This window comes from Pseudomonas monteilii NBRC 103158 = DSM 14164, assembly GCF_000730605.1.
GTDB classification, from domain to species: Bacteria; Pseudomonadota; Gammaproteobacteria; order Pseudomonadales; family Pseudomonadaceae; genus Aquipseudomonas; species Aquipseudomonas monteilii.
The window spans coordinates 1-41,852 of the sequence record NZ_BBIS01000020.1 but is presented as its reverse complement, the minus strand read 5'-3'; the positions used below and the strand labels follow the sequence as shown (position 1 = coordinate 41,852).

37 protein-coding genes and 1 riboswitch are annotated in these 41,852 nt (G+C 63.1%); of the genes, 20 read left to right on the top strand and 17 right to left on the bottom strand.

Annotation, left to right across the window (positions count from 1 at the left end):
* The first annotated feature begins 149 nt into the window (after positions 1–149).
* Positions 150–1,952, top strand: coding sequence for an acyl-CoA dehydrogenase (locus PM2_RS12125; protein ID WP_028698478.1), 1,803 nt, complete (start codon positions 150–152; stop codon positions 1,950–1,952).
* 30 nt (positions 1,953–1,982) lie between these two features.
* Here the strand turns inward: PM2_RS12125 and PM2_RS12120 are convergent, their stop codons facing one another.
* Genes PM2_RS12120 through PM2_RS12110 form a run of 3 tightly spaced genes read right to left on the bottom strand, consistent with a single transcriptional unit; the run spans position 1,983 to position 4,872 of the window.
* Positions 1,983–2,906, bottom strand: coding sequence for a DMT family transporter (locus tag PM2_RS12120; protein WP_016712368.1), 924 nt, complete (start codon positions 2,904–2,906; stop codon positions 1,983–1,985).
* A 2-nt stretch (positions 2,907–2,908) separates the two neighbouring features.
* A complete protein-coding gene (locus tag PM2_RS12115; protein ID WP_016712369.1) occupies positions 2,909–3,868 on the bottom strand; it encodes a 2OG-Fe(II) oxygenase in 960 nt (319 codons plus the stop codon).
* Between the two features lie 23 nt (positions 3,869–3,891).
* Positions 3,892–4,872 carry a hypothetical protein gene (locus tag PM2_RS12110; protein ID WP_016712370.1) on the bottom strand — a complete coding sequence of 327 codons (981 nt, stop codon included), beginning with the start codon at positions 4,870–4,872 and terminating at the stop codon, positions 3,892–3,894.
* A 125-nt stretch (positions 4,873–4,997) separates the two neighbouring features.
* Between PM2_RS12110 and PM2_RS12105 the strand changes: the two genes are divergently transcribed.
* The 7 genes from PM2_RS12105 to yccS all read left to right on the top strand — a co-directional run bounded on the left by PM2_RS12105 (position 4,998) and on the right by yccS (position 15,177).
* Entirely contained in the window at positions 4,998–5,891 is an 894-nt protein-coding gene (locus tag PM2_RS12105; protein ID WP_016712371.1) for a LysR family transcriptional regulator, read from the top strand.
* An 88-nt stretch (positions 5,892–5,979) separates the two neighbouring features.
* A complete protein-coding gene (locus PM2_RS12100; RefSeq protein ID WP_028698477.1) occupies positions 5,980–7,422 on the top strand; it encodes a TldD/PmbA family protein in 1,443 nt (480 codons plus the stop codon).
* Positions 7,422–8,741, top strand: a complete 1,320-nt coding sequence (locus tag PM2_RS12095; RefSeq protein ID WP_016712373.1) for a TldD/PmbA family protein — start codon at positions 7,422–7,424, stop codon at positions 8,739–8,741. The genes PM2_RS12100 and PM2_RS12095 overlap by 1 nt, the downstream gene beginning before the upstream one ends.
* A gap of 56 nt (positions 8,742–8,797) precedes the next feature.
* The gene (gene mdtD / locus PM2_RS12090) at positions 8,798–10,225 is read left to right on the top strand and encodes a multidrug transporter subunit MdtD (RefSeq protein WP_016712374.1); all 1,428 of its coding nucleotides are present in this window, start codon (positions 8,798–8,800) and stop codon (positions 10,223–10,225) included.
* Positions 10,226–10,337: 112 nt separating this feature from the next.
* Positions 10,338–11,675 carry an ATP-dependent RNA helicase DbpA gene (gene dbpA, locus PM2_RS12085; protein ID WP_230852947.1) on the top strand — a complete coding sequence of 446 codons (1,338 nt, stop codon included), beginning with the start codon at positions 10,338–10,340 and terminating at the stop codon, positions 11,673–11,675.
* 53 nt (positions 11,676–11,728) lie between these two features.
* On the top strand, positions 11,729–12,910 hold the full coding sequence (locus PM2_RS12080) for a BaiN/RdsA family NAD(P)/FAD-dependent oxidoreductase (RefSeq protein ID WP_016712376.1): 1,182 nt from the start codon (positions 11,729–11,731) through the stop codon (positions 12,908–12,910).
* A gap of 83 nt (positions 12,911–12,993) precedes the next feature.
* A complete protein-coding gene (gene yccS, locus PM2_RS12075; RefSeq protein ID WP_028698475.1) occupies positions 12,994–15,177 on the top strand; it encodes a YccS family putative transporter in 2,184 nt (727 codons plus the stop codon).
* A 15-nt stretch (positions 15,178–15,192) separates the two neighbouring features.
* Here yccS and PM2_RS12070 read toward each other — a convergent pair whose 3' ends face one another.
* Positions 15,193–15,930, bottom strand: coding sequence for a substrate-binding periplasmic protein (locus PM2_RS12070; protein WP_028698474.1), 738 nt, complete (start codon positions 15,928–15,930; stop codon positions 15,193–15,195).
* Positions 15,931–16,085: 155 nt separating this feature from the next.
* Here PM2_RS12070 and PM2_RS12065 point away from each other — a divergent pair, with 155 nt between their 5' ends.
* A complete protein-coding gene (locus PM2_RS12065) occupies positions 16,086–16,538 on the top strand; it encodes a GNAT family N-acetyltransferase (protein WP_016712379.1) in 453 nt (150 codons plus the stop codon).
* A gap of 32 nt (positions 16,539–16,570) precedes the next feature.
* On the opposite strand, the gene PM2_RS12060 is transcribed toward PM2_RS12065, so the two are convergent.
* The 9 genes from PM2_RS12060 to tkt all read right to left on the bottom strand — a co-directional run bounded on the left by PM2_RS12060 (position 16,571) and on the right by tkt (position 25,951).
* Positions 16,571–16,867, bottom strand: a complete 297-nt coding sequence (locus PM2_RS12060) for a winged helix-turn-helix domain-containing protein (RefSeq protein WP_016712380.1) — start codon at positions 16,865–16,867, stop codon at positions 16,571–16,573.
* 12 nt (positions 16,868–16,879) lie between these two features.
* On the bottom strand, positions 16,880–17,380 hold the full coding sequence (locus tag PM2_RS12055) for a M48 metallopeptidase family protein (RefSeq protein WP_026020381.1): 501 nt from the start codon (positions 17,378–17,380) through the stop codon (positions 16,880–16,882).
* A gap of 39 nt (positions 17,381–17,419) precedes the next feature.
* Positions 17,420–19,546, bottom strand: a complete 2,127-nt coding sequence (locus tag PM2_RS12050; RefSeq protein ID WP_028698473.1) for a putative bifunctional diguanylate cyclase/phosphodiesterase — start codon at positions 19,544–19,546, stop codon at positions 17,420–17,422.
* Between the two features lie 210 nt (positions 19,547–19,756).
* Complete coding sequence (gene fba / locus PM2_RS12045; RefSeq protein ID WP_016712383.1) at positions 19,757–20,821, bottom strand: class II fructose-bisphosphate aldolase; 1,065 nt, start codon at positions 20,819–20,821, stop codon at positions 19,757–19,759.
* A gap of 100 nt (positions 20,822–20,921) precedes the next feature.
* On the bottom strand, positions 20,922–21,251 hold the full coding sequence (locus PM2_RS12040) for an MliC family protein (protein ID WP_016712384.1): 330 nt from the start codon (positions 21,249–21,251) through the stop codon (positions 20,922–20,924).
* 63 nt (positions 21,252–21,314) lie between these two features.
* Positions 21,315–21,566 (bottom strand): hypothetical protein, encoded by a 252-nt coding sequence (locus tag PM2_RS12035; protein WP_016712385.1) that lies wholly within the window; start codon positions 21,564–21,566, stop codon positions 21,315–21,317.
* Entirely contained in the window at positions 21,566–22,729 is a 1,164-nt protein-coding gene (locus PM2_RS12030) for a phosphoglycerate kinase (RefSeq protein WP_028698472.1), read from the bottom strand. Before PM2_RS12030 ends, PM2_RS12035 begins: the two co-directional genes overlap by 1 nt.
* 12 nt (positions 22,730–22,741) lie before the next feature.
* A complete protein-coding gene (gene epd / locus PM2_RS12025) occupies positions 22,742–23,803 on the bottom strand; it encodes an erythrose-4-phosphate dehydrogenase (RefSeq protein WP_016712387.1) in 1,062 nt (353 codons plus the stop codon).
* Between the two features lie 150 nt (positions 23,804–23,953).
* On the bottom strand, positions 23,954–25,951 hold the full coding sequence (gene tkt, locus PM2_RS12020) for a transketolase (protein ID WP_016712388.1): 1,998 nt from the start codon (positions 25,949–25,951) through the stop codon (positions 23,954–23,956).
* 229 nt (positions 25,952–26,180) lie between these two features.
* Between tkt and PM2_RS12015 the strand changes: the two genes are divergently transcribed.
* The 4 genes from PM2_RS12015 to PM2_RS12000 all read left to right on the top strand — a co-directional run bounded on the left by PM2_RS12015 (position 26,181) and on the right by PM2_RS12000 (position 30,753).
* The gene (locus PM2_RS12015; protein WP_016712389.1) at positions 26,181–27,173 is read left to right on the top strand and encodes an ArsR/SmtB family transcription factor; all 993 of its coding nucleotides are present in this window, start codon (positions 26,181–26,183) and stop codon (positions 27,171–27,173) included.
* 18 nt (positions 27,174–27,191) lie between these two features.
* Entirely contained in the window at positions 27,192–28,382 is a 1,191-nt protein-coding gene (metK, locus tag PM2_RS12010; RefSeq protein ID WP_003249375.1) for a methionine adenosyltransferase, read from the top strand.
* A 145-nt stretch (positions 28,383–28,527) separates the two neighbouring features.
* Positions 28,528–30,228, top strand: a complete 1,701-nt coding sequence (gene ligB, locus PM2_RS12005; protein ID WP_016712390.1) for an NAD-dependent DNA ligase LigB — start codon at positions 28,528–28,530, stop codon at positions 30,226–30,228.
* Positions 30,229–30,360: 132 nt separating this feature from the next.
* Positions 30,361–30,753 (top strand): DUF1090 domain-containing protein, encoded by a 393-nt coding sequence (locus PM2_RS12000; RefSeq protein WP_016712391.1) that lies wholly within the window; start codon positions 30,361–30,363, stop codon positions 30,751–30,753.
* A gap of 42 nt (positions 30,754–30,795) precedes the next feature.
* Here PM2_RS12000 and PM2_RS11995 read toward each other — a convergent pair whose 3' ends face one another.
* Positions 30,796–31,242 carry a c-type cytochrome gene (locus tag PM2_RS11995; RefSeq protein WP_016712392.1) on the bottom strand — a complete coding sequence of 149 codons (447 nt, stop codon included), beginning with the start codon at positions 31,240–31,242 and terminating at the stop codon, positions 30,796–30,798.
* 119 nt (positions 31,243–31,361) lie between these two features.
* Here PM2_RS11995 and mltA point away from each other — a divergent pair, with 119 nt between their 5' ends.
* Positions 31,362–32,513, top strand: a complete 1,152-nt coding sequence (gene mltA / locus PM2_RS11990; protein WP_016712393.1) for a murein transglycosylase A — start codon at positions 31,362–31,364, stop codon at positions 32,511–32,513.
* A gap of 49 nt (positions 32,514–32,562) precedes the next feature.
* Here mltA and PM2_RS11985 read toward each other — a convergent pair whose 3' ends face one another.
* Positions 32,563–32,949, bottom strand: coding sequence for an MAPEG family protein (locus PM2_RS11985; RefSeq protein WP_016712394.1), 387 nt, complete (start codon positions 32,947–32,949; stop codon positions 32,563–32,565).
* A 27-nt stretch (positions 32,950–32,976) separates the two neighbouring features.
* Entirely contained in the window at positions 32,977–33,810 is an 834-nt protein-coding gene (locus PM2_RS11980) for an EamA family transporter (RefSeq protein WP_016712395.1), read from the bottom strand.
* Between the two features lie 189 nt (positions 33,811–33,999).
* Here PM2_RS11980 and PM2_RS11975 point away from each other — a divergent pair, with 189 nt between their 5' ends.
* Positions 34,000–35,235, top strand: coding sequence for a cation:proton antiporter (locus PM2_RS11975; protein WP_016712396.1), 1,236 nt, complete (start codon positions 34,000–34,002; stop codon positions 35,233–35,235).
* Between the two features lie 33 nt (positions 35,236–35,268).
* Here the strand turns inward: PM2_RS11975 and PM2_RS11970 are convergent, their stop codons facing one another.
* Positions 35,269–35,670, bottom strand: a complete 402-nt coding sequence (locus PM2_RS11970) for an acyl-CoA thioesterase (protein ID WP_016712397.1) — start codon at positions 35,668–35,670, stop codon at positions 35,269–35,271.
* A 178-nt stretch (positions 35,671–35,848) separates the two neighbouring features.
* Positions 35,849–35,945: riboswitch (S-adenosyl-L-homocysteine riboswitch) on the top strand.
* Between the two features lie 20 nt (positions 35,946–35,965).
* Between PM2_RS11970 and ahcY the strand changes: the two genes are divergently transcribed.
* The 5 genes from ahcY to rhlE2 form a co-directional block, all read left to right on the top strand.
* On the top strand, positions 35,966–37,375 hold the full coding sequence (gene ahcY / locus PM2_RS11965) for an adenosylhomocysteinase (RefSeq protein WP_016712398.1): 1,410 nt from the start codon (positions 35,966–35,968) through the stop codon (positions 37,373–37,375).
* Between the two features lie 108 nt (positions 37,376–37,483).
* Positions 37,484–38,329, top strand: a complete 846-nt coding sequence (metF, locus tag PM2_RS11960; protein WP_016712399.1) for a methylenetetrahydrofolate reductase [NAD(P)H] — start codon at positions 37,484–37,486, stop codon at positions 38,327–38,329.
* Positions 38,330–38,422: 93 nt separating this feature from the next.
* Positions 38,423–39,496, top strand: coding sequence for a macro domain-containing protein (locus PM2_RS11955; RefSeq protein WP_028698471.1), 1,074 nt, complete (start codon positions 38,423–38,425; stop codon positions 39,494–39,496).
* Between the two features lie 66 nt (positions 39,497–39,562).
* Complete coding sequence (locus PM2_RS11950; RefSeq protein WP_016712401.1) at positions 39,563–40,351, top strand: substrate-binding periplasmic protein; 789 nt, start codon at positions 39,563–39,565, stop codon at positions 40,349–40,351.
* A gap of 218 nt (positions 40,352–40,569) precedes the next feature.
* Positions 40,570–41,852 (top strand): RNA helicase RhlE2 (gene rhlE2 / locus PM2_RS11945; RefSeq protein ID WP_042131898.1); only part of this gene is annotated, 1,283 nt, incomplete at its 3' end.

Here is a 41,852-nt window from a genome sequence, read left to right as displayed (position 1 = left end):
GGCGCTCGATCGCGCAGGCGCCAAAAAACAAAAGACAAGCGCCTAAATGCCCCAAACCCTTTCTAAACCCATATCACCCAAACCTATTAACCTGTCCCCACCCCGACCTCGCCCCTACACTCGCAGCATCCCGCCTCAGGACCGCCACCATGCCCGAGACCCTGCTCAGCCGCCGCAACCTCGCCTTCGAACTCTATGAAGTCCTCGACGCCGAAGCCCTCACTCAGCGCCCGCGCTTCGCCGAGCACAACCGCGAAACCTTCGACGCCGCGCTAACCACCGCCCGCACCATCGCCGAAAAGTACTTCGCCCCGCACAACCGCAAGGCCGACGAGAACGAGCCGCGCTATGTGGACGGCCGGGCCGAACTGATCCCGGAGGTGAAGCCCGCGGTCGATGCCTTCCTCGAAGCCGGCTTCCTCAACGCTAACCGCGATTTCGAAGCCGGCGGCATGCAGCTGCCCAGCCTGGTCTCACAAGCCTGCTTCGCCCACTTCCAGGCCGCCAACGCCGGCACCACGGCCTACCCGTTCCTGACCATGGGCGCAGCCAACCTGATCGAGAGTTTTGGCACCGACGAGCAAAAGCGCCTGTTCCTGCAGCCGATGATCGAGGGCCGTTATTTCGGCACCATGGCGCTGACCGAGCCCCACGCCGGCTCATCGCTGGCCGACATCCGCACCCGCGCCGAACCTGCCGGCGACGGCAGCTACCGGCTCAAGGGCAACAAGATCTTCATCTCCGGCGGCGATCACGAACTGTCCGACAACATCGTGCACATGGTGCTGGCCAAACTGCCGGACGCCCCGCCTGGGGTGAAAGGCATCTCGCTGTTCATCGTGCCGAAATACCTGGTGAACCAGAACGGCAGCCGTGGCCCACGCAATGATGTGCTGCTGGCCGGGTTGTTCCACAAGATGGGCTGGCGCGGCACCACCTCTACCGCGCTGAACTTCGGTGACAACGGCGAGTGCGTCGGCTACCTGGTCGGCCAACCGCACCAAGGCCTGGCCTGCATGTTCCAGATGATGAACGAGGCACGCATCGGCGTCGGCATGGGCGCGGTGATGCTCGGTTACGCCGGTTACCTGTACTCGCTGGAATACGCCCGCCAGCGGCCGCAGGGTCGACTGCCGGATAACAAAGACCCGCACAGTCCGGCGGTGCCGATCATCGAACACAGTGATGTGAAACGCATGCTGCTGGCGCAGAAGGCCTACGTCGAAGGCGCCTTCGACCTGGGCCTATACGCCGCTCGCCTGTTCGACGACACCCAGACCGCCAGCGAAGAAAGCACTCGCAAGCAGGCTCAGGAGCTGCTCGACCTGCTGACCCCTATCGTCAAATCCTGGCCCTCGGCCTTCTGCCTCAAGGCCAACGAACTGGCCATCCAGATTCTCGGCGGCCACGGCTATACCCGCGAATACCCGGTAGAACAGTACTACCGCGACAACCGCCTGAACCCGATCCACGAAGGCACCGAAGGCATCCAGTCGCTCGACCTGCTCGGCCGCAAGCTGGCGCAGAACAATGGCGCCGGCCTCAAGCAACTGATCCGCCTGATCGCCGGTACGGCCGAGCGCGCCAGCCATCACCCGAACCTCGACCCTATGCGCCAGCCGCTGGAGCAATTGGTCAACCGACTGCAAAGCGTGACCCTTGCCCTGCTCAGCGACCTGGCCCAGGGCAAAGTTTCTGGTGCCTTGGCCAACTCGGCCCTGTACCTCAAGGCGTTCGGCCACTGCGTGATCGGCTGGCGTTGGCTGGAACAGGCCATTCACGCCGAGCTTGGCCTGCTCAAGGGCAACGCCAGCGACCGCGACTTTTACCTCGGCAAGCTGCAAGCGGCGCGTTATTTCCTGACCTGGGAAGTACCGGGCTGCCATCATGAGCTGGCATTGCTAGAGGCACGCGACGACACCTGCCTCGCGATGCAAGACGCCTGGTTCTAGGAGCGCATTGCGCGCCTTCATGCACGGTGCCTATCTCTCCACTGCATGTGCAGGCGAAGTCACCCTGCGCGGGCTACGCGCAATGGCGATTCCCGCAGCGACCACTGCGACGCCTGCATAGGTTGTCCAGTGGATCGCGTCCCCGAACATCAGTGCTGCCCATAGCAAGGTCACTGGCGGCTCCAGATAGACCAGTGCCGAAACGCGAGTCGCCGACAGTTTTGTGAGCAGTATCCACAGGCTCAAGTAGGCGATGAACGTCGAGAACAAGGTCAGCCATGCAACAGCCGCCCAGACTTGCGTGCTGGCAGGCACCTCGATCAGGCCCAGCGGCAAGCCTGTGGCTGCCAGCAGTACCAACGTCGTGGTTGACTGCAAAAACAGCGGCATCAACAAGCCGTCCTTGCTGTGGTCGGTCGCCAGTACCGATTGCCGCCGCTGATAAAGTGTGGCAATGGACAACGTGACGGCGGCGATCAGCGGCAGAGCGTATAGCCAAAGCTCAAGCCGGGTCGTGGACAGGCTGTACTCTCCCAGCACGACCACACTTACGCCCGCGAACCCGACCCCAAGCCCCAGCCACTCCTGCCGACCGCTGCGCTCATGCTGGTCCTTGCGGCTCATCGATGCCGTTATCAGTGGCTGCAGGGCGCAAATAATGGCAGCGATCCCGGCCGGTAGCCCACCTCGAATAGCGATGTAAACACTCACCAGGTAGGCGAACTGGGCCAAAAAGCCGATCACGGCGTTGTAGCGTATTTGTGCCCACGACAATGCCCCCAGTCGATGCGCGACAATGGGCAACAGGCAGATGCTGACCAGCAGAAAGCGCCAGAAGAGCAGGCTGATCGCACCCGCGTCCTCTGTACCCAGCCGGGCGCCAATGAAGCCCGAACTCCAGGACAGGACAAAAATGGCTTGCAGCAGGATCAGGTAGAGCACACTGCTTGGCATACTCACGCCCCTATGGGATGCAATTCCTCGAACGTAATCGGCTCAATGCCGATACGCGCATAGTGCCGGGCAGCCGGCCGGTGCAGTGCCCAGCGTAACCCCAGCCAATTCGGCAGGGTCGCGGGAATGCCGTCGTCAGAAGCCAGGTGCCAGAAACGGTTGGAGTCGTCACTGAACCAGGGACAATGGAACGACAACACCAGTGACATGCGTCGCCCGCTGAGTACCGGGCGAACACCGTGAAATAATCGGCTGCCGTAGATGAACAAGGCATCACCAGGCGCGTCCAGGCGTGCAGTTTCGAAGGTGCGGTAATCCAGGGCATCAAAGGTATCGACTGTACCGTTGTGGAACAGGAACTCGCCGCCGCTGTAATCGGAAGGCCCCGACAGCACGATGTTGAGCACATAATTGGTGCCGTCCGTGTGCCACATGCCCAGTTGCTGCTGTTGCTCCGCTGGCTTGGGATAGAAATAGTTGATCTGCGAGCGGGCGTTGAGCATGGGGTAAGGCACCAGCGGCACGCCCGCAATGCGCGACACGGCCAACAGGAATGCGCGACTGCACATCATGTCGTTGATGAACGACGACAGCGCGGTAACCCCTCGCGTGCGCCGGGAAATGATCCATTCACTGTCGCCAGCGGCTTCCTCCAGGCGTGTGCAGATGCCTTGCAAGGCCGCAACACCTTCAGGTGTGAACAGCCGATGGACAACCGCTACCCCAGTGATGGTATCGACCGAAATTTTGGCGTGCGGGCTGCGGGTATAGCCCAGCTCTCCCAGTGTTCGGGTATCGGCGATGGTGGCGCCTTGGGGCCAGAGCAGATCGTCCCGCCAGGCAACCTCCTCGCCGAGGCATATCGACGAAGGTCGCGGCGCGCGCTTCAGCGTTGACTTGAGCGCCAGCTTCACACGGCCAACGCCGCGCTCGAACAAAGGTAAGGTGTCTGAGTGGTTCATGATGAGTCTGTCCCTGTAAGCCGCTACTGGAGGTACTTCGCGATTTGATAGCGCACCGAGCCGTCGCCACTGGCAAATTCGTCCATCACGCTGCAGTTGCAGTGCTGTGCCCTGATGCGACGGAACTGTTCGGGCGTGTACTTGAGGCAGATATTGGTCAGCAGATACCCATGTTGATGTAGGCGCTGAACAGGCTGCAGGGTCACAGCCACATGGATCGACTCACCCAGAATTCGCAACGGCACGAGCATGGCTTCATGCGGCCCCGACGGTGTGAAGCCTTGTTGAAGCGCAACCATTCGGGAGAACTGCAGCATGTTGGGGTTGGCGTAGAACCCAAGGATGGGCTGTTCCAACCCTTCCTCGTACACCTGCATTTCCGAAAGAATGTAGGTCGTTTCACCTGCAAGACTACGGATCAGCCTTCCCGTGCTCACCGGCAACTCGTTACCCTCCTGAAAGCCCAGCAGGGTGATCAGGGTAAGCTCCTGGTCGTGACGTAAATCGTCATGGGTGACCGTGCGGTAGTCGGCGGCGATGTAGTTGAAGCTCCCGTCGCCCTGCACTATCGGCCGCACCGCATCACTCATCGCGGGCTCCGAAGTCTGGTTGATATCGATGGCGGTGTAGCGAATGGAGCTGGAAGTCTCGGCCATTCGCTTCAGCAGGCAAGCGCTCTTGATCGGCTCAGGGCCCAACTCGACATAGTGCACCCTGCGCCCATTGCCAAGTGCTGCCAGGCGGTCGGCAACATTGCTAATGACGCTTTTGAGCGCCCCCTGTCCTTGTGCGTCGGCACACAGCCCCTCCTGCCCCACACCCTGTTCATTCAAGGCCCGCATCAGCAGAAATATCTCGTGGTTAAAACGATGATCGCTTTGCGGCCCAAGCTCAGGCTGAGACAGGGTCGAGTACTTCTCGTGGTTCTCGACCGTCCATAGCCGAGCGTTCTGGTACGAAGGGGTATGCACAAGTGCATCTACAACGAAGTCGTTCAGGCTCATCCGTATCATTCCATTGCATTTTCGGGAGGTAGGCGTGCTTTGACCTCACAGTAAGAGGGGGTATAAAGCCTGTACAGTTGAATAAATCGAAGCGCTGGTTCGATCCGGCTAAATCAGGTGGCGCAATGGGCAAAGGCCTCGACATCAACGTACTGAGAACCTTCCAGGCAGTAGCGCGGCTGGGCCGCTTCAAGGATGCAGCCGACTACGTCCACCGCAGCCCTTCGGCGGTAACCACACAAATCCAGAAGCTGGAAGAAAAGGTCGGGCAACAACTGTTTGCCCGCAGCAACCAATCGGTGGAGCTGACCCCGGCAGGCCGGCACTTGCTGGGCGAGGCAACACGTTTTCTGATGGCGCATGACAGGTTGCTGGCTACGCTGTCACCGCAGCAGATCACCGGAAAAGTGCGCCTGGGTGTGCCCGACGGCTATGCCGCCAACCTCATGAGCGACTTCTTGCCGGTGTTTGTTGCCAGTAACCCGAAACTGGAACTGGAGGCCGTGGCACGGTCCAGTGCCGAGCTCATCGACCTGTTTGCCCGACAGCGGCTGGACCTGGCAGTGGCGGTCAGCAGTGAAGACTGGCAGCAAGGTGAATGGATACGATCGACTCAGCCTCGCTGGGCCGCCGCCCCGGGGTTCAATCATGATGCCAGCCGCCCCTTGCCACTGGCTCTGCAGTTGAAAGGCTGCCCGTACAGAGAGGCGGCCTTGCAGGCACTGAAAGCCCAAGGCATCGCGTACCGCATCCTGCTGGAAAGCGCCAACTGGCATGCCGTGCTGGCCTGCATGAGGAGTGGCCTGGCCGTTGGCATCGTCGAAGGGCTGGATAACGCCGACCCATCGCTCACTTACGTGGAGGGCATGGGCTTGCCCGACCTCGCCGAGCATCACGTCTACCTGCTGACGGACACCTCTCACCATGTCGCGCTGCATTTGAACGGAATGTTGAAAGCCGCCATCCAGAAAGAAGGGGTGGCAACGCCCGACCATTTCCCGCCGCGCGTTATTTCCTGACCTGGAAAGTACCGGGCTGCCATAATGAGCTGGCATTGCTAGAGGGGTGGTTCTAAGGGGGAGCCACCGTGTACACGGAGGCTTGTGCATGTTTGATTCCAGCGCCCTGCTGCGCCAGCGCTTTGCCGCGCTGCGCAGTACGGCCGAATTGTTTTCCCTGCGCCATGTGAAACAGTCGCACCAGGCGCTGTCGGTTCGCCGCAACGTTGCCGAACCTCCGTTCTTCAGCCAGGACGAAGGCGCCATGCTCACTGTGCGAGTCAACGGCGTGGAGGCTTACGCGGCCACCGCCGACCTGTCCCAGGCGGGTCTGCAACACGCGCTGGAACAGGCCGAGGCCCTGGCCCGACAGATCGCCCGGCACAGCTTGCTCGATCTGTGCGACCAGCCCGTGACCAGCGCGCGGCACGACCACATCTCACCCAACTTCGACCAGCCCGTGCCGTCCCTCGCCGACTGCCTTGGCTTACTCGCCGCCGAATCGGCCAGCGTGCCCAAGGACAGCCGCCTGGTGGACTGGCAGGCGAGCCTGGGCCTGACCCTGGTCGAGCAAACCTACCTGAACTCGGCCGGTGCCGAACTGCGCCACGCCCAGCGCTTCCTGTTCCCGGGCCTGGGTGTCACCGCCAGCGATGGCCAGGACAGCCAGAGCCGCAGCCTGGGCCGCGACAACTTCGGCCAGCAGGGCGGGTTCGAAATCATCGAGCGTTGCGGGCTGGTGGGCGCCGCCCGGCAAGTTGCCGACGAGGCACTGCAGTTGCTGCTGGCACCCAACACCCCCAGCGGCCCACGCGACCTGCTGCTGATGCCAGACCAGATGATGCTGCAGATTCACGAGTCCATCGGCCACCCGCTGGAAATGGACCGCATCCTCGGTGACGAGCGTAATTACGCTGGCACCAGCTTCGTCAAAGCCAGCGATTTCGGCCACCTGCAGTACGGCTCCAACCTGCTGAACGTGACCTTCGACCCCACCATCGGCGAAGAGCTGGCCAGCTACAGCTTCGATGACGACGGCACCCCGGCCAGCAAGCAGTTCCTGATCCGCGACGGCCTGCTGTTGCGCCCGCTGGGCGGCGCATTGTCGCAATTCCGCTCTGGCCTGGACGGCGTGGCCAACAGCCGCGCCTGCGGGTGGAACCGTGCACCGATCGACCGCATGGCCAACCTGAACATCGAGCCGGGCGACCAAAGCCTGGAGCAACTGGTGAAGGGTATCGAGCACGGCATCCTGATGCGCACCAACCGCTCCTGGTCCATCGACGATGCACGCAACAAGTTCCAGTTCGGCTGCGAATGGGGCCAGCTGATCGAAAACGGCGAGCTCAAGGGCATCGTCAAGAACCCCAACTACCGCGGCATCTCCGCACAGTTCTGGCGCAACCTGGTGGCGGTTGGCGACCGCAGCACCTTCCAGGTACTCGGCACGCCCAACTGCGGCAAAGGCGAGCCCAACCAAGTGGTGCGGGTCGGCCATGCATCGCCCGCCTGCGTATTCCGCCAGATCGACGTATTCGGAGGAGACGCCTGATGAAACATGCTTTCGAAACCTTGGTCGGGGATGTGCGCGCCGCCCTGCAAGCAGGCGAGCAGTTCACCCTCGGCTACAGCGCCGAACAGTCGCAATTCGTGCGTTTCAACCACGCCAAGGTGCGCCAGGCCGGCACTGTCAGCCAGGCCAGCGCGCAACTGCGGCTGGTCCGTGATGGCCGCCAGGCGGAACAGCAGGTGACCTTGAGTGGCGACGCGCAACTGGACCGCCAGCGCCTTGGCGATGCGCTGGAGCAACTGCGCCAGACCTTGCCACTGTTGGCCGTTGACCCTTATCTGCGGCTAGACGAAAGTGCCTGGCAAAGCCACAGCCTGCAGGCGCAGCCCCTGCCCGAACTGGACGAAGTACTGGCCCTGCTCGACCGCGAAGCAGGCGAGCTGGACCTGGTCGGTATCTACGCTGCCGGCCCGATCTGCCGGGGCTTTGCCAGTTCGTTCGGTGCCTTTGGCTGGCACCAGGCCAACAGCTTCAACTTCGACTGGAGCCTGTTCCACAAAAACGGCCAGGCGGTGAAGGCCAACTATGCCGGCCAGGTGTGGAGCACGGATGACTTCATCGCACGTCTGCGCCAGGCGCGAGAACAGTTGGGCTTCCTCGGCCGCCCGGCAGTCACCCTCAAGCCCGGCAGCTACCGCGCCTACCTGGCCCCGGCGGCCATGGACGAAATCGCCGGCATGCTGTGCTGGGGTGGCTTTTCCGCGCAGGCGCTGGCCACCGGCAACAGCGCCTTGCAGCGTTTGTACAACGCAGATGCCCGGCTGAGCCCGCTGGTGAGTTTCTCCGAGCAGGTTAGCGGTTCGCTGAGCCCGGCGTTTTCCGATGAGGGGGCTCCACGCCTGGATGTGCCATTGATCCAGCAAGGTGAGGCTCGGCAGCGGTTGATCAGCGCGCGCAGTGCGGCCGAATTCGAGTTGCTGGCCAATGGTGCCGACAGCTACGAGTCGCCGTGCGCACTGAGCCTGGCACCGGGTAACTTGGCGAGCGAGCACATTCTCGAGCGCCTGGGCACCGGGCTGTATATCAGCAACCTGTGGTACCTGAACTACTCTGACCTGCCGGCAGCGCGCATGACCGGGCTGACCCGGTTCGCGACCTTCTGGGTAGAAAACGGGCAGATCCAGGGGCCCGTGAGCACCATGCGTTTCGATGACAGCCTCTACAGCTTGCTCGGCAGCCAGCTGGAGGACCTGACCCGCGAGCGCGAGATGATCTTGTCGACCAGCACCTATGGACAGCGCAGTACCGGGTCGAGTCATTTGCCGGGGGCGCTGGTCAAAGGTCTCACACTGACATTGTGACTGGATTTGCTGGCCCTTTAGCCGCGAAGGGGCCGGCACTGACAAACGAGGAAGTCATGCCCGAACGCCCACCGCTAGACCCCGTCACCGCCCGCTGGATCCCCTGGGTGGTGGCCATCGCCTTCTTCATGCAGTCCCTGGACGGCACCATCCTCAACACTGCGCTGCCGGCCATGGCCCGCTCGCTGGCCGAAGACCCGCTGCGCATGCAGGGTGTGATCATCGCCTACATGCTCACCGTGGCCCTGCTGATCCCCGCCTCGGGCTGGATCGCCGACCGTTTCGGCACCAAACGCATCTTCTTCAGCGCCATCCTGCTGTTCAGTTTCGGCTCGCTGCTGTGCGCCGCCGCCAACAGCCTGGGCTTTTTGATCTTCGCCCGGGTCGTGCAGGGCCTGGGCGGTGCGCTGATGCTGCCGGTCGGGCGGCTGGTGGTGTTGCGCGCCTACCCACGCAGCGAGCTGGTGCGAATCATGAGTTTCATCACCATCCCCGGCCTGCTCGGCCCATTGCTGGGCCCGACGGTCGGTGGCTGGCTGGTGGAAATCCTCAGCTGGCACTGGATCTTCCTGCTCAATCTGCCCGTCGGCCTGATCGGTTGCTTTGCGGTATGGAAGTTCATACCAGACCTGCGCGGCGCCGAGCGCACCACGTTCGACGGCCCCGGTTTCCTGCTGTTCGGCGCCGCGATGGTACTGATCACCATCGCCATGGAAGGCCTGGGCGAGCTGCACCTGCCGCACTTGCGGGTGATGTTGCTGCTGTTCGCCGGCATGGCGTGCCTGGCCGCCTACTGGCTGCGGGCCGGGCGCGACCCGGAGCCTTTGTTCTCGCCCAGCCTGTTCCGCGTGCGCACCTTCGCCATCGGCATCCTCGGCAACCTGTTCGCCCGCTTGGGCAGTGGCGCCCTGCCGTTCCTGGTGCCGTTGCTGCTGCAGGTCGCGCTGGGCTACTCACCGGCCCAGGCCGGCATGAGCATGATCCCGCTGGCGGCAGCGGCCATGCTGGCCAAGTCCGTTGCCCGCCCGCTGATCGAGCGCTTCGGTTACCGCATCATCCTCACCGGCAACACCCTGCTGCTGGGCCTGCTGCTGGCCAGCCTGGGGCTGGTCGACGAGCAGACGCCCTACGCCGTGCTGCTGATTCAGTTGGGCTTGCTGGGGGCGGTCAACTCGATGCAGTTCACCGCGATGAACACCGTGACCCTGATCGACCTGGACGACGCCAGCGCCAGCAGCGGTAACAGCCTGCTATCGGTGGTCGCGCAACTGGCCCTGAGCCTGGGCGTGGCCTGTGCCGGTGCCTTGCTGGGCGGCTTTACCGCAGCGGGCAGCGCCGAAGGCGTGGAGTCCACCTTGGGCGCCTTCCAGCTGACCTTCGTCACCATCGGCGTGATGGCCATGCTGGCGGCAGCGATCTTCCTGCAACTGGCGCCCACGGACGGAAGGCGTGCCCGTCGTCCGGAAGAACACATGGAGTCGTAGGGCGAATGACCATGAGGCTGGTAGACTGTGCGGCATTTTTCGCTTCGCACCGCAGGCCAGCCTCGTGACCACCGAATCCACCGCCTTTGCCACACTGCCGTTGTCCGCCGCCATGCTGGCGAATCTGGACGCCCTCGGCTATGCCTCGATGACACCGATCCAGGCCCAGAGCCTGCCAGTCATCCTCAAGGGTCAGGACCTGATCGCCCAGGCCAAGACCGGCAGCGGCAAGACCGCCGCCTTCGGCATCGGCCTGCTGAACCCGATCAACCCGCGCTACTTCGGCTGCCAGGCGCTGGTGCTGTGCCCTACCCGCGAACTCGCCGACCAGGTGGCCAAGGAGCTGCGCCGCCTGGCCCGCGCCGAGGACAACATCAAGATCCTCACCCTGTGCGGCGGCGTTTCGCTGGGCCCGCAAATCGCTTCGCTGGAGCACGGTGCGCACATCATCGTCGGCACCCCGGGGCGTATCCAGCAACACCTGGACAAGGGCACCCTGGTACTCGATGGTCTGAACACGCTGGTACTGGACGAAGCCGACCGCATGCTCGACATGGGCTTCTTCGACGCCATCGCCAGCATCATCGGCAAGACCCCGTCGCGCCGCCAGACCCTGCTGTTCTCAGCCACCTACCCGGCCGGTATCAAGCAACTGGCCGCCGACTTCATGCGCAACCCGCAGCAGGTGAAGGTCGAAAGCCTGCACACCGACAACCAGATCGAACAGCGCTTCATCGAGATCGACCCGCAGCAGCGCCTGGAGGCCGTCACCCGCGTGCTCGGCCACTACCGCCCGCAGTCCTGCGTGGCGTTCTGCTTCACCAAGCAGCAGTGCGAGGACGTGGTTGCCCACCTGACCGCCAAGGGTATCGTTGCCCAGGCGCTGCATGGCGACCTGGAGCAGCGCGACCGCGACCAGGTGCTGACCATGTTCGCCAACCGCAGCAGCTCGGTGCTGGTGGCTACCGACGTGGCCGCGCGCGGCCTGGATATCGATGGCCTGGACATGGTCATCAACGTGGAGCTGGCGCGTGATGCGGAAATCCACGTACACCGTGTGGGCCGTACTGGCCGTGCGGGTGAGAAAGGTGTTGCAGTCAGCCTGGTGGCACCGGCCGAAGGCCACCGCGCACAGGCCATCGAGGCGCTACAGAAGAGCCCGCTGCGCTGGGACCAGCTGGACAGCCTGAAGAACAAAGGCGGCGAGCCGCTGCTGCCGGTGATGAGCACCCTGTGCATTGCAGCCGGGCGCAAGGACAAGCTGCGCCCGGGCGATATTCTCGGGGCACTGACCGGTGATGCCGGCATTCCGGGCAAGCAGGTGGGCAAGATTGCCATCTTCGACTTCCAGGCGTTCGTTGCCGTGGAGCGGGCGCTGGCCAAGCAGGCCATGCAGCGGCTGAACAGCGGCAAGATCAAGGGCCGCGCCCTGAAAGTCCGTATCGTCTAAACCCGCTCCCACCGGTTCAGCGTTCCCATTACGAATCCAGATAGGTTTACACCGTGCATTCCACCGACGTCATCATCCTCGGCGCCGGCGCCGCCGGCCTGATGTGCGCCCAGCTCAGCGCCCGCCGTGGCCGCCGGGTGCTGCTGCTCGACCACGCCAACAAGCCCGGCAAGAAGATCCTCATGTCAGGCGGCGGGCGCTGCAACTTCACCAACATGTACACCGAGCCGGCCAACTTCCTGTCGCAGAACGCGCATTTCTGCAAGTCGGCCCTGGCCCGCTACACCCAATGGGACTTCATCGAACTGGTGTGCAAGCACGGCGTGGCGTACCACGAGAAGAAGCTCGGCCAGCTGTTCTGCGACAACAAGGCCAGCGACATCCTCGACATGCTGCTGGCCGAGTGCGACGAGGCTGGCGCCGAAATCCGCATGCATACCAGCATCGAACAGATCGAAAAGACCGAAACCGGCTACCTGCTGCAGACCAGCGGTGGCCAGTTCGCCTGCCAGTCTCTGGTGATTGCCACCGGCGGCCTGTCGATCCCGACCCTGGGTGCCACCGGTTTCGGCTACCAGGTGGCGCGCCAGTTTGGCCACACCCTGCTGCCGACCCGCGCCGGGCTGGTGCCGTTCACCATCACCGAGCCCCAACTCAAGGCACTGTGCACCGAGTTGTCCGGCACCTCGCTGGACTGCACCGCCAGCTGCAATGGCACCAGCTTCCGAGAGAACCTGCTGTTTACCCACCGTGGCCTGAGCGGCCCGGCGATCTTGCAGATTTCTTCGTTCTGGGAAGCCGGTGACACGGTGGAGATCAACCTGCTGCCCGACCGCGATGCGCTCACCTGGCTGCAACAGATGCAAACCGAGCGCGCCAACGCCGAACTGAAGACCGTGCTAGGCGAGGTGTTCACCCGCAAGCTGGCCAACCTGCTGGCCGAGCAGTGGTTCGAGTCCAGGCCGATGAAGCAGTACACCCCGGCAGAGCTGGCACAGATCGCCGAAAAGCTGGCGAACTGGCAAGTGGTACCGGCCGGCACCGAAGGCTATCGCACCGCCGAAGTCACCCTGGGCGGCGTGGATACGCGCGAAGTGTCGTCCAAGACCATGGAATCGCTCAAAAGCCCGGGGCTGTACTTCATTGGCGAAGTGCTCGACGTCACCGGCCACCTGGGCGGTTTCAACTTCCAGTGGGCCTGGGCATCAGCCAACGCCGCAGCGCAGTTCGTGTAGAGTAGAATCCATTCAGCAGCACGGAACGCTTCTTGCTGGCCCGTGCTGCAATGCATTCTTCGCTTACTGCCTAGCAGGCCATCATGTCATCGAGCTCGTTCCGTCAGTCACTGCGTCGCCTGTGGGGCCAAGACAAGTTCAGCTACAGCATCCGGGTCACCATCGCCCTCACCGGCAGCCTGGCCCTGTGCTGGTACCAGAACGAGATGGCCCTGCTGATCCCCCTGTTCCTCGGCATCATCGCCAGTGCCCTGGCCGAAACCGACGACAGCTGGCAGGGCCGTCTCAGTGCCCTTGCCGTTACCCTCGTGTGTTTTGCCATCGCCGCGTTGGCGGTGGAGCTGCTGTTCCCCTACCCCTGGGTTTTCGTTGTTGCCTTGGCCTTGGCCGCATTCGGCCTGACCATGCTTGGCGCACTGGGCGAGCGCTATGGTGCGATTGCCTCAGCGACACTGATCACGGCGGTGTACACCATGATCGGCGTAGACCAGCGCGGTGGCCAAGTGACGGACTTCTGGCACGAACCGTTGCTGTTGGTGGCGGGTGCGGCCTGGTACGGGCTGCTGTCAGTGCTGTGGCAGGCGCTGTTTTCCAACCAGCCAGTGCAGCAAAGCCTGGCCAAGCTGTTCTTCGAGCTGGGCAGCTACCTCAAGCTCAAGGCCAGCCTGTTCGAGCCGGTACGCACCCTCGACGTCGAGGCCCGGCGCCTTGAACTGGCGCAGCAAAACGGCAAGGTCGTGGCGGCGCTCAACGCAGCCAAGGAAATCATCCTGCACCGGGTGGGTAACAGCCAGCCGAACTCCAAGGTCAGCCGTTACCTCAAGCTGTACTTCCTGGCCCAGGACATCCACGAGCGCGTCAGTGCCTCGCACTACCCCTACAACGCCCTGACCGAGGCGTTTTTCCACAGCGACGTGATGTTTCGCTGTCAGCGCCTGCTGCGTAAGCAGGGTTCGTCCTGCCAGGAACTGGCGCGCTCGATTCGCCTGCGCCAGCCGTTCGTGCTGGCCAGCGGTTATCCCGAGGCGCTCGAGGACCTCAATGCCTCACTGGAGCACCTGCGCATCCAGAGCAACCCGGCCTGGCGTGGCCTGTTACGTTCGCTGCGGGCACTGGCCGCCAACCTGGCAACACTGGATCGCCTGCTAAGCGCCGCCAGCAACCCGGACAGCCTGGCCGACGCCAGCGACAGCAGCCTGCTCGACCGCTCCCCACGCTCGCTTAAAGACGTGTGGACACGCCTGCGTACCCAGCTGACGCCGACCTCGCTGTTGTTCCGTCATGCCCTGCGCCTACCGCTGGCGCTGTCGATAGGCTACGGCATGGTGCACCTGATCCACCCCACCCAAGGCTACTGGATCATCCTGACCACGTTGTTCGTGTGCCAGCCCAACTACGGCGCAACCCGGCGCAAGCTGGTACAGCGAATCTTCGGCACCGCCATCGGCCTGACAGTGGGCTGGGCGTTGTTCGACCTGTTCCCCAACCCGGTCATCCAGTCGCTGTTCGCCGTGGTCGCCGGGGTGGTGTTCTTCGTCAACCGCACCACTCGCTACACCCTGGCCACGGCGGCGATCACCCTGATGGTACTGTTCTGCTTCAACCAGATCGGCGATGGCTATGGGCTGTTCCTACCGCGCCTGTTCGATACCCTTGTGGGCAGCCTGATCGCCATCCTGGCGGTGTTCCTGTTCCTGCCTGACTGGCAAGGGCGGCGGCTGAACAAGGCACTGGCCAATACCCTGGCCTGCGCCAGCGTATACCTGCGCCAGATCATGCAGCAGTATGCCCACGGCAAGCGCGACGACCTGGCCTACCGCCTGGCCCGGCGCAATGCCCACAACGCCGACGCGGCGCTGTCCACCACCTTGGCCAACATGCTGATGGAGCCTGGGCATTTCCGTAAGGAAGCGGATGTGGGCTTCCGTTTCCTGGTGCTGTCGCACACCCTGCTCAGCTACCTCTCCGGGCTGGGTGCACACCGCGACACGGCATTGCCGGCGGAGGTCCAGGAACAGCTGATCGAAGGCGCCGGGCAAAGCCTGGCCAGCAGCCTGGACGAAATAGCCAATGGGCTGGCGGCGCGGTTACCGGTGGCGATTCACAGTGATGAAGAAGAGGCACTGGCCAATGCCCTGGAGCAGATGCCGGAAGAGCTGGATGAGCATCAGCGGCTGGTGCAGACACAGTTGGCGCTGATTTGCCGGCAGCTGGGGCCATTGCGGACCTTGGCGGCACATTTGATCAAGGAGGGTGCGCCTGCCTGAGAGCAGGCACAACCTTCAGAAACCATACTGGCGCAGCAACCGCGCGTAACTGCCATCCGCCTTCATGGCCGCAATCGCCTGCTCGAACCCCTGGACAATCCGCGCATGCCCCGGGTGCTTCAGGCTAACCAGGATATGCAGGGTGTTCTCCCCCAACGGCGGCTCCACCAGCATTACCCCATCGCGCACTTCCTGCGGCTCACGCTGCAAGTTGTAACGCGCCACATACTCATCCTCCACCGCCAGGTTCACCCGCCCCGCCGCTAGCATGCGCACGGCCGACGAAAAGTTGCGCACCGGCACCTTGTTCAACCGGGTATCGCCGTCGAACTCAGGTGAGTAGGCGTAATCACGCACCACAGCAATGCTGTAGGGGTACAAGTCCGACTGGTGCTGATAGCGCAATGGCTCGCCCGTGCGATGCAGCAGGCGAATACGATTAGTCAGGTAAGCGCTGGAGAACTGCCCGATACGGGCACGCGAGTCGTTCTGCCAGGCATTGATCAGCACGTCGTAACGCCCTTCACTCACTCCCAGCAACGCCCGTGCCCAAGGCGCTTCTTCAAACGTTGTGGCATAGCCCGCGCGGGCCAGCGCTGTGGTAACAATGCTGGTGGCCAAGCCCCCGCCCGGCATGCTGGTATCGGTGAACGGCGGCCAGCTGTCGGCCACCAGGCGCAGCTTGTCGTCAGCTGCGACGGGTGTTGCCAGCATCATTGCCAGTAATCCCAGAACACAAAGCAGTGGCCGCATGCTCACGTCCTTTCGCGATGGGGGGCACACACTGCCGATGAGATTACACAAAGCGGTCGCCGAGGGCAGCGGCCAATAGTGTCATTTAGCCTCTATTTTGGCCGAAGGGCACAGGCCATGCGATGATCGATGGCTCACTCAAGGAGTTCGCGCCTATGTCCATCGACTGGCTCTGCAAGCACCACACCGACCTCGGCAAGGACCAGCTCTACGCCATTCTGCAATTGCGCACGGAAGTGTTCGTGGTAGAGCAGCGCTGCGCCTACCAGGAAGTGGACGGCCAGGACCTGACGGGCGATACCCTGCACCTGATGGCCTGGCAGGATGACAAGCTGGTCGCCTACCTGCGCCTGCTCGATCCGCAGTCCCAGGGCGGGGATGTGGTGATCGGGCGAGTGGTGACTTCGCCGTCAGCGCGCGGGCTGAAGCTGGGGCATCCGTTGCTGCTCAAGGGGCTGGAGGCGGCTGAGCATTGCTGGCCAGGCGTGCCGGTTTACCTGTCGGCGCAAGCGCATTTGCAAGGGTTCTATGCCCGGCACGGGTTTGTGGTGGTGGGAGAGGAATACCTTGAGGACGATATTCCGCATATCGGGATGCGCAAAGGTTGAGGTTGCCGGGGCCAGTCTGCGGCCCCGGAACTTCACGGGTAGCCCAAGACTTCGCGGATCTGCCGCAGGTGCTGGATGATCCACTGCTTGTCGATCGCGCCCCAGTCATGAATGCGGTAATGCCCGGCATGATTGCGCGCGCCTTCCTGCTGCTCGAACTCACAGACGATGTCCAGGTCGGCCAGGGCGGCGATGGTGTCCTGGGCCGTGCGCCGTGGCATCCCGGTGGCCTCCATCAACGCGGGTACGCTGGTCGCGGTCCGGCTGTCGATCAGCCAGGCCACGTACAAACGGCGGTAGAAGCTGCTCTTGGTCTTGCTCACTTCCATGCTGCGTGGTCCTTAAACGTTGCCCGGCAGCTCCCGATAAGTCAGGTAGACGCGCAGGTCGAATTCCAGTTGGTGGTAGTCCGGCTCCATGTGCTGGCAGAGCTGGTAGAACGCCTTGCTGTGATCGCGCTCGCGCAGGTGCGCCAGTTCGTGCACCACGATCATGCGCAAGAACTGTGGCGCGGCCTCCTTGAACAACGAGGCAATGCGGATTTCCTTTTTCGCCTTGAGCTTGCCGCCCTGCACCCGCGACACCGCCGTATTCAGGCCCAAGGCCCGATGGGTCAGGTCAAGGCGGTTGTCGAACAATACCTTGTCCAGGCCCGGCGCGGTGCGCAGGTACTGCTGGCGCAGGTCCTGGGCATAGCCATAAAGCGCCTTGTCGCTTTGCACGTCATGGCGGTCGGGGTAGCGTCGCTGCAGGTACTCGCCCAGGCGGCCGCTGTCGATCATCTGCCGCACCTGCGCTTGCAGGTGCGGGGGGTAGGCTTGCAAGTAACGTAATACGGTCATGGCGCTGCATTCGGCGTAACGAATGCCGATTCTAGCCAATCATGGCCCTGGCCACGAGAAAATTGCCGGAAAGCCGCTGGCGTCCGCTGCGATCATCGGGTGAGCCACCAGGAAGCCCTGCACATATTCACAGCCATTGGCCTTGAGCCAGGCCGCCTGAGGCGGGGTCTCCACCCCTTCGGCAATCACCGTGATACGGTAGTCGGCACACAGGCCAATCACCCTGCGGACCAAAGCCGCATCCACCGCCGAGTCGGGCAGGCGTGCCACCAGGTGGCGGTCAAGCTTGAGGGTGTCGATTGGCAAGTCGCGCAGCATGCGCAATGAGCAGTCACCCGCCCCAAAGTCATCCAGCGCCACCCGAACTCCCAACTCGCGCAGGCGGTGTATCTGCTTGACGGCCGCATCGATGTTGTACATCAACGAGGTCTCCGCCACTTCCACCTCCAGCTGCGCCGGGTCCAGTTGGTAAAGCTGGATGACTCGCTGCAACTCTTCAACCAGGCTGGGCATGACGAACTGCGCACGGCTCAAACTGATGCCAAGTACCAGGTCTGCGGGGAAGCGTTTGTACCAGGCCTGGCGCTGAGCGGCCCCCTGCCGATAAATCCAACTGGCCAGGCGGTTGATCAGCCGTGCTTCCTCCAGCAACGGAATGAACAGCCCCGGCGGTACGTCGCCGACGCTGGGGTGCTGCCAGCGCAACAATGCTTCGAAACCACGCAGACGGCCATCGATGAACGACACCTGAGGCTGATAGACCAAGGTGAAGTCCTGCTGCTCGATGGCGGCGCGCACGCCGTCTTCAAGCATCAGGCGCGAACGTGCGCGGCCGTTGAGTTCCTGGTCATAGAAGCGGTACTGCTGGCGCCCGGCCTGCTTCGCGGCATACATCGCCGCATCGGCTGCACGCAACAGGCCCTCCACATTGGCGCCGCAGTCCGGGTAGGTGGCGATGCCGATACTGACCCCAAGGCTCACATCAAGCCCTTCGATCTGGTGACTGATCGAAATACGCTCAAGCAGTTTCTCGGCATAACGGCCCGCCTGCTCGGGGTAAGGCAGGCTGTCGAACAGTGCAGTGAATTCATCACCGCCCATCCGCGCCAGCAACGCCTCGCTACCCAGGCAGTCCTTGAGTTGCTCGCCTACCCAGCGCAGCACGCGGTCACCGGTTTCATGGCCCAGCGAGTCGTTGATGCGCTTGAAGCCATCCAGGTCCATGTACATCAGCGCCTGCGCCTTGTCCGAGCGCTCGTTACGCAGCAGCGCACCTTCGGCGGCCTGGTAGAAACCCCGCCGGTTGAGCAACCCGGTGAGCGGGTCGGTAACCGCCTGGTACTCCAATTGCTGGTGCAGGTTGCGCACCACCGACATGTCCAGCACCGTCACCACCATGGCCTGCTGGTCGGCCGGCAGCGGTGCACAGGACAGCGCCACCGGCACCAGCTCGCCCTCCAAAGTGCGCAACTGGGCATCGTGTACGCGGAAAATGCGCCGCCCCAGGTAGGCCTGGTAGAAGTCGGACTCCCCCCACAGCCTGGCATTGGCCAGTTGCACCAGGTCAAGCAGGTGAGCGCCCTGCAATTGCTGCACCGGTGCCGCCAGCAAGCGCGAAATGGCCGGGTTGGCAAAACTGATGACACCTTGTGCATCTACCACCAGGATGCCCTCGGCAGCATTCTCCAGGATCGATGCATTGAATGCTCTGGCGGCCTCCAGCTCTCGGCTCAGACGTTGCAGCATGCGCCGGTTGCGCTGCTGTTCGAGCAAGGCCTGAACCTTGGGCTTGAGGATTTGCGGGTCGAACGGCTTGAACATGTAGTCCACGGCGCCGCTGGCGTAGCCTTTGAGCACGGCGGCTTCGGACTGTTCGTTGGCGGTGAGGAAGATAATCGGGGTCAGCCGGGTGCGTTGGCTGCCACGCATTAGCCGGGCGACTTCGAAACCGTCCATTTCCGGCATTTGCACATCCAGCAGGACCAGGTCGACATCGTGCTCGAGCAACGCGCTCAAGGCTTCCATCCCTGAGCTTGCCGTCAACACTTGCCAATCCTGCCGGGCCAACAAGGCCCGCATGCTGATGAGGTTCTCGGGGTAGTCGTCTACCACCAGAAGAACCGAGCAGCCATCCAGTGGCTGTGGTTGAGCTTGAGCGCCATCCATGCTGCTTCTCTGTTATGTGACCGACTTCAAAATACGGTTGGATCCATTAATACTCTAGACCCGAGGCCGTAACGCGCAATGCAATCAGAACGCTATCAGTGGCTCAACTGTACGGTAGCCGACTAACGGTCAGTCTGCCGGGATTATGTGCAGGTTCTCTCGCCCATAAAAAAACCCGCATCGCTGCGGGTTTTTCATGCTGCCGGTCGATCAGTTGACCTTGGCGGCCAGCTCACCTTTCAGGTAGCGCTGGTACATGCCTTCCAGGGAGATCGGCTTGATCTTCGAGGCATTGCCGGCGGTGCCGAAGGCTTCGTAACGGGCGATGCACACGTCGCGCATGGCCTTGACGGTTTCGCCGAAGAACTTGCGTGGGTCGAACTCGCTCGGGTTCTGTGCCATCAGGCGGCGCATGGCACCGGTAGAGGCCAGACGCAGGTCGGTGTCGATGTTGACCTTACGTACGCCGTACTTGATACCTTCGACGATCTCTTCAACCGGTACACCGTAGGTTTCCTTGATGTCGCCGCCGTACTGGTTGATGATCGCCAGCCACTCTTGCGGTACCGAGGAAGAACCGTGCATCACCAGGTGGGTGTTGGGGATGCGCTTGTGGATTTCCTTGATGCGGTCGATGGCCAGCACGTCGCCGGTAGGCGGCTTGGTGAACTTGTAGGCACCGTGGCTGGTACCGATGGCGATCGCCAGGGCGTCGACCTGAGTCTTCTTGACGAAGTCGGCAGCCTCTTCCGGGTCGGTCAGCATCTGGCTGTGGTCCAGAACGCCTTCGGCGCCGATGCCGTCTTCTTCACCGGCCATGCCGGTTTCCAGCGAACCCAGGCAGCCCAGCTCGCCTTCTACCGAAACACCGCAGGCGTGTGCCATGGCAACGGTCTGCTGGGTAACGCGGACGTTGTACTCGTAGTCGGTCGGGGTCTTGCCGTCTTCACCCAGCGAGCCGTCCATCATGACCGAGCTGAAGCCCAGCTGGATCGAGCGCTGGCAGACGTCAGGGCTGGTGCCGTGGTCCTGGTGCATGCACACCGGGATGTGCGGGAATTCTTCGATGGCCGCCAGGATCAGGTGGCGCAGGAACGGGGCGCCAGCGTATTTGCGGGCACCGGCCGAAGCCTGGACGATCACCGGGGAGTCGGTCTTGTCGGCCGCTTCCATGATGGCGCGCATCTGCTCGAGGTTGTTGACGTTGAAAGCTGGTACGCCGTAACCGAACTCGGCGGCGTGGTCCAGCATCTGGCGCATGCTAATGAGTGCCATTGTGTATCTCTCTCCCGACAAGCGTCGTTTGTTTCGTGCAAGCCTGCCGCAGGGGCGGTTGCTGTTCAAGTAGTGTGGGCCACCGTTGCGGCCCGGCCAGTCACGGTGCCTTGCAGCCCCGCCCAATCAGATCGTTGGTTGCCACCCAGTACACCAGGCCTTCTTCGCCCTTGGTGTGGAAGGCCAGCATGCCATCGCTGTACAGCGCACCCGAGGCACCCGGCTCGGACTTGAGCCGGTAGACCTGGTCGCCGCCACCCAGGCGCACGTCGACCTGGTCGCGTTGTGCATCGGCGAAGCGCCACAGCACTTCGGCCTGGGTGTCGCAGACCCAACGGGTCCAGTTGTCTGCTGGGGCGGGTTGCGCCGGCTGCAGCAGTGAGCATCCTGCCAGTGTCGCCAGGGCCGTAGCGGCCAAAAGCGCTTTCATTACATATCCTCTAGATGACCACACAGCGGTCGCTTGGTTGCCTGAGCCGACGAAACGCCGGGCTCAAGGGCAACCCGGCGCCTTGCGCTGGTGGTCTTCGTCGTACTTTTCCAGGCCTTCCGGGCCCACGCGCTTGCTGATGACCGGCACGGTTTCGGCCTGCCATTCGGACTGATAGCAGCCGCCCCTGGGCGAATGCGCCGGATCGGCATCGGAAGCCGGGCTGCCAGAGCAGGCGCTCAGCAGGCCGGCCAGCATCATCACAGGCAATTGCTTGACCATCAGGCCACTCCCTTTGCCAAGCGCCGACGTCATCAGGCCTTGGCCCGCTCTTCCAGGATTGCCACGGCGGGCAGGACCTTGCCCTCGACGAACTCGAAGAAGGCACCACCACCGGTAGAAATGTAGGAGATATCCTTGCTGACGCCATATTTGTCGATAGCGGCCAGGGTGTCACCGCCACCGGCGATGGAGAATGCAGCGCTGTCGGCGATGGCCTTGGCCAGTACCTGGGTGCCGTTGCCGAACTGGTCGAACTCGAACACGCCGACCGGGCCGTTCCACAGGATGGTCTTCGACGACTTCAGCAGCTCGGCGAAGTTGGCCGCGGTTTGCGGGCCGATGTCCAGGATCATGTCATCGGCTGCCACGTCGGCGATGGCCTTGACCGTAGCTTCGGCCGTTTCGGCGAATTCCTTGGCAACCACCACGTCTACTGGCAGTGGCACGCTGACCTTGGCGGCGATGGCCTTGGCGGTGTCGACCAGGTCAGGCTCGTACAGCGACTTGCCCACCGGGTGGCCAGCAGCGGCCAGGAAGGTGTTGGCGATGCCGCCACCGACGATCAGCTGGTCGCACACGGCGCTCAGGCTGTTCAGCACGTCCAGCTTGGTGGACACCTTGGAACCGGCAACGATGGCCGCCATCGGCTTGGCAGGCGCCTTCAGGGCTTTGCCCAGCGCATCCAGCTCGGCAGCCAGCAGCGGGCCGGCAGCAGCGACCTTGGCGAACTTGGCCACACCATGGGTCGAACCTTCGGCGCGGTGAGCGGTGCCGAACGCGTCCATGACGAACACGTCGCACAGGGCAGCGTACTTCTGCGCCAGTTCGTCAGCGTTCTTTTTCTCGCCCTTGTTGAAGCGCACGTTCTCGAACAGCACCAGGTCACCGGCCTGTACCGCGACACCGTCCAGGTAGTCGGCAACCAGCGGCACGTCGCGGCCCAGGGCCTTGCTCAGGTAGTCGGCAACCGGCTTGAGGCTGTTCTCGGCAGAGAACTCGCCTTCGGTCGGGCGGCCCAGGTGCGAGCAGACCATTACCGCCGCGCCCTTCTCCAGGGCCAGCTTGATGGTCGGCAGCGCTGCCAGGATACGCGCATCGCTGGCTACCACACCGTCCTTGACAGGCACGTTGAGGTCTTCACGGATCAGTACGCGTTTACCTTGCAGGTCGAGGTCGGTCATCTTCAACACGGTCATGAATGCAGTCCTTCAGGGCTGTTTGTTGCGGGTTGGGTGAACGACGTGCAGAAAGTGTTCGGCAACGTCGAGCATTCGGTTGGCAAAACCCCATTCGTTGTCGAACCAGGCCAGCAAGTTCACCAGGCGGGGGCCGGAAACACGGGTCTGGCTGGCATCGACGATCGCCGAATGCGGGTCATGGTTGAAATCACAGCTGGCGTGCGGCAGTTCGGTGTAGGCCAGCAAGCCTTTGAGCGGGCCTTCCAGTGCCGCCTCGCGCAATACCCGGTTGACCTCGGCCGCGCTGGTGTCGCGGGCGGTCTGCAGGGTGATGTCCAGGCACGAGACGTTGACGGTGGGCACGCGTACCGCTTTGGCCTGGATTCGCCCAGCAAGTTCCGGCAGCAGGCGCTCGATGCCACGCGCCAGACCAGTGGACACCGGGATCACCGACTGGAAGGCCGAACGCGTGCGGCGCAGGTCTTCGTGGTGGTAGGCGTCGATCACCGGCTGGTCGTTCATCGCCGAGTGAATGGTGGTGATCTGCACGTATTCGATGCCGAACGCCTGGTCCAGCACACGCAACAGCGGCACACCGCAGTTGGTGGTACACGAGGCGTTGGACACCAGGCGTTCGCTGCCGGTCAGGCAGGCCTGGTTGATGCCGTAGACCACCGTGGCGTCAACGTCGGCTTCGCTGGCCATGGGCTGCGAGAACAGTACCCGGGGCGCACCGGCGTCGAGGAAACGCTGGCCATCAGCGCGGGTGTTATAGGCGCCGGAGCATTCCAGCACCAGGTCGATGCCGAGCGCTGCCCAGTCGATGCCTTCAGGGGTAGCACTGCGCATTACCTTCACGCAGTCGCCATTGATATGCAGACAATCGCCATCGACCTTCACCTCACCGGGGAAACGCCCGTGGGTGGAGTCGAAGCGAGTCAGGTATTCCAGGCTGGCCTGATCGGCCAGGTCGTTCAGCGCGACGATCTCGAAACCGGCCTTCGCCCCCCGCTCGAACAGCGCGCGCAGGACACAGCGGCCGATACGGCCATAACCGTTGAGTGCAACTTTGTAGGGACGCAGGTGGCGCATAGGTAGCTCTTGAACTCCGGCAGTTGAACGGGGCCGCTGCGCAGCCCATTCGCGGCACAAGGCCGCTCCTACAGGGGACGGCATACGCAATACCCTGTAGGAGCGGCCTTGTGCCGCGAACGAGGGCCAAAGGCCCTCGCCTTCCTTGTATCAGTCTTCCAGCAGCTCTTCGGCAGTACCGAGGATGTTCTCCAGGGTGAAGCCGAACTCTTCGAACAGTGCCGAAGCCGGCGCCGACTCACCGTAGGTGGTCATGCCAATGATACGGCCTTCCAGGCCGACGTACTTGTACCAGAAGTCGGCGTGGGCCGCTTCGATGGCGATACGCGCACCCACTTCCAGCGGCAGCACCGACTGCTTGTAGGCAGCGTCCTGGGCATCGAACACGCTGGTGCACGGCATGGAAACCACGCGCACCTTGCGGCCTTGCTCGGTCAGCTTGTCGAACGCCTGAACGGCCAGGCCCACTTCGGAACCGGTGGCGATCAGGATCAGCTCCGGCTCGCCGGCGCAGTCCTTGAGCACGTAGCCACCACGGCTGATGTCGGCGATCTGCTGGGCATCGCGGTCCTGGTGCTGCAGGTTCTGGCGCGAGAAGATAAGTGCCGAAGGGCCGTCCTTGCGCTCCAGGGCGCTTTTCCAGGACACGGCGGATTCCACCGCGTCGGCCGGGCGCCAGGTGTCCAGGTTCGGCGTGCTGCGCAGGCTGGTCAGTTGCTCGATTGGCTGGTGAGTCGGGCCGTCTTCACCCAGGCCGATGGAGTCGTGGGTATAGACGTGGATCACACGCTGCTTCATCAGTGCCGACATGCGCACGGCGTTGCGGGCGTATTCCATGAACATCAGGAAAGTCGCGCCGTAAGGCACCAGGCCACCGTGCAGGGCGACACCGTTCATAATGGCGGTCATGCCGAACTCGCGCACGCCGTAGAACACGTAGTTGCCGCTGGCGTCATTGGCTTCGACGCCCTTGCAGCCCTTCCACAGGGTCAGGTTGGAGCCTGCCAGGTCAGCCGAGCCACCCAGGAACTCGGGCAGCAGTGGGCCAAAGGCGTTCAGGGCGTTCTGGCTGGCCTTGCGGCTGGCAATGGTTTCGCCCTTGGCGGCCACTTCGTTGATGTAGGCCTGGGCCTTCTCGCTGAAGTCGGCCGGCAGCTCGCCGCTGTCACGGCGTTTGAATTCGGCAGCCAGTTCCGGGAAGGCCTTGGCGTAGGCGTCGAAACGCTGGTTCCAGTCAGCTTCAGCCTTGGCACCAGCGGCCTTGGCGTCCCACTCGGCATAGATGTCGGCCGGGATTTCGAACGGACCGTGGTTCCAGTTCAGTTCCTTGCGGGCCAGGGCGATTTCGTCGTTGCCCAGCGGGGCACCGTGGCAGTCTTCCTTGCCCTGCTTGTTCGGCGAACCGAAGCCGATGATGGTCTTGCAGCAGATCAGGGTCGGGCGGTCGCTCTTGCGCGCCGTCTCGATGGCCATCTTGATTTCTTCGGCATCGTGGCCGTCGACGTTGCGAATCACCTGCCAGTTGTACGCTTCGAAGCGCGCCGGGGTGTTGTCGGTGAACCAGCCGTGTACTTCACCGTCAATGGAGATGCCGTTGTCGTCGTAGAAGGCGATCAGCTTGTTCAGGCCCAGGGTGCCGGCCAGCGAGGCGACTTCATGGGAGATACCTTCCATCATGCAGCCATCGCCCAGGAACACGTAAGTGTTGTGGTCGACGATGGTGTGGCCTTCACGGTTGAACTGGGCAGCCAGTACTTTTTCGGCCAGGGCGAAGCCCACGGCGTTGGCGATACCCTGGCCCAGTGGGCCGGTGGTGGTCTCGACGCCTGGGGTGTAGCCGTATTCCGGATGGCCCGGGGTGCGGCTGTGCAGCTGACGGAAGCCTTTGATGTCATCGATGGTGACGTCGTAGCCGGTCAGGTGCAGCAGCGAGTAGATCAGCATCGAGCCGTGGCCGTTGGACAGCACGAAGCGGTCACGGTCAGCGAAGCTCGGGTTGCTCGGGTTGTGCTTCAGATAGTCGCGCCAAAGCACTTCGGCGATATCCGCCATGCCCATAGGGGCACCTGGGTGGCCGCTGTTGGCCTTTTGCACGGCATCCATGCTGAGGGCACGAATGGCGTTGGCACGTTCACGACGGCTGGGCATCGCTGATCTCCTGGGGGGCTTGAATAGGTGGTGTCACGAAAAAAGGCGGCCATTTTCGCCCACTGGGGGGGCTTGGGGCAATGACGTATGGTCGCAGTCGGGGGATTTTCCTGTGATTGGCCTTCAATTCGGGGCAAAACCGGGATAACCGCCCCGCCCATCACTCAATATCAAAACTTTTTGATATTGGCCTTGCTAGGGCATTGATGCCTGTCTAGACTGCCGCCCCATGAACCTCCGTGCGCAATCGATCCCCGAGCAACGCGAAGCATTGGCCGCCCTGTGCAAGGCCAGTGGCGACGCGCTGCGCCTGAACGTATTGCGCGCCCTGGCCAACGACTCGTTCGGTGTGCTGGAACTGGCGCAGATCTTCGACATCGGCCAGTCGGGCATGAGCCACCACCTGAAGGTGCTGGCCCAGGCCGAGCTGGTGGCAACCCGTCGCGAAGGCAACGCCATCTTTTACCGCCGCGCCCTGCCCGATGGCCTGCGCCTGGGTGGCCGGCTGCACGCGGCATTGCTTGAAGAAGTGGATGACATGGCCCTGCCGCCTGACGTGCAAGCGCGGATCGCCCAGGTGCAACAACGCCGCGCGGCCACCAGCCAGGACTTCTTCCTGCGTGTGGAAGAGAAATTCCGCGCCCAGCAAGACCTGATCGCCGGCCTGCCGCAATACCGCGAAAGCCTGCTGACACTGCTCGACAAACTCAATTTCGACCGGGCCGCCAGCGCCTTGGAGGTTGGCCCCGGCGACGGCGGCTTCCTGCCAGACCTGGCCCGGCGCTTTGCCCACGTCACCGCCCTGGACAACAGCCCGACCATGCTTGAGCTGGCGCGCCAGGTGTGCCAACGCGAAGGGCTTCACAACGTCAACCTGCAGTTGGCCGATGCACTGGATGCAACGGATGTGGCCGCCGACTGCGTTGTGCTGAACATGGTGCTGCACCATTTCAGCGACCCGGCCCTGGCCTTGCGCCAGCTGGCCAAACGGGTAAAGGCAGGCGGCAGCCTGCTGGTCACCGAACTGTGCAGCCATGACCAGGGGTGGGCGCGCGAAGCCTGCGGCGACCTGTGGCTTGGCTTCGAGCAGGACGACCTGGCCCGCTGGGCCAACGCTGCCGGGCTCGCCCACGGGGACAGCCTGTACGTAGGCTTGCGTAACGGTTTCCAGATCCAGGTCCGCCATTTCCAGCGGACGGCTGGCGACATACACCATCGGTAAATTTCAGGAACCTTCGAGATGAGCGAATACTCCCTTTTCACCTCCGAGTCCGTGTCCGAAGGGCATCCGGACAAGATCGCCGACCAGATTTCGGACGCTGTCCTCGATGCCATCATCGCCCAGGACAAATACGCCCGCGTGGCCTGCGAAACCCTGGTCAAGACCGGTGTCGCCATCATCGCCGGCGAAGTCACCACTTCGGCCTGGGTCGACCTGGAAGACCTGGTGCGTAAAGTCATCATCGACATCGGCTACAACAGCTCCGACGTCGGCTTCGACGGCGCCACCTGCGCCGTGATGAACATCATCGGCAAGCAGTCGGTGGACATCGCCCAGGGCGTGGACCGCTCCAAGCCTGAAGACCAGGGCGCTGGCGACCAGGGCCTGATGTTCGGCTATGCCAGCAACGAAACCGAAGTGCTGATGCCGGCACCGATCTGCTTCTCGCACCGCCTGGTCGAGCGCCAGGCCGAAGCGCGCAAATCCGGCCTGCTGCCATGGCTGCGCCCGGACGCCAAGTCGCAAGTCACCTGCCGCTATGAAAACGGCAAGGTGGTCGGTATCGACGCCGTGGTGCTGTCGACCCAGCACAACCCTGAGGTTTCGCAGAAAGACCTGCAAGAAGCCGTGATGGAGCTGATCGTCAAGCACACCCTGCCTGCCGAGCTGCTGCACAAGGGCACCCAGTACCACATCAACCCGACCGGCAACTTCATCATCGGCGGCCCGGTGGGTGACTGTGGCCTGACCGGCCGCAAGATCATCGTCGACTCCTACGGCGGCATGGCCCGCCACGGTGGTGGCGCGTTCTCCGGCAAGGACCCGTCCAAGGTCGACCGTTCCGCCGCCTACGCCGGCCGCTACGTGGCCAAGAACATCGTTGCCGCCGGCCTGGCAGAGCGTTGCGAGATCCAGGTGTCGTACGCCATTGGCGTGGCCCAGCCGACCTCCATCTCGATCAACACCTTCGGCACCGGCAAGGTTTCCGACGACAAGATCATCCAGCTGGTGCGCGAGTGCTTCGACCTGCGTCCGTACGCGATCACCACCATGCTCGACCTGCTGCACCCGATGTACCAGGAAACCGCTGCCTACGGCCACTTCGGTCGCACCCCGCAGCAGAAGACTGTCGGCGACGACACCTTCACCACCTTCACCTGGGAGCGCACCGACCGCGCCCAGTCGCTGCGTGACGCTGCCGGCCTGTAAGCTTCCTACAGCGCCTGGCGAAAGCCCCTGCCGAGTGATCGGCAGGGGCTTTTTTGTGACATATCGGCTGACAATCTCGCTGCGGCAAGCACCAGCAAACCTGCCTAGGCTGGGGGCTCCTACACGCCACGCAAGGATGCTGGCCATGCTTCACCCTTTGTTGCTTACCCTGCTGCTGTTGCTGCAGGCCCCAATGGCCCGGGCCGAGCAGTGCCCCGACTGGTCTGCACAACACGTCGACGCCGAAGTAGCGCAACTGCGGGCCACACTTGCCCGCTGGGACGATCACTACCACCGACAAGGTGTTGCGCTGGTGGCCGACGCGCTTTACGACCAGAGCCGCCTACGCCTGGAGCATTTGCAGCAATGCTTTGGCCTGGCCACCGCTCCATCCCCCTTGGCCAGCGCGCGAGGCCCGATCCCTCACGCGGTACCGCATACCGGCATCGACAAGCTGGCTGATCGCCAGGCCGTCGCACGTTGGCTGGTCGGCAAGACCGGTGTATGGGTGCAGCCCAAGATCGACGGTGTTGCCGTCTCGCTCACCTATCGGCAAGGCCAGCTGGTGCAGTTGGTCAGTCGCGGAGACGGCGTGCAAGGGCACGACTGGAGCCGGCACATTCCCCAGCTAGGCACCCTCACCCGGCAGTTGCCTCAGGCAATCGACCTGCAATTGCAGGGTGAGTTGTATCTGCGCCTGGACCAGCATGTGCAAGCCCGGGCAGGCAGCGCCAACGCCCGCGGCACCGTGGCCGGGCTGCTCGCACGCAAACAGCTGACAACTGAACAAGGCGCCGGCATCGGCCTGTTCGTCTGGGACTGGCCGCACGGCCCCAGCCAGCAGGCTGAGCGCCTCAAGCAACTGGCGCAACTGGGCTTTCCGGAAAGCCTGCGCTACAGCATCGCCATAGGCACCACGGACGAGGCCGCCCATTGGCGCGACCACTGGTACCGCTCTGCCCTGCCTTTCGCCACCGATGGTGTGGTGCTGCGCCAGGGCAGTCGGCCGCCGGCAGAGCGCTGGCAAGCCAAGGCGCCTTACTGGATCGCGGCCTGGAAGTACCCCTATGCACAGGCCTTGGCCGAAGTGCGTGACGTACGCTTCCGGGTCGGTCGCACCGGCAAGGTCACGCCAGTTTTGCAATTGCTGCCGGTCACCCTGGACGACCGACGCATTACCCAGGTGAGCCTGGGCTCGCTGGCGCGCTGGCACAGCCTCGACATCCGCCCCGGTGACCAGGTAGCCATCAGCCTGGCCGGGTTGACCATCCCACGCCTGGAGCAGGTGGTGCATCGCGCAGTCGAACGCCAGGCGGTCAGCGCGCCGGCGCCCGACCGTTACCACGCCCACACTTGCTGGCAGGCCAGCGAGGGCTGCGAGGAGCAGTTCATTGCCCGCCTGACGTGGCTCAGCGGTAAACACGGGCTGGCCTTGCCACGCACCGGGCCTGGCACCTGGCGCCGGCTGGTGGACGCCGGGCTAGTGACATCGATGGCCGACTGGTTGCATCTGGATGCCGAGCGCCTGGGCCAGGTGGCAGGCATCAGTGATGCGACATCTGTGCAGTTGGCGAGCAGCTTCGATGTGGCTCGCACACGGCCTTTTGCCCAATGGTTGCGCGGGCTGGGCACCCCCCTACCGTCGAGCCTGCAACTGACAGGCGACTGGCCAGGATTGGAAAAACGCAGCAGCCGTGAATGGCAAGCCTTGGCCGGGATTGGCGAAAAACGTGGGCAGCAACTGGCGGGGTTTTTTGCTGCCGATGAGGTCAAAGCCCTTGCCGCAGAGCTGGCCCTGGCAGGGATCAACGGGTTCCAGAGCAGCAGCGAACCCATCAAGCAATGATTTTTTACCAATTTACTTGTAGGGAAACCCTGAGATAGCCCCAGAAAAAGCCGACAAGGGTTCCTAAATGGGCAAAACCAAGGCAGGATTTCCACCAACTTTTGCTGCCCCGCCCCGTCCAGGAGGCTTTTCATGAAACGTATTTCGACCCTTTTGCTGCTCGCGACACTTGGCCTGGCCGCAGGCACCGCACAGGCTGCCCAGCCGGATGCCGGCCTGACCGGCTGCGCCGCTAAGCGCAGTGCCATCGAAAACCAGCTGAAGATTGCCCGTGACCATGGCAACAGCGACCAGGTTGCAGGGTTGGAAGAAGCCCTGCGCGGGGTGGACAATTGCACCGACGCCAGCCTGCGCAAGGAACGTGAGCAGAAGGTGCTCGACGCCCGCCATGAAGTGGCGCAGCGGGAAAAAGACTTGAAGAAGGCCGAGAAGAAAGGCGACGCCGAGAAGATCAACAAGCGCAAAGACAAGCTGGCCGAGTCGCGTAAAGAATTGCAGGAAGCAGTCGACGACCTGGACCGCTGAGACCAGCAGCAAACGCGGTCAATGTAGAAGCGGCCCATGCCATCAGTGATTGCGGAATTCGGTATGACAGGCCTTGCACGCCGCTTCGACCTTGTCCATCGGCGCCTTCAACTGCGCGGCATCCAGCGGCTGGCTGCGGGTTACACCGACCAGTTCGCCGGTAACGCCCTCCAGTTGCCGGGCCAGGTCATGAAAACGCGTTTGGCGCTCCCATACCTCGGCACGGGCGGCGCTGTCGCCGCCATCGCGTACCTGAGGAAAGTGCTGCCAGGGTTGATGGGCAAGGCCGTCCAGCTTCAGCGCACCGTCGGCAAACTTCACCCCGTCGAACGGCAACCGGCCACGCAGCATGCCACCCAGGTCTTCGCTGGTCTTGAGCATGTCCTTGAATATCACCTTGCGCTTGCCCAGCGGCGAGTTCGGGTCAACCCGGTCACAACCGCCCAGGGCCAGTGCTGCCAGCAGAACAACGGTCAATCGCTTCAACATCACGCTCACTTCGGCCTACGCAAATGGGCGGCCAGTATCGCTGCCCAAGGGCCAAAGACCAATAGCCACATAAATTACAGGGGTGAATCTTCATTTTCGCCCATGACAGGAATGCACTCATGAAATCTGCCCTGCGCCACCTGGCCTGGACACTCCCTGTACTGGCGTTGCTGGCCGGCTGCAATGGCGGCGAGAACGCCAAGCCCGAGCCCCACGCCATCGCCACCTATGCCCCGGCCACCTGGAAAGACCTGCCGGCGGTCAGCGATGAAGACCTGTTGGCCGGCTTTTACGCCTGGCGCAGCGGCTGCGAGAAGCTCAAGCGCGACCCCGTGTGGGCTGCCACCTGTGAAGCGGCCGGAAGCGCCACGGCAAGCGCCGCGCAAGTGCGCACCTTTCTGGAGCAGAACCTGGAGGTGTACGGCCTGCGCTCTGCCGAGAACAACGCCAACGGCCTGATCACCGGTTACTACGAGCCGGTCTACCCCGGCAGCCTGAAGCAGTCGTCGACCAACCATGTGGCGGTTTATGGCATTCCTGAGGACATGATCGTGGTCGACCTGGCCAGCGTGTACCCCGAGCTGAAGGGCAAACGCCTGCGCGGTCGCCTCGATGGCCGGGTGCTCAAGCCTTACGACACTGCCGAGGTGATCAACCGTGACGGCGTCAAGGCGCCGGTGCTGGCCTGGCTGACCGACCCGATGGACCTGCAGTTCCTGCAGATCCAGGGCTCCGGCCGCGTCCAACTGGAGGACGGCCGGCAACTGCGCCTGGGCTACGCCGACCAGAACGGCCACCCCTACCGGCCAATCGGCCGCTGGCTGGTGGAACAGGGCCAGCTGAAAAAAGAAGAGGTGAGCATGGGCGCGATTCACGCCTGGGCCCAGGCCAACCCGCAGCGCGTGCCGGAACTGCTGGCCAGCAACCCCAGCTACGTGTTCTTCAGCACCCGCCCGGACAGCAACGAAGGCCCGCGCGGGTCGCTGAATGTGCCACTGACTGCCGGCTACAGCGTGGCCATCGACCGCAAGGTGATACCGCTGGGCAGCCTGTTGTGGCTGTCCACGACTCGCCCGGATGGCTCGCCGGTGGTGCGCCCGGTTGGGGCGCAGGACACAGGCGGGGCGATTGCTGGCGAGGTGCGTGCGGACCTGTTCTGGGGTACCGGGCCGCAAGCCGGCGAGCTGGCCGGGAACATGAAGCAGCAGGGGCAGATCTGGATGCTGTGGCCCAAGGGCCAGCCACTGCCTGAAGTGCCCAAAGTGCCTTGATCGGCGGTGGATTCTTCGCGGGCTTGCCCGCGAAGAACACAACGCGGTCTCACATGGAAACCACAAAGAACGACACGATCAGCGCCAACCCGGCAAACCACACCAGCGACCTCAAGGCAGCCCAGTCCGCCAGGTAGCAGATGATGTAAAGCAGCCGGCTGGTGATGTACATCACCCCCAGCACATCCTGCGTCACCTGCTCGGCATTGCCGACGATGTCCGCTACCAGCACCGCTGCGGCAAACGCCGGAAACGCCTCGTAGCCATTCTGCTGCGCAGCATGGGCACGCCGCGGCAAGCCCGACAAGGTATCGAGGAAGGCACGCGGGTCATGGTTATCCTTGAGACCAAAGCGGCCACTGCTCACCTTGGCGATCAAGGCACACAGCGGATTCAACAGCAGCGCGATCAAAATGCACCACAGGGCAACGGTCATGCTCGGGACTCCTTGTTCGAAAATGGGTTAGAGCTTCATCACCAGCATGCCTGCCAGGACCAGCCCGCAAGCTAGGAGTCTTGGCCCGCCAAAAGGTTCTTTGAGGTAGCGCATGCCCAGCAGCACCACCAGGATTACGCTCAACTCGCGCAACGCAGCTGCCTCGGCCACCGACCCCAGATGCATGGCCCAGAGCACCAGGGCGTAGCTGAACAATACGCAAAAGCCCACCGCCAGCCCCAGGCGCCATTGTGTTCGCCAGAACAGCATGAACGGTGCGCGCCGAGCCACGCTGGCCAGCAGCGGAAATTGCCAGGCGCTGAGCAGGGTCAACCACACCAGGTAGTCCCAAGGCTTGCCCCACAAGCGCACGGCCTGGCCATCGAACCAGGTGTAGCAGCCGATGCACAGGCCAATCAGGGCAACCACCGGCAGCATCGACCAAGGCAGCCGGTCACCCCCACCGCCCTGCCACAACAGGCAGGCCATGCCACACGGGATCAGCAGGATGCCGATGATCTGCTGCTGGCTCAGCGACTCCCCGGCGAAGGCCAGGGTCAGCCCCAGCACCACCAATGGTGACAGCCCGCGCATCAGAGGATAGACCAGCCCCAGGTCGCCCACGCGATAGGCCTGGATCAGCAAATAGCGGTACAACTGCTCGGCGAGTGCCGAAGCGATCAACCAAGGCCAGATTTCAGCGGGCGGCACATCGACGAACGCCACGGCCAGCACCGCGAAAGCGAGTGCAACCGTGTCCATGCTGGCGATTACCAGCAGGCGCTCGCCGCTGAATTTGATCAGGGTATTCCAGGTCGCATGCAGCAGGGCGGCGACCAGCACCAGGGATGTTGCCAACACGCCTTCTTATCCTTGCAGGGTTGTAAGGGGTCGAATATAGGGCATTCCGGGGGGCCGCCGCGCCCCCGGCATGGGAACGATTTCAGGGGATTCGGTCAAACCCTGTGTCCCGAACCCCGCGCCAGGTCATCAAAGAACTGCCCGAGCCCTTCGGGTAACGACTTGGAAGCCACTGTTACAGGATTCGGGATGCTTGAATTAGTTGCCGCGTTTATCTGCCTCACCACCCTTCTTACCTACGTCAATTACCGCTTCATCGGCCTGCCCCCCGCCATCGGCGTGATGGTCACGGCATTGCTGTTCTCCCTGATGCTGCAGGGCCTGAGCCTGATCGGCTTCCCGGGCCTGGAAGAACGCGTCGAAGGCTTGATGAACCAGATCGATTTCAACGACCTGCTGATGCACTGGATGCTGGCCTTCCTGCTGTTTGCCGGCGCACTGCACGTCAACCTCAGCGACCTGCGCAGCTACCGTTGGCCCATTGGCCTGCTGGCGACATTGGGCGTGCTAATCGCCACCGTGGTTATCGGCTATTTGTCGCACTGGGTATTCGCCCTGTTCGGCTGGCAGGTGCCGTTGATTTACTGCCTGCTGTTCGGTGCGCTGATTTCGCCCACCGACCCGATTGCCGTGCTGGGCGCGCTGCGCACCGCCAACGCCTCCAAACCGCTCAAAACCACTATCGTTGGCGAGTCGCTGTTCAACGATGGCACGGCGGTAGTGGTGTTCACCGTGCTGCTGGGCATCATCCAGCTGGGTGAAACACCGAGCATGACCGACACCGCCATCCTGTTCGCCCGGGAGGCCATCGGTGGCGTGGTGTTCGGCGGCCTGATCGGCTACGCCACCTACCGCATGATCAAAAGTGTCGAGCAGTACCAGGTCGAGGTCATGCTGACCCTGGCACTGGTCATTGGTGGCTCGGCCATGTGCTACGAGCTGCATGTCTCGGCGCCGATCGCCATGGTGGTGGCCGGCCTGATCATCGGTAACCTTGGGCGCAACCTGGCGATGAATGACATGACCCGTCGCTACATGGACGGTTTCTGGGAGTTGATCGATGACATGCTCAACGCCTTGTTGTTCGCGTTGATCGGCCTGGAGCTGTTGCTGCTGCCGTTCAACTGGATGCACCTGGCGGCCGGCGGCGTGCTGGCGCTGGCGGTGCTGCTGTCGCGGTTGCTGACCGTGGCCCCGGCCATTGTGCTGCTGCGGCGCTGGCGCCCGGTGCCGAAAGGCACGGTGCGGGTGCTGACCTGGGGTGGCTTGCGGGGTGGGGTGTCGGTGGCCCTGGCGCTGTCGTTGCCGCTGGGCGAGGAGCGTGACCTGCTGCTGTCGATCACCTACATCGTGGTGCTGTCGTCGATTCTGGTGCAGGGGTTGAGCATCGGGCGGGTGGTGCGCAAGGTCAGCGCCCAGCCTTGAGATTCTGGGGCCGCTTTGCGGCCCCCAAAATCGTCATTCCACCGCAGAATCCGGGAACTGGTCCTGGATGTACTTGATCTCGGTACGCCCATGCGGCGCCGGCAGGCCGTCTTCACCCAGGTTGACGAAGACCATCTTGTCGACCGTGAGGATGGCCTTGCGGCTGATCTTGTTGCGCACTTCGCACTTGAGCGTGATCGAGGTACGACCAAACTCGGTGGCGGTGATGCCCAGCTCGATGATGTCGCCCTGGCGCGAAGCGCTGACGAAGTTGATTTCGGAAATGTACTTGGTTACCACGCGCTGGTTGCCCAGCTGGACGATGGCGTAGATCGCCGCCTCTTCGTCGATCCAGCGCAACAGACTGCCACCGAACAGGGTGCCATTGGGGTTGAGGTCTTCGGGTTTAACCCACTTGCGGGTGTGAAAGTTCATCTGTACTCCTGACCTGCTTGGCTAACGTAGAACAATGATGGCAGAGCGGCCGCCATCGCTCCATTGAACATCGACTATCGTCGCGATTAATCGACAGAAAACCTTGGGCAAGCGGGCGGGGGCGGCTATAATCTGCGCCGCTTCACATGGTTGCCCACAGCGGCGCCATGCCCGCCACCTGTCCGAGGGGCGCTGCAGCAGGCTAGGCCTGTCAGGCTCGGATGGGGCGTTGCTCGCTCTTGCGGGCGCTTAACGCACAACGGCGCCCATTCGCACACTACGAATGGAGGCTCTCATGAGCGCTGCAAACATGCCTGCTGGTTTTACCGATTACAAAGTCGCCGACATCTCCTTGGCCGCCTGGGGCCGTCGCGAAACCATCATTGCCGAATCGGAAATGCCTGCGCTGATGGGCCTGCGTCGCAAGTACCTGGCCGAGCAGCCGCTCAAGGGTGCGAAGATCCTGGGCTGCATCCACATGACCATCCAGACCGCCGTGCTGATCGAAACCCTGGTAGCCCTGGGTGCCGAAGTGCGCTGGTCGTCCTGCAACATCTTCTCCACTCAAGACCAGGCCGCCGCGTCCATCGCCGCTGCTGGCATTCCGGTATTCGCCTGGAAAGGTGAAACCGAAGAAGAGTACGAGTGGTGCCTGGAGCAGACCATCCTGAAAGATGGCAAGCCATGGGACGCCAACATGGTCCTCGACGACGGTGGTGACCTGACCGAGCTGCTGCACAAGAAGTACCCACAGGTACTGGACCGCGTACACGGCGTGACCGAAGAGACCACCACCGGCGTACACCGCCTGCTGGACATGCTGGCCAAGGGCGAGCTGAAAGTGCCGGCCATCAACGTCAACGACTCGGTCACCAAGAGCAAGAACGACAACAAGTACGGCTGCCGTCACAGCCTGAACGACGCCATCAAGCGCGGCACCGACCACCTGCTGTCGGGCAAGCAAGCCCTGGTGATCGGCTACGGTGACGTGGGCAAGGGCTCGGCCCAGTCCCTGCGCCAGGAAGGCATGATCGTGAAGGTCACCGAAGTTGACCCGATCTGCGCCATGCAGGCCTGCATGGACGGCTTCGAGCTGGTCTCGCCGTTCATCGATGGCATCAACAACGGCACCGAAGCCAGCATCGACAAGGCCCTGCTGGGCAAGATCGACCTGATCGTCACCACCACCGGTAACGTCAACGTCTGCGACGCCAACATGCTCAAGGCCCTGAAGAAGCGTGCGGTGGTCTGCAACATCGGCCACTTCGATAACGAAATCGACACCGCCTTCATGCGCAAGAACTGGGCCTGGGAAGAGGTCAAGCCGCAGGTACACAAGATCCACCGTACCGGCGCTGGCAGCTTCGACCCACAGAACGACGACTACCTGATCCTGCTGGCCGAAGGCCGCCTGGTCAACCTGGGTAACGCCACTGGCCACCCAAGCCGCATCATGGACGGTTCGTTCGCCAACCAGGTGCTGGCCCAGATCTTCCTGTTCAAGCAGAAGTTCGCCGACCTGTCGGCCGAGAAGAAGGCCGAGCGCCTGACCGTAGAAGTGCTGCCGAAGAAACTCGACGAAGAAGTAGCCCTGGAAATGGTCCGCGGCTTCGGCGGTGTGGTCACCAAGCTGACTCAGCAACAAGCCGACTACATCGGTGTGACCGTCGAAGGCCCGTTCAAGCCGCACGCCTACCGCTACTAAGCGTTCGTAGGCAACGCTTCGCAACGATGCCCAAGCCAGGCCGGCCCACACCGCCCTGGCTTTTACTTGCAGCCTGCCGCGTGAAGCAGGCTGCTTGAGGAACGAGTGATGTCACAAGAACGCCGCTACAGTTTCGAGTTCTTCCCCACCAAGACCGACGCCGGTCACGAAAAGCTGATGGGCGTCGCCCGCCAGCTGGCCAGCTACAACCCGGACTTCTTCTCCTGCACCTACGGCGCCGGCGGCTCCACCCGCGACCGCACGCTGAACACCGTGCTGCAGCTGGAAAGCGAAGTGAAGGTACCTGCCGCGCCGCACCTGTCGTGCGTGGGCGACTCCAAGGACGACCTGCGCGCCCTGCTGGCCGAATACAAGGCCGCCGGCATCAAGCGCATCGTCGCCCTGCGTGGCGACCTGCCGTCGGGCATGGGCATGGCCAGTGGCGAACTGCGCTACGCCAGCGACCTGGTCGAGTTCATCCGCCAGGAAACCGCTGATCACTTCCACCTGGAAGTGGCCGCCTACCCTGAGATGCACCCGCAGGCGCGCAACTTCGAGGCCGACCTGGCCAACTTCGTGCACAAGGTCAAGGCCGGTGCCGACAGCGCCATCACCCAGTACTTCTTCAACGCCGACAGCTACTTCTACTTCGTCGAGCGCGCACAGAAGCTGGGCGTGGACATCCCGGTGGTGCCTGGCATCATGCCAATCACCAACTACAGCAAGCTGGCCCGTTTCTCCGACGCCTGTGGCGCCGAGATCCCGCGCTGGATCCGCAAGCAGCTGGAAGCCTATGCCGACGACACCGCCAGCATCCAGGCCTTCGGCGAAGAAGTGATCACCCGCATGTGCGAACAGCTGCTGCAAGGTGGCGCACCGGGCCTGCACTTCTACACCTTGAACCAGGCCGAACCGAGCCTGGCGATCTGGAACAACCTCAAGCTGCCGCGCTGAAATCTTTTGGCAAAATCTGCTTAAGAAATGATTAAGGCTTTGGTCATAGACTAAAGCCTTATTCATTTTCGGGTTACATAGGTCTTGCCTGCCATGCAGCATTCCCAGCCACCGCGTCCACAGCTTGTCTACCTGGCTTTTGGCCCGGCAACCTATCACCAGGAAGCCTGCTTCAGCATCGTCAGCGCCCTTGCCCACCTGGGTACGGCACGTGAAGCCATGGACATCCAGGTGTACACCGACAACCCGCAGCCCTATGCCAAACTGCCTGTCAGCATCCACCTGCTGGACGAAGCCAAGCGCCAGGCATGGAACGCCCCCCACGGTTATCACTTTCGCAGCAAGCACGTGCTGTTGCGCCAGGTGCTGGAGCAACACCCGCTGGCGGTGCTGATCGACACCGACACCTTTTTCCGCACGTCGCCACTGCAACTGTTCGCCCGCGTGGCCCCAGGCAAGCTGCTGTGCAATGCCATCGGCCCGCGCTACGGCGCGAACCAGAAGTGCCTGCTGTACAAGAACCTGCTGACCATTTTGCAAAGCCGGGGCCTGGCCGACTGCCAGATGCCACTGATCAACTCCGGCGTGATCGGCCTCACGGCCGAGGACGCCAGCACACTGGACAGTTCCATCGCCATGATGGACGAGTTCTACCCCCTCGCCCGCGAGGCTTATACCCTCGAAGAGTTCTGCCTGGCGGTGGCGGCCTATCGCCAACTGGAGCTGGCAGAGTGCACCGATGTCATCCACCACTACTGGAGCCGCAAGGCGCAATTTCGCGCCAAGATCCAGGCCTGGCTGCGCAAGCACGACCACGACCCGCTGGGCCAGGCGGCGCTGGCTGACGTCAAGCTGGTCAACGACCAGCTACCCCGGCCACCCGCGCTGCACCGCCTGGGCTACAAGGCGTTGAGCATGACCCTGCCTAGACACGAGCGCCAGTTCGCCCGCGAGTTGCTCTATGGCTGCTACCCCTACCCCAATGAGTTCGACCGCGCCTGCGCGCCGGCCTGGTGGGACAAGGCCCTGGAAAACCTCAACGCCCGCTGCGGCCAGCTGCAACCCGAGCAACTGCGCCAGTGCTTGCGCCACCCGGGGCTGCGGCTGTCGCTGGGTGAGCGGCGCAAGGAAATCGAGACGCATTTGCTGAGGTCCTCCCACATTTGAGTGGGCCGGCACAGGAGAACATCACACCCTCTGGCCTAGAACAGGCCGAGCGCGTAATCTCCGGCCATGCCACTCGTCGCCCGCCTGTTCTGCACCCTGCTGCTCGCCTGCCTGAGCCCGTCGGCCTTGGGCGAGCGTCTGCGCTTGGTGTCCGATGACTGGGCACCCTACATCTACCAGCAGAATGGCCAACCCCACGGCATCGACTACGAAGTCACCACCGAGGTGTTCAAACGCCTCGGCGTCGAGGTGGAATGGCAGTTCCTTCCATGGAAGCGCTGCCTGGCAATGATCGAGCAAGGCCTGGCCGACGGGATTCTGGACATCTTCCAGACCGAAGCCCGGCGCCCCTACCTGGTCTATGCCCCCGAGCCCTTGTCGCAAGTCGAATTCGTGTTGTTCCAGGCGCGCGCACGCCGCCACCCTGTAACCGGCCCAGACGACCTCGCAGGCCTCACCATCGGCACCTCGCCCGGCTATGCCTACGGCGCCGCGTTCAACGAGGCCACGCATTTCCGTCGGGAAGCCGCACCCACCCAGGAAGCCAACTTCGGCAAGCTGCTGTTGGGCCGTATCGACCTGGCAATCACCGATCGCAAGGTTGGTCATTACCTGCTCCGGCAACTGGGCCTGGAACAGCAAGTAGAGGCGCTGCCGCTGGTGATCAACCGCCAGGCCCAGTACCTGGGGCTGGTACGTAAACCCGGGCGTGAGGCATTGGCCCTGGCCTTTGCCGAAGCACTGCAGCGTTTCAAACAGGAACCGGCCTTTGCCGCCATCAGCCAGCGCTACACAGACGACATCGGAAACATTCTCAACGCCGTTGAGCAGCAGGAAAGCAGCACAGCGCGATAGCTCTGTTATACTCGGGCCTTCCCGCCCGGCTCACGCCCGGACGCTCGGCCTCGCAACAGGCATCCCGATCGGCACCGACGCCCCTTCGCGTCCACCCTCCGTTTCCCGGATGTGCAGTGAAAGCCCAGCTGGACCGGACGCGATCGCATCCCACCGATGCCCGTCGCGCCAGGCAGAACATCCCAACGGGCCCAGCCCACACGAGAACAGGATCGCCCATGTCCTTTGCTTCCCTCGGTCTCTCCGAGGCTCTTGTCCGCGCTATCGAGGCTGCGGGCTATACCCAGCCGACCCCCGTGCAACAGCGGGCCATTCCCGCCGTGTTGCAAGGCCGTGACCTGATGGTTGCCGCACAGACAGGTACTGGTAAAACCGGCGGTTTCGCCCTGCCGATTCTCGAGCGTCTGTTCCCGGCCGGCCACCCCGACAAGTCGCAACGTCACGGCCCGCGCCAGCCGCGCGTTCTGGTCCTGACCCCGACCCGCGAACTGGCAGCCCAGGTGCACGACAGCTTCAAGGTGTATGCCCGCGACCTGCCACTGGTCAGCGCCTGCATCTTCGGCGGCGTTGGCATGAACCCGCAGATCCAGGCCATCGCCAAAGGCGTTGACGTGCTCGTCGCCTGCCCGGGCCGCCTGCTCGACCTGGCCGGCCAAGGCAAGGTCGACCTGGCCCACGTAGAAATCCTGGTCCTCGATGAAGCCGACCGCATGCTCGACATGGGCTTCATCCACGACGTCAAGAAAGTACTGGCCCGCCTGCCGGCCAAGCGCCAGAACCTGCTGTTCTCGGCCACCTTCTCCAAGGACATCACCGACCTCGCCGACAAGCTTCTGCATAACCCGGAGCGTATCGAGGTCACCCCGCCGAACACCACGGTCGAACGTATCGAGCAACGCGTCTACCGCCTGCCTGCCAGCCACAAGCGCGCGCTGCTGGCACACCTGATTACCCTGGGTGCCTGGGAACAGGTGCTGGTGTTCACCCGTACCAAGCACGGCGCCAACCGCCTGGCCGAGTACCTGGAAAAGCACGGCCTGACCGCCGCTGCGATCCACGGCAACAAGAGCCAGAACGCCCGCACCAAGGCGCTGGCCGACTTCAAGGCCAACAGTGTGCGCGTGCTGGTTGCCACCGACATCGCCGCCCGCGGCCTGGACATCGACCAACTGCCTCATGTGGTCAACTTCGAGCTGCCCAATGTCGAGGAAGATTACGTTCACCGCATTGGCCGTACCGGCCGTGCCGGTCGTTCGGGCGAGGCGATTTCCATGGTCGCGCCGGATGAAGAGAAGCTGCTCAAGAGCATCGAGCGGGTTACCAGGCAGAAGATCCCTGACGGCGACCTGATGGGCTTCGACGCCAGCCAGGTAGAAGCCGAAAAACCCGAAGTGCGTGAGCGCCCGCAGAACAATGGCCGTGGCGGCCGTAATCAGCCACGCGGCGAAGGCAGCAAGGACGCCAACGGCGGCCGCAAGGACAAAGGCAAGGATAAAGGCAA

Coding starts and splice junctions, on each gene's coding strand:
- epd (WP_016712387.1), bottom strand. CDS start 23,803: ATGCGCCACCTGCGTCCCTACAAAGTTGCACTCAACGGTTATGGCCGT.
- PM2_RS12095 (WP_016712373.1), top strand. CDS start 7,422: ATGAAACATGCTTTCGAAACCTTGGTCGGGGATGTGCGCGCCGCCCTG.
- PM2_RS12035 (WP_016712385.1), bottom strand. CDS start 21,566: ATGACGTCGGCGCTTGGCAAAGGGAGTGGCCTGATGGTCAAGCAATTG.
- PM2_RS12115 (WP_016712369.1), bottom strand. CDS start 3,868: ATGAACCACTCAGACACCTTACCTTTGTTCGAGCGCGGCGTTGGCCGT.
- PM2_RS11950 (WP_016712401.1), top strand. CDS start 39,563: ATGCCACTCGTCGCCCGCCTGTTCTGCACCCTGCTGCTCGCCTGCCTG.
- PM2_RS12105 (WP_016712371.1), top strand. CDS start 4,998: ATGGGCAAAGGCCTCGACATCAACGTACTGAGAACCTTCCAGGCAGTA.
- ahcY (WP_016712398.1), top strand. CDS start 35,966: ATGAGCGCTGCAAACATGCCTGCTGGTTTTACCGATTACAAAGTCGCC.
- yccS (WP_028698475.1), top strand. CDS start 12,994: ATGTCATCGAGCTCGTTCCGTCAGTCACTGCGTCGCCTGTGGGGCCAA.
- dbpA (WP_230852947.1), top strand. CDS start 10,338: ATGCTGGCGAATCTGGACGCCCTCGGCTATGCCTCGATGACACCGATC.
- PM2_RS12110 (WP_016712370.1), bottom strand. CDS start 4,872: ATGAGCCTGAACGACTTCGTTGTAGATGCACTTGTGCATACCCCTTCG.
- PM2_RS12000 (WP_016712391.1), top strand. CDS start 30,361: ATGAAACGTATTTCGACCCTTTTGCTGCTCGCGACACTTGGCCTGGCC.
- PM2_RS12030 (WP_028698472.1), bottom strand. CDS start 22,729: ATGACCGTGTTGAAGATGACCGACCTCGACCTGCAAGGTAAACGCGTA.
- PM2_RS11955 (WP_028698471.1), top strand. CDS start 38,423: ATGCAGCATTCCCAGCCACCGCGTCCACAGCTTGTCTACCTGGCTTTT.
- mltA (WP_016712393.1), top strand. CDS start 31,362: ATGAAATCTGCCCTGCGCCACCTGGCCTGGACACTCCCTGTACTGGCG.
- tkt (WP_016712388.1), bottom strand. CDS start 25,951: ATGCCCAGCCGTCGTGAACGTGCCAACGCCATTCGTGCCCTCAGCATG.
- PM2_RS12015 (WP_016712389.1), top strand. CDS start 26,181: ATGAACCTCCGTGCGCAATCGATCCCCGAGCAACGCGAAGCATTGGCC.
- mdtD (WP_016712374.1), top strand. CDS start 8,798: ATGCCCGAACGCCCACCGCTAGACCCCGTCACCGCCCGCTGGATCCCC.
- PM2_RS12120 (WP_016712368.1), bottom strand. CDS start 2,906: ATGCCAAGCAGTGTGCTCTACCTGATCCTGCTGCAAGCCATTTTTGTC.
- PM2_RS11970 (WP_016712397.1), bottom strand. CDS start 35,670: ATGAACTTTCACACCCGCAAGTGGGTTAAACCCGAAGACCTCAACCCC.
- PM2_RS11975 (WP_016712396.1), top strand. CDS start 34,000: ATGCTTGAATTAGTTGCCGCGTTTATCTGCCTCACCACCCTTCTTACC.
- PM2_RS12100 (WP_028698477.1), top strand. CDS start 5,980: ATGTTTGATTCCAGCGCCCTGCTGCGCCAGCGCTTTGCCGCGCTGCGC.
- fba (WP_016712383.1), bottom strand. CDS start 20,821: ATGGCACTCATTAGCATGCGCCAGATGCTGGACCACGCCGCCGAGTTC.
- PM2_RS12050 (WP_028698473.1), bottom strand. CDS start 19,546: ATGGATGGCGCTCAAGCTCAACCACAGCCACTGGATGGCTGCTCGGTT.
- PM2_RS12065 (WP_016712379.1), top strand. CDS start 16,086: ATGTCCATCGACTGGCTCTGCAAGCACCACACCGACCTCGGCAAGGAC.
- PM2_RS12125 (WP_028698478.1), top strand. CDS start 150: ATGCCCGAGACCCTGCTCAGCCGCCGCAACCTCGCCTTCGAACTCTAT.
- PM2_RS12040 (WP_016712384.1), bottom strand. CDS start 21,251: ATGAAAGCGCTTTTGGCCGCTACGGCCCTGGCGACACTGGCAGGATGC.
- PM2_RS11995 (WP_016712392.1), bottom strand. CDS start 31,242: ATGTTGAAGCGATTGACCGTTGTTCTGCTGGCAGCACTGGCCCTGGGC.
- metF (WP_016712399.1), top strand. CDS start 37,484: ATGTCACAAGAACGCCGCTACAGTTTCGAGTTCTTCCCCACCAAGACC.
- PM2_RS12055 (WP_026020381.1), bottom strand. CDS start 17,380: ATGACCGTATTACGTTACTTGCAAGCCTACCCCCCGCACCTGCAAGCG.
- PM2_RS11985 (WP_016712394.1), bottom strand. CDS start 32,949: ATGACCGTTGCCCTGTGGTGCATTTTGATCGCGCTGCTGTTGAATCCG.
- PM2_RS12070 (WP_028698474.1), bottom strand. CDS start 15,930: ATGCGGCCACTGCTTTGTGTTCTGGGATTACTGGCAATGATGCTGGCA.
- metK (WP_003249375.1), top strand. CDS start 27,192: ATGAGCGAATACTCCCTTTTCACCTCCGAGTCCGTGTCCGAAGGGCAT.
- ligB (WP_016712390.1), top strand. CDS start 28,528: ATGCTTCACCCTTTGTTGCTTACCCTGCTGCTGTTGCTGCAGGCCCCA.
- PM2_RS12060 (WP_016712380.1), bottom strand. CDS start 16,867: ATGGAAGTGAGCAAGACCAAGAGCAGCTTCTACCGCCGTTTGTACGTG.